Genomic DNA, 56,177 nt, shown 5'->3' with positions numbered 1-56,177 from the left:
ATCGCGCTCGGTCTCGTGGCCGCCGTCGCATCGCTCGTGCAACCGCCGCTGCTCGGGCAGATCATCAGCCGCGTCGAGACCGGGCTGCCGCTCGCCGGGCTGCTCACGATCCTCACCGTGATCGTCGTGGTCGGCGCCGTGCTGAGCGGGCTGCAGCATTACGTCCTGCAGCGCATGGGCGAGGGCGTCGTGCTCATGAGCCGGAAGCGGCTCATCGCCAAGATCCTGCACCTTCCGATCTCGCAGTTCGATCGCCGCCGCACCGGTGACCTCGTCTCCCGCGTCGGCAGCGACACGACGCTGCTGCGCGCGGTCCTCACCCAGGGTCTCGTCGAGGCCATCAGCGGCATGCTCGTCTTCGTCGGCGCGCTCATCGGCATGCTCGTCATCGATCCTGCGCTGTTCGGGATCACCTTCGGGGTCATCGCCGTCGCGCTCGTCGTGGTCGTCGTCGTTTCGGGCAAGATCCGCCCCGCGGTGGCCCGCGCGCAGGAGAAGGTCGGCGATCTCGCCGCTCAGGTCGACCGCTCCATCACCTCGATCCGCACGATTCGCGCCGCCGGGGCCGCGGACCGCGAGCAGCGCACGACGGAGGACCACGCAACCGAGGCCTACGTGCTCGGGGTGAAGGTCGCCAAGATCTCGGCGTTCATCGTGCCCGTGTCCTTCCTCGCGATGCAGCTCTCGTTCCTCGTGGTGCTCGGCCTCGGCGGCTTCCGCGTTGCGACGGGGGCGATCACGATCGCGCAGCTCGTCACCTTCATCATCTTCCTGTTCCTCATGATCATGCCGCTCGGCCAGGCCTTCGGGGCGATCACGGCGATCAACCAGGCGCTCGGAGCGCTCGGCCGGATCCAGGAGATCTCGGCGCTGCCCTCCGAGACCGACGACGACGCGGCGCTCTCGCCGCTCGGCCGCATCGTGCCCCTCGCCGAGGCCGAGCGGGAGACGGCCCCGGCCATCGGTTTCCACGACGTCCACTTCACCTACCGCTCCGCCGCGCCGGATCGGGCGGACGCCCGCGAGCTCGTGCGCCGCGGGGCGCGACGCGACGCCGAAGCGGCCCCGGCCCGGATCGTGGAGACACCCGTGCTGCACGGTGTCAGCTTTGACGTGCCCCGCGGTTCGCGGGTGGCGCTCGTCGGCCCCTCCGGCGCCGGCAAGTCGACGATCCTCGGGCTGGTCGAGCGATTCTACGATCCCGATGCCGGCGCCGTCTCACTGCGCGGTGCCGACCTGCGGACCCTGGATCGCGCCGAGCTCCGTGCGCAGATGGGGTACGTCGAACAGGACGCGCCCGTGCTGGCCGGCAGCCTGCGGGAGAATCTTCGGCTCGCAGCGCCGGACGCCACGGACGCGGCGTGCGAGCGGGTGCTGCGCGCGGTGAACCTCGGGGGTCTGCTCGACCGGACCACCGCCCGGCTCGCCGCGGAGTCGGCGGCTGCGTCGGCCGCGAGCCCGCTGTCGGACACGGCCGCGACCTCCACCCCGGCGATCGCTCCAGCAACCGCACTCGACCTGCAGGTCGGCGAGAGCGGGATCATGCTCTCGGGCGGCGAGAAGCAGCGGCTGGCCATCGCGCGTGCGCTGCTGACCGCCCCGCCGATCCTGCTGCTCGACGAGTCGACCGCGAGCCTTGATGGCGTCAACGAGCGCCTCATGCGGGAGGCCCTCGACTCGGTCGCGACCGGGCGCACTCTCATCGTGATCGCGCACCGGCTCTCCACCGTCGTCGACTCAGACAAGATCATCGTGCTCGACGAGGGTCGGGTCGTCGGCGAGGGCACGCATGAGGAACTCATCGGATCGACTCCGCTGTACCGGGAGCTCGCGAAGCACCAGCTGCTCGTCGCCGACGACGCGTAGGCGCGAGCTATCGCCCGTGGATCAGGACGCGGGTGACGGGCCCGTCTCGGGTGACGGCGCAGTCTGGGCGTCCGATGCCGTCGCGGCCGCCGAGGCCGGGCGGATGCTTTCGAGCAGTTGCGAGATGGCGGGGCGGTAGGCGTCGAGCGACGCCTCCCCCTCGACGGTTGCGCGCACGCCGACGGACCCCGCTCCCGTGTCGACCACAGCGGTGAGGATTCCGCCCTCCTCGACGTGTGTCACGGTGTACCCCGACGCGAGCGTCTCGACGCGCGCTCCCGCGGCGACGTCGCTTCCCGCGACCGAGCTCACCTCGACCTGCAGCACCCGATCCGGCGACCGCACGAGCCACCCCGGTTCCTGCCCGATCACGACCGACCAGTCCTTCAGCGGCGGCAGGGGCGGCCACACGATGAGGTCGCGCACGAGCGGCTCCGACACCCACTCGGGCGGCGGGGTGATCTGCGCGTCCGCGCCGATGGGCAGCGCGCGCTCCCCGTCGCTCGCCTCCGCGCGCAACTGGGCGATGTGCACGGGGCCGAGCGTGACCGCGTAGCCGACGACGAGGATCACGACCGCGAGGAGGGAGAACAGCACGATGCGGAACCGTCGGAAGTTGCGCGGCGCATCGGTGAGCCGCGGCGATTCGGTCATCGTTTGGTCACCTTCCCACCGGGCACGGCACCACCGAAGAGCTGGGTCACGGTCACCGGGGTGAAGCCGCGGTCTTTGAGCCCGCGCATGACCACCGCAGCGGCGTCGACCGACTCCGCATGCGTATCGTGGAATAGGATGATGTCGCCTGGGACCGCCGCTCCGACCGAGCGCTCGACGAGCGCTTCCGTCCCCGGCTTCCGCCAATCGTTCGTGTCGATCGACCACAGGATCGCGGGCATCGGCTCCGCGGCGAGCACCGCCGCGTTCAGCGCACCGTAGGGCGGTCGGTACATGGTCACCGGGATCCCGGTGAGATCGGACAGGATCTTCGCCGCCCCCTCGACCTCGCTGCGCACCTGAGCCGGCTTCAGTGTCGTCAGGTCGGGGTGGCTCATCGTGTGGCTCGCGATCTCGTGCCCCTCCGATGCCGCGCGCTGGACGAGCTCCGGGTTGCCCGCGGCGGCGGACCCCAGCATGAAGAGCGTTGTCGGCGCGCGCTCCGCCTGCATCGCGTCGAGGAGCGCCCCCGTGTACTGGGTCGGGCCGTCGTCATAGGTCACCGCGACGCAAGCCTGCTGCGCGCAGTTCACGGGCTGCCGCGCGTCCCAGGGGGCGAGCCCGACGAACGGCTGCCCGGCCTGCTGCTGCAGTGCCTGCGCCACCTCGCCCTGCCAGCCCGCGAGGGTCTCGGCCGCCACCCGCAGCACCGTCGGCTCGGGGGTCGCCTCGACGCCGAGGCCCGCGAGCTCGGGGGACGCGAGGCCCGCGGGCAGCGTCAGCACCGCGCTCCCGTCCGACTCGAACCGCGCCGACGCCAGCGCCTGCGCCGCGAGCGCGACCTGGGCCTCGGCGGGAGCCGCGAGCGGCGCCGCGCTCAGACCGCCGGCCTCGCGCCGCACCTGCTCGACGGCGGCCGTCCAGAGGGCCGGAGCCGCATCGGCGCTCCAGAGTTCGCCGCCGTCGAACACCGAGTCTGTCGCGAGATCCGCGTACAGCGTGAGCCGGGTGTCGCTCGACACCTCCGCGGCGGTGCCGAGCACCGTCCGCATCGTCACCCCGACCACACTGCCCGTGGCCGCCGTCACCTCGCAGGTCAGCGCGAGGCCGCTGCCTCCGGCAGGGCCGGTCCGCGGATCCGACAGCACCTCCGCGGCCGGCCAGGTCGTCGATCCCGCGACGCACCCGCGGTCGCTGAGGCCCGCCGCAACCGGATAGACCTCGGGCACGAAGGTGCCGCCGACCGAGGCGATGGTCGCGGTGACGACCTCCGCGACGCGGGCGTTGAAGGCGTGGATCCCCGGCAGCTCGACGCTGCGCAGGTTGAGGGCGAGCGCATCGTTTCGGATCCGGTTCTCGATGAACCCGAGCTCGTTGAGGTCGGGTGCCGGGGCCGGCGCGTCAGATCCGGCCCCACTGCCGCTCGCCGCGTCGTCACCCGCGCCGCTGCTGCCGCTCTCGCCGTTGCCGGCGCTGCCGCTCTCCGCATCGGAGGCCGCGTTCACGACGAGCTGCACCCCCGAGGTCTCGGGCCACGCCGGCGGCGTCCATCCCTCGACCGCCTCGATGCGGGCGCACCCGCCGAGCAGCAGCGCCGCGGTGAGCACCGCGGCCAGCGCGCGTGATCCTCCGCGTGCGCTCGTCGACCCCCTGCGCCGATGCATGCCCGCTCCCTTGCCAAGCCGGACACGATCCAGCTTCCTGGTCTGAAGATACCGGGGGGATCCGACATTGCGCAGCAGATTCGCGTCTGCGTCAGGTCACGATTTACCGTGAAATGCGCGCCAGTGCCCAGTCGATCGGGGGCTCGATGATCGGCTTGAACACTCGCGTCACCCACGTCATCGAGAGGAGCGCCGCGAGCAGGATCCCGATCGCGACCAGCAGGGCCAGTCCGCCCTGGCCGAGCGACGAGATGCCGCCGACGACGCCGGTCTCGCGCAGCACCCAGACGATCGGGCCGTGCAGCAGGTAGACGAAGAGGGTGCGGGATCCCCACACGGTGATGACGCTGTGGCCGCGAGGCACGACGAGAAGGATCGCGAAGGTCATCATCGCCGCGACCGCCAGCAGCCCGGCGGCGACCGCGATCCCGCCGGCCGAGATCGCGGCCCACGTGGTCGGCTCCCAGTCCCCGATCGGAGCGTGGGCGAAGAGCCAGTCGTAGCCGTCGCGCCAGGTGAGCCAGCGATCGATGCGCCACGTCTCACGCAGCTGCGGCAGCAGCACGAAGGCGGCGGCGACCGCGGCGAGGATGCCCCACCCCGCGACCCGAGCCGCCGGGGCCGGCGTCATGAACCAGGCGCCGTCGAGCCAGCCGCGATCCCGGATCAACCACCCCGCGACGAAGAACGGCAGGAAGCACAGGGTGCGGGACGCCGAGAAGTCCGTGCCGATCGCGGGGCTCAGGCCTGCGATCAGCGCGACGGCGATGGAGAACAGGAGCGGGTGCCGCAGACGCGCGATGTACGGCAGGGCGATGCGCATCGTGACCAGGGTGACGAGGAACCACAGGGTCCATGCCGGAGCGACGAGGAAACCCGGGCCCGGCCCGCGGCCCTCGACGAACAGGTGGATCAGCGCCCAGATGCCCTCCCAGATGAGCCACACGGCGAGGAGCTGCACGGTCGAGCGCACCGCCTTCGGCGACACCTCCGGCTTGGAGAACAGGCCCGAGAGCAGGATCATCGCGGGCATGTGGAAGAGGTAGATGTACGCGTAGAGGGCGAAGCCGAACTCCGAGTCCGTGCGCACCGTCGAGATGGTGTGCCCGACGACCACGAGCACGATCAGCACGAAGCGGGCGTTGTCCCACAGGGCGATGCGGGCCTTCGGCGGCGCGGGGGAACCGGTGGTCGCTTCGGCGCCGGCGGCTCCGGGGGCTCCGCCCGATCCGGTTGCCGCCGGGGCTCCGGTCGATGCGGGGGTCGGCTCTGCACTCACAAGGACTAGCCTATGCGTCCTCCGAGCGGCGCGCGCACGCTCGCGCGGACCCGGCATAGGCTGAGCGAGTGACATCTGCAACCGGCTCGGGATCCGCACCACGGCGTCGGGTGTCGCGGCGCATGCGCCTGTCGATCACGATCGGCGTCACGCTGGCGCTGATCGCGGGAGGCTACACCGCCGCCGTCGCCCTGGCTCCGCTTCCCGCGCCCGAGGTCGCGCTCGACGTTCCGGAGACCGAAGAGTTCACGGTCGGGGGCGAGGCCGTACAGGCGATCGTGGCGGCGGAACTCCAGCCGTCCGCGGTCGGCTGGCAGCACGGCGGCGACGAGGTGTGGGCGAATGACGAGGTGCCCCGTCCCATTGCAAGCATCTCGAAGCTCGCGACCGTGCTCGTCACGTTGGAGCAGCAGCCGCTCGAGCCGGGCGCCGATGGTGCGATCCACGTCTGGAGCGCCGCAGACGCAGCACTGCAAGCCGAGTTCATCGCCCGCGACGGGGTCGCGTTTCCGATCCCCATCGGTACCGAGGTGACGCAGCGGCAGATGCTCACGCTCGCGCTCCTGCCCTCGGCCAACGACTTCGCCGCGGCCTACGCGAACTCGGTCTTCGGAGACAACGCCACCTTCGTCGCCGCGGTGGACGACTGGGCGAGCCGCAACGGGCTCGAGTCCCTCAGCCTCGTCGAGCCGACCGGCATGGACGAGGGCAACGTCGCAACCGCCGCCGACGTGCTGCGCCTCGGCCGCCTGGCCCTCGCGAACCCGACGGTCGCCGAGCTCACCCGTACGCCCGTGGCTGAACTGCCGTGGGGCATCGGGACCGTCGAGAACACGAACGCGCTCCTCACCAGGCTGCCGGGGATGCTCGGACTGAAGACCGGACGCTCGAGCGTCGCGGGGTACAACCTCGTCGCGGCGCAGGAGAGCGACGTCCTCGGGCGTCCGATCGTGAAGCTCGCGGTGACGCTCGGGCGGGATTCTCCGGAGGCGCGGATCGAGTCGACCGCCGGGCTCCTCGCGGGCCTGGACGGGCTGCCGCAGGAGACGCTGCTCGTGGAGACCGACACGCAGGTCGGCACCGCGACCACCGTCGACGGGCACGAGGTGCCCCTGCGCACCACGGGTGCGGCGAGCACGGTGCTGACCCCGGGCGAGACCGCGACTCGCACGGTACAGCTGGGCGATATCGGCGTCGGCGACGCCTGGCAGGTCGCGGGTCGCGTCACCGTCGACGCCCCGACAGGCGCCGCCGAGATCCCCGTCGTGACCGCCGCCGAGATCGTCGAGCCCGACCTGTGGTGGCGGCTCACGCACCCGGCGCGGGTGTTCGGCTGGGCCTGATCCGGCACCTGCACCGCGCACCCCCGTGTGAGCGCAAGAGGTAGGAACCAGGCACCAGCACCCGCGCCGAGCCCGCACTCAGGCGACGAGCGCCCCCTCGGCGAGCCGCCGCACCACCCCCGTGAGCTGGCGCACGCCGTCCAGCAGATCCTCGTCGCGCGTGTACTCCTTGAGGTTGTGCGAGACGCCGTCGACGCTCGGCACGAAGAGCATGACCGTCGGCGCGGTGTCCTTCATATTGGTGGAGTCGTGCCCGGCCACCGTGAGCACCCGGTCGTGCGTGAGCCCGAGCTCCTCCGCGACCTCGCGCGCCAGGGCGACCCCGTCCTCGGGGTACGGATTCTGCCCCCAGCTGTACTCGGCGACGATCTCGATCTCGACGCGATCCTCGCGCCGCACGCGTTCGACGACCTGCATCAGCGCCGCGTGCGCCGCACCCAGCACCTCCGCACTCGGCGACCGCAGATCCAGCAGCAGCTGGACCTCGCTCGCCACCACGACGGGCGAGTTCGGGTACACGTTCAACTCGCCGCACGCGGTGTGCAGCGCGCCGGGCTCGAACGCGTCGACGAGCTCCCGCGCCGCCACGACGAGGCGCGCGGCTCCGAGCAGCGCGTCGCGCCGATCCGCCATCAGCGTCGACCCGCTGTGCGCCTGCTCACCGGTGATCCGGAACTCGAACTTGTGCGCCGCCCAGGTCGCGTTCACGAGGCCGATCGTCACGCCGTCCTCCTCCATGCTGCGCCCCTGCTGCACGTGGATCTCCGCGTAGGAGGCGACGTCGAGCCCGGTGAGCTCGCCCCGCTCGCCGAGCCCGTCGAGCGCCTCCCGCACCGTCACCCCGTGGGGATCGGTGGTGGCGAGCGCCGTCTCCAGGTCGAGTTTGCCGGTGAAGACCGAGCTGCCCATCATGGAGGGCTTGAAGCGGGATCCCTCCTCGTTGAACCAGTTCACCACCGCGAGGTTGCAGCGTGCCGGCGCCGGATCAGCCCGCAGCGCCTCGGCGACGCGGATGCAGGCGTGGGCTGCGGCCATGACCCCGTATGCGCCGTCGAATCGTCCGGCGGTCGGCTGCGAGTCCATGTGGGATCCCGTCACGACGTAGGGCGCCCCGGGAACCAGTTCGAGCAGGCCGAACTGGTTGCCGATCGCGTCGCGGTGCACGGTGAACCCGCGGGACTCGAGCAGTGCCGCGAACCAGCGCCGCTGCGCGCCGTCGGCCGCGGTGGCGGCCTGCCGATCGACGCCGAGGGTGCCCGGCACGGCACCGAAGCCGGAGTGGATCTCCCAATCCTCGAGGAATGCCGCGTCCTGCTGCGTCATGATTCGTCCTTTCCGCGGGTGTCGGTCACGGGGCGCCGTGACCGGTGCGCCGTGAGCGCCGGTCGTCGATCCTGCCGCACATGCTACGTCGTGGGCGCCGCGGCGGCGGGTTTCGCGGTCTTCTCCGGCGCACCGAGGTTGCTCCACGTGCGCTTGAGCAGGCGCTGGATCGAGCCGTCGAGCAGCACGGCCACGACGAGCGTGGCGCCGATGAGGATGGTCTGCAGGAACTGCGAGACGCCCATGATGACGAGGCCGTTGCGCAGCACGCCCACGAAGAGCAGACCGGCGATGACGCCGCTGATCCGACCCGCGCCGCCCTCGAGGGCGACGCCGCCGAGCAGCACGACCGTGAGCGCCTGGATCTCCATGCCGGTACCCACCGTGGGCGGCGCCGAGTGCAGCTTCGCGGAGAGGAGGACACCCGCGATCGCCGCGCAGACGCTCGTGAGGATGAAGAGCAGGAACTGGGTCCGCTGCACGTTGATGCCCATGAGGTGGGCCGCGCGGCTGTTGCCGCCGATCGCGAGCACGTTGCGGCCGATCGGGAGCCGGTTCAGGAGGTACCAGGCGCCGACGGTGAAGAGGATCAGGATGATCACCTGCAGGGAGATCGGGCCGAACGACATCGTACCGAGGGCGGTGAAGCTCTCAGGGAAGCCCGTGAGGGTCGCACCGTCCGTCAGGAACAGCGCCAGGCCGCCCCAGACGCTCAGGAATCCGAGGGTGATGACGAGCGCGTTGAGCTTGAGGTAGGCGACGAGAAGGCCGTTCAGCGCCCCCGCCACGAGCCCGACGCCGATCGCGGCCGCGAAGCCGAGCAGGGCGTTGCCGGTCGATACCATCACCGATGCCGAGACGACCGCGGAGAGGCTCGCCACCGAGCCGACCGAGAGGTCGAGCGTGCCGGCCATGACGAGGAACGCGAGCGGCAGGGCGATGAGCCCGAGCTCGGCGATCTGGAGCAGGATCGTCTGCCCGTTGTTGAAGGTGAGGAACCGCGGGTTCATCACCGCGAAGAAGGCGATGAGAACGACGAGCGCGAGGAACGTGCCGTTCTGCGCGATGAAAATCTTCAGACGATTCATGAGTGGAGGTCTCCAGCGGGGGTGAGGTCGAGCAGGGTGGCGAGGAGGTCGGCTTCGTACGCGCCGCTCCGGAAGATCTCACGGTGCTGACCGTGAGCGAGGACGTAGCTGCGATCGCACATTGACGCGATCTCATCGGTCTCGGCCGAGGCCACGAGAATGCAGACGCCGGTGTCGGCGAGGGTGCGCAGGGCCACGCGGATGTCCTGCTTGGCGCCGACGTCGACGCCCTGCGTAGGCTGCGCGAGCAGGAGCACCTTCGGGGCCACCGGGATCATCCAGCGGGCGAGCAGGTGCTTCTGACGGTTGCCGCCCGAGTAGCTCATGATCGGCGCGTCACCGTCGGGGCCGTGCACGTTCAGCGTCTCGCGGATGCTCTCGTAAGCGGTGCTGATCTTCTGCCGCGAGCGCCAGCCGCGGGCGAACCACGGGAGGAAGGTGTTGTCCTTCGCGCTGAGCCCGCCGATGAGCCCGTCGGTCTCGCGGTCGGCCGGCACGAGGTGCACCCCCTGCCGAACGGCGTGGGTGGGGCGCGCGACCCGGTACGGCCGCCCGCTCAGGCGCGCAGTGACGTCGCCCGACAGGCCGAACAGGGTGTCGAGCAGCCGGAACTGCTCGCCGGCCGCCATCCCGTACAGCCCGACGATCTCGCCGTCGCTGAACTCGAGCGTGCCTCCGGCGTGGTCGACGCTGAGGCGGGACTCGCCCACGGTGGGCGTCCAGTCGGATTCGAGCTGCACCTCGGGCGCGAGCGCGCGGGAGAGTTCGGCGGCGCTCATGCCGACGGTCGAGGCGTCCATCACGCTCCGTCCGCCGCGGAGCACGACGATGCGCTCGCACACGTCGACGATGTCGGGAAGCCGGTGCGACACGTAGACCACCGTGGTGCCCTTGGCCGCGAGATCGCGGATCAGCTGATGCAGGGCCCGCGTCTCGGCCTCGCCGAGCGCCGCGGTCGGCTCGTCGAGCAGCAGCACGCGCATGTCGCCGATGAGCAGACCGCGAGCGAGGTCCACGAGCTGCCGCTCACCGAGCGAGAGCGCGTTCACCGGGGCGTCGAGCGGCAGGTGGCCGCCGCCGACGGTGTCGAGCGCCTCGCGGCCGCGTGCGACCCGCTCGGGCCGGGACACCCCGGCTCCCCGTGCGAGAAAGAGGTTGTCGAGGATGCTCAGGTTCCCGGCGAGTGCGGGTTCCTGGTGGATCACCGTCACACCCAGCTCGGCGATGTCCTTCGGGGTCGCCCGGGGCGGGGTCGGCACGCCGTCGAGCGCCATCGTGCCCGACGTCGCGGAGACGGCCCCGGTGGCGACGTTCAAGAGCGTCGACTTGCCGGCGCCGTTGTGCCCGAGCAGCCCGACGATCTGGCCCGCCGGGATCTCGAGGTCGATGCCGTCGAGGGCGAGCGTGGAACCGAAACGGACACTGACACCGTCGAACGACAGTCGCGGCATCGCGTGGGAAGCGCCTGGGAGATCGGCGGTCACTGGATACTCCTTCCCCGGGAATCGGGCCCGCCCGAGGGGCGGGCCCGAACTCGGACTAGTTGACGTAGAACTCGTCGGCGTTTTCTGCGGTCACCCGGGTCGAGGTGATCACGTTGTCCTCGACCTCTTCCCCGGCGGCGGCGCGCAGGAGCAGATCGGCGTTGCTCTCGGCGAGCTCCTTGGCCGGGAGGATGAACCCGCCGCGCCAGATGCTGTTCGGGATCTTGATGACGTCGAGCGTCTCGTTTGTCGCGTCGGTCGCGCCGACGTAGTAGCTCTCGTCGTCCTTCGCGACGCCGCTGTCGAGCAGCGCCTGGTACGCGCCCGCGGTGTTGTCGTTGCTGGTGCCGACCCAGATCTTCGTGTCGGGCACGGCGACGAGGTGGCTCTTCGCCACGCTATTGCCCTCTTCGCGCGAGATGCCGGGGAGCTCGTAGATTTTCGCGTTCGGTGCGAGCTCGGTGATGGCCGCGGCGATGCCCTCGGTGCGGCCCTTGCCCAGGTCGGAGGTCTTGTCCGCGACGAGCGCCACGGGAACCTCGTCCTCATCAGCCAGATTCTCGGTGATCCACTCGGCAGCTACGGTGCCGACCAGGTAGCCGTCCTCGTAGCTGTCGATGATCGTGCCCGCGACGGTGCCGTCCCAGCGCGTGGCGTAGCCGAGCACGGGGATGCCCTCGGCCGTCGCCTTCGCGGTCACGGGCACCATGGCGTCGCTCTGCACGGGGAAGCCCATGATCGCCTTGACGTCGCCGCGCTGGATCCACGCCTCCCAGTCGGAGACCTGCTTCTGCACGTCCCACTGCGGGTCACTGGTGAGGAACTCGTAGCCCGCTTCCTCGATGATCGGCTCCATGAACGTGAGCTGATCGTTCCAGATGGTGATGTCCATGCCGGCGAAGCCCATTGCGATGGCGCCCTTGCCGCCGTCGGCGGACTCGGAGCCGCCGGCATCGGCCGACGCGCCGCAGCCCGAGAGCAGCAGTGCCGTTGCGGCCGTGAGTGCGAGGGCGGCCGTGCCCCGTGTGAACAACTTCTTCATTGTTTCTCCTTCAGTGGCGATGTGGTGGTGAGGTGGTGCGAGGGTTCGATGGTGATGGCTGGTGTCTGGCGGTCGGTGGCCAGTGTCAGTGGAACTCGACGATCTTGCGCTTGCCGGTGGGGTTCGTGAGCGCCTGGACCGCCTCGACGGCGCGATCCTGCGAGATGCGCTCGCCGACCATGAGGTCGAGCGGCAGCTGCCCCGCGAGGTAGAGGTTCGCAATCCGCACGAAGTCGACCTGCGGGCGCGAGGAGCCGTAGTTGCAGCCGAGCAGACGCTGCCCGAACACGATGAGGCGCCAGGGGGTGATGGTCGCTTCGGCGTCGCGCGCCGGCATGCCCACCAGCACCACGGCGCCACCGGGCTTCAGGTAGTCGGGCATCCCGCTCGTGACCCGCGGCACCCCGATCGCGTCGAAGGCGAAGTCGACGCCCGAGCCGCCCGCGGCCGCGCGCACCTGCTCGACGACGTCCGGGTCGCTGCCCAGGAAGACGTCGGTGGCCCCGAGCTCCTGCGCGATCGCGAGCCGGTCCTCGGAGAGGTCCACCGCGATGATCTTGCTGGCGCCCGCGAGCTTCAGCCCGAGGATGATCGCCTGGCCGACGCCTCCGGCGCCGACGACGACGGCGGTCTGTCCGGCGCGCACGTCGGCGGTGTTGAGCACTGCGCCGATCCCGGTGGTGATCGAGCAGCCGATGAGCGCGGCGACCGCGGGCGGCACCGCGGCGGGGATCTTCACGACCGCCGAGCGGGGCACCACCGTGACCTCGGAGAAGGTGCCGACTCCCAGGTACGGGCGCGCCTCCTCGCCGTCCGCGACGGTGATGGGCGTGCTGCCGTCGGGGAGCCCGTTGGTCACGGCGCCGCTGGCGCTGCACAGCCAGCTCTGCCCGGCGACGCACGCGTCGCACCGGCCGCACGGGGCGTACCACGAGAGCACGACCTGGTCGCCGGGGGCGAGGTCACTGCCCTCACCCACCGCCTCGACGATGCCGGCGCCCTCGTGGCCCAGCGCGACGCGGTGGTCGAAAGGCCAGTCGCCGTTGAGCACGTGCAGGTCGGAGTGGCAGACGCCGGCCGCGGTCATGCGCACGAGCACCTCGCCCGCTCGCGGCGCGCGGTACTCGACCTCGGTGATCACGGGGGTGCTGTCGCCGCCGGCGAAGAGCACGGCGTTTGCTGTGACTGACATGGGATCTCCTCGTTGAAACTTCGACTGTGGGTTCGGACGGTAGTGGGTCGGTGGGTGGCGAGTCTGCCGAGTGGCGGTCTGCCGAGTGCCGGGATCAGCGCGCGTGCGCGCTCATCACGTGTTTGATGCGGGTGTAGTCCTCGTAGCCGTAGAGCGAGAGGTCCTTGCCCAGCCCGGAAGCCTTGTAGCCGCCGTGCGGCATCTCCGCGGGAATCACCTGGTGGCAGTTGATCCACACGGTGCCGAAGTCGAGCAGCCCGGCGAGTTCGGTGGCACGACCGTGATTCGTCGTCCACAGGCTCGAGGCGAGCGCCAGGTCGACGCCGTTGGCGAGCTCGATCGCCTCCGCCTCGGTCGTGAAGCTCTGCACGGTCAGGATCGGCGCGAACAGCTCGGCCTGCACGACCTCGTCGTCCTGCCGAACGCCGGAGAGCACGGTCGGCTTCAAGAAGTAGCCCGGCTCGAGGCGGTACCCGCCGGCCTCGACCGCGACGTGATCCGGCAGCCGGCCCAGCACGGCCTGCACGCGCTCGAGCTGCGCGAGGCTGTTGAGCGGCCCGTGGAACGCGCCAGGTTGATCCGGCCCACCGGTCGTGATCGTGGCGGTGTGCGCTTTGAGACGATCGAGGAACTCGTCGAGGATGCTCTCGTGCACGATCGCGCGGGTCGCCGCGGTGCAGTCCTGCCCTGCGTTGAAGAACGCCGCCGAGGCGATCCCCGGCACCGCGAGGTCGAGGTTCGCGTCGGCGAAGACGACCGCCGGCGCCTTGCCGCCGAGCTCCAAGTGCACGCGGGTAATGTTGCGGGACGCCGCGGACATCACCTCCGAGCCCGCTCGCACGCTGCCGGTGATCGCGACCATGTCGGCCGCGCGGTGCTCCGAGAGCAGCCTGCCGGTCTCGCGCCCGCCCACCACGACGTTGAGCACGCCCGCGGGGAGGACCTCCGCGGCGAGCTGAGCGAGGAGCACCGAGCTGCCCGGGGTGGTCTCGGCCGGTTTCAGCACAATCGTGTTGCCGGCGGCGAGCGCGGGGGCGATCTTCCAGATCGCCATCATGAACGGGTAGTTCCAGGGTGTGACCTGCGCCACGACGCCAATGGGCTCGCGCCGGATCGACGAGCTGAACCCCGCGGCGAACTCGCCCTGCGCGATCCCCTGCGGCGCCCGCCCGAGCCCGGCGAAGAACCGCAGCTGGTCGATGGCGCGCAGCAGCTCCATCTCGCGGGTGGTCTCTCGCGGCTTGCCGGTCTCGGCGATCTCGACGTCCAGGATCCGATCGAGGTTCGCCTCGATCGCGTCGGCGAGCCGCAGGATCCGCGCGTGCCGCTCGGCCGGGGTCGTCCGGCGCCAGGACGTCGCGGCCGCGGTGGCGGCGGCGAAGGCCAGGTCCACCTCGGCCGGTGCCGCGCCGCGGTACTCGATGAGGTGCTGCCCGGTCGCGGGATCGACGAGGTCGTACCGGTCGCCGGATCCCGCGACGGGGAGGCCGTCGATGATGTTGGTGACCGCGCTGTGCCGCATGGCTCCCTCTCGACGCCGATGAATGGTGTGGCTCGCTCCCGGACGGGGTCGCAGGGGCGAATGCACTCAACGCTAGGTCGGCGGCACGCGGAAGGCCCGGGGCGAAGTCACTGGGAACTCGGCCACCGGCTGTGCATTTGCATATTCCGGTACTAGTCGCCCGCAGCCGGTGCCAGCGCCACCAGGATCCAGGCCGCCTCGCGGGGCACGGTGGGGTCGAACCCCGTCCGTTCCGCGAAGGCGCGCAGTCGGTTGATGACGGTGTTGCGGTGGCAGTACAGCTGCTCGGCGGTCTCCTTGATCGATCCGCTCGTCAGGTACGTCTGCACGGCCTCGACCACGCGCTCCCGCTCGTGCTCGGCGAGCCCGTCGAGCGATTCGAGCAGTGCGGTCGTCCGAGCCGGGAACACCTGCAGCAGATGCGACCGCGCCACGGTCGCCCACACCTCGTCCTCGGTCGCGAGGATCTTGGGGGTGGGGGGAGCATTCGCCGCGATCTCCAGTGCGAGCCGCCCGGCCGCGTACACCCCGGCCAGCCCGGCCACCCCGCCGACGTACCCGCCGCGCTCGTGCGCGTCGCGCCGCCACTGCTCCGGACCCTGCTGCTCGCGGAAGAGGATCATCGCGCTCGCACTCTCGAAGATCCCGACCCGCGGATCCGAGCCGTAGCGCGCGATCATGGCGGTGATCCCCTCGCCCATCACCGCGACGACCTCGTAGTCCGCGAGCGCCCGCATGCGGAGTCGGCCGGCGATGAGCTCGAGCTCGCTGGCCGAGATCGGCTTGCCGTCGAACAACCGCATGACCATCCGGTGCCGGTGCGCGGCGGCGGTGCGGTCGATGCGATCGACCTCCGCCCGGTAGGCCTCGCGCAGGGAATCCACGTACGCGTCGACCGTGTCGAGCAAGTGCATGACGTTCTGCGCCAGCACCGCGTTGCCGTCCACGCCCGCGATGCGCTGCAGGCGGAGCCACATCACCCGGAAATCGATGCGGACCGCGCGCAGGAAGGTGGAGAGGGGCACGCCCTGCTGGGCACGACGCGCGGCGAGCCGCTCCATGACTCCCGCGGCGCCCGGCGGGTCGGGCTCGTCGCGGAGTCGCCGGATGAGCAGGTCGAATGTCTGCCGGGCCGTGTCCGCGATGTCCTGATCCGGCACCTGGTCGTCGGGGTACGGTTCCTTCGCGCGGAACTCCTGCAGGAAGTCGTCGACGAGATCGGGCAGTTCGTCGCGGAGCCGCGCGAGCATCCAGTCCCACGTCAGGTCCTCCGGGCGGCCCTCCGGCAGGGCGGGAGCGAGGACGGAGTGCATACGCACAAGCCTATTCCAGCAACCGGGGACGAATGCCCACTGTGCACAGTGGCCGGAGCCGTGACGATAGGAGAACATCCCGCTTCGCTCGCACCGGTCGCGAGGGAGGAGCGAGGCCCCCGATCGCCAAGGAGTCGAGCGTGCAGCACCCACCGTCGGAGCACACCCCCCGCGAGGACACGGTCTTCCGCAACGCGGTCGTCCACACCCAGGATCCCGGGATGCCCGCTGCACGGTCGGTACGGGTGAGCGGCGGCAGGATCACCGAGGTCTCGACGGGCGAGGTTCGGACCGGGGGCGCGCGAGTGATCGACCTCGAGGGCGCCACGCTCGTCCCCGGATTCAACGACGTGCACGCCCACAGCATCTGGTTCGGCCTCAGCAAACTCGAGCTCGACCTCAGCACCGCCGCGACCCTGGCCGAGCTCTACGATGCCGTCGCCGATCGGGCCGGCCGCGCCGCGCCCGGGGAGTGGATCGTCGCGAGCGGCTTCAGCCATATCCGTCTCGGCGGGCAGTATCCGGATCGTGATGCGCTCGACCGCGCTGCCGGCGGCCGCCCCGTCTGGCTGAAGCACAACTCCGGTCACTTCGCGTTCGTCAACGGCGCCGCGCTCCAGCTGATCGAGGCGCGCGCCGACCTGTCCGCGCCCATCGAGGGCGGCGTCGTAACCGTCGACTCCGCTGGTCGACCCACGGGTCTGCTCGAGGAGAACGCGATGTCGCTCGTGCAGGACCTCGTGCTCCCCTACCCCACCGCGACGATCGCCGACGCGCTCGACCTCGCCACCCAGCACTACTTGCGCGAGGGCATCACGAGCGTCACCGACGCCGGCATCGCCGGGGGCTGGATCGGCAACTCGCCCCGGGAGTTCGCCGCGTACCAGATCGCCCGCGCCGAGGGCCGGCTGCACACCCGGATGCAGCCCATGTTCATCATCGACGCCCTGCACGCGATCCCGGGCCACGAGACCGACCACGACATCTTGACGCTCGACGGCGGAATCCACACCGGCTTCGGCGACGACTGGCTGCAGCTCGGCCCCGTCAAGATCTTCAGCGACGGCTCGCTGCTCGGCTCGACGGCCTCGCTCTCCGAGCACTACTTCGGGTGCCCCGACAATCACGGCTACCTGCAGGAGTCGCCGGAGACGCTGCGCTCCCGCGCCCTGCGCGCCTACGCCGGAGGCTGGTCGATCGCCATGCACGCGATCGGCGACCACGCCGTGGACCAGGCGATCTCGATCATCGGCGAGGCGCAGCGGCGATTCGGGCGGCGGGCGATCCCGAACCGGATCGAGCACGCCGGGATCGTGCGCGACGACCAGCTCCCGCTGCTCGCCGAGCTCGGGATCGCCGTCACCCCGCAGCCGTTCTTCCTAAGGGAGTTCGGCGACGCGATGGTCGAGAAGATCGGCGCGGAGCGGGTCGGGCAGCTCTATCGAGGTCGCTCGTTCCTCGACGCGGGAATCATGCTGCCGGGTTCGTCGGATCGCCCGGTTGCCGACGGCAATGTACTCGCCGGGATCCAGTCCTTCGTGGAGCGGCGCACCGGATCGGGCGCGATCGTGGCCGCGGACGAGCGACTCTCGGCCGCGCAGGCGCTCGCCGCCTACACGGTCGGGTCGGCCAGCGCGACGGGTCAGGCCCACAACCGCGGCACGATCCGCCCCGGCATGCTCGCGGACCTTGTGGTGCTCGGCGATGATCCGCTCACAGTGCCGAGCGCTCGCATCGCCGACATCGATCTGCTCGCGACCGTGATCGACGGGCGGATCGCCGTCGGCGCCGAGCGCCTCGGCGGCTGACGCGGGGTCGAGTGTGCAGTTGTGCACACGAATCGGCTCGTGAAGGTGCGCAACTGCACACTGATTCTCGGCCGTGGCCCCGGTTCCGCCCTCGAGAGAGCGCAATCGCACCGCGTGGGTCCCGGCACGGTGCGATTGCGTTCACTCGGCCAATTTCGAGCGAAGGTCCCCTACTCTGAGGATCATGAACTGCCCGAGTGATGGAACCACCCTGCTCATGAGCGAGCGCCAGGGGATCGAGATCGACTACTGCCCGCAGTGCCGCGGCGTCTGGCTCGACCGCGGGGAGCTCGACAAGATCTTGGAGAAAGCCCAGGCCGAAGCCGAGCAGTTCGCGGCGCAGGCCGCATCGCAGGCCCCGGTTGCTCCGCCCGCCGTGCCTGGTCCGCACCAGCCGCCCGTCGCACCGGCGCAGTACGACGCGCCCCGGTACGACGACCGGCGCGACGACCGGCGAGATGATCGCCGGGACGACCGTCGCTATGATGACCGGCGCGACGACCGGAGGTACGACGACCGCCGCTACGACGATCAGCGCTACGGCTCGAAGTCGGGCAACTACCGCAAGAAGAAGAGCCCGTTCGAGTTCCTCGGCGACATCTTCGAGGGGTAGGCGCTCGACGACCCCGTGCGCGGCACACGTCACGCACGGCGGAGATGTCAATCATGGCGGATCCATTCCGGGGATTCGCTCCGTCACCCGTGAGATCTCCGTCGGGATCGGTCGCCAGCTCGTCCCGCGTGACGCCGGGATCCCCGCGGGCAGCATCGCCCGCGCCCCCTAGCCGATGCGGTCAGCGACGATGAGCCGCAGCGCCTCGAGCGAGAGCGCCACCGATTCCACGTCGATCCGCTCGTCGTGCCCGTGCACTCCCTCGCGATACCGTTCGTACGACCAGCTCGGCCCGAGCAGTCCGAAGCCGTAGGCCGGCACGCCCAGCTCGCGGAAGAGCCGCGCATCGGAGCCGCCCGCCGCCATGATGGGCACCACCGGCGATCCCGCGACGGACTCGACCGCCCGCTCGATCGCGGCGAAGAGCGGGGTGTCGGTGCCCGACGCCGTCGCGTCCCAGCCGCGGAGGTGCTGGATCTCGACGAGCTCCGAAAGCGGGCCGAGCACCGCGCGCAAGAGGTCGTCGACGTCATCGTCGGTGGTACCTGGCAGGGTACGGATATCCAGCTCGATGGACCCCGAGCCCGGGATCACGTTGTGCGTCGATCCCGCGCGCAGCACGGTCGGGGAGATCGTGACCCGGGAGACCGCGTACGCGTACCCCGCGATGCCCCCGAGCTGCGGCAGCGCCGCGTCGAGGCGCACCGGGTCGCGCAACCGATCCGCGAGATCCTCGTCGGGGATCCGGGCCGTCACGAACGCGTCCCACAGCTCCCCGAGCTGCGCCGCGGGCACGACCGCACCGAGCTGCTGCAGCACATCGCCGATGCGGTACGCGGCACTCCGCGCGCCGTAGGGAATCGACGCGTGCCCGGGGGTGCCCTGCACGACGAGCAGCCGCCCCGCCGATCCCTTCTCGGCCGCGCCGATGGCGACGTGCTCGCCCATGCGCATGCCACCCGACTCGCTCAGCACCTCGCTCACGGCCACCGCGTCGGGGTGGGTGTTGAGGAGCCAGCGCAGCCCGTAGTCGCCGCCCGCCTCCTCGTCGGCGACGGCCAGCAGCACGAGGTCCCCACGCGGCTTCTCGGGCGCGAGCGCCACGTCGCGCAGCACCGTCGCGAAGGCGGCCGTGAGGTACAGCATGTCGACGGCGCCGCGCCCCCAGACCTCGCCGTCGCTGAGCTCACCGCCGAAGGGATTGCGGGTCCAGCCGTCGGGATCGACCGGCACGACATCGAGGTGTCCGAGGAGGCCGAGCACGGGGGCTGCGGGATCTGTGCCGCGCACGCGAGCGATCAAGGACGAGCGCCCGGGTGCCGGTTCGAGGACCTGCATCTCGACGGGGGCGTCCGCGAAGAACCGCTGCAGCACGCGGACGTTCCGGATCTCCTGCCCCGATCCGGGGTGCCCCTCGTTGACGCAGGCCTCGCGGATCATCGCGCGCAGCAGCTCGATCGTGTCGCTCGCCGCACCCACCAACGCGTCGGGGGATCCCGCGGCCGGCACTGCTCCGCTCTCACCTGACACCGGGTCCACCTCCGCTCGCGACCGGGCGTCGCCGGTCATTCGTCCCAGCCTACTCGCCCGCTGAGATCGCGCCCGCGGCAGGATCTCCCGCGGCAGGATCGCCTGCGGCCGCCCGCGCCACGGAATCGAGGATCGCGGCGATCCCGGCCCGATAGACCGTGATGCCGTTGATGGCCAGCAGCTCGTCGCGGTGCGCGCGAACGAGCGGGTAGTCGGCGAGATCCACCGCCCCGAACGTGCTGATCCACGGCGTCGAGCCGTCCCGCGCCGCGTCGCCGTTGCGCATCACCTCGTGCGCGAGCGCCGCGCCCTGGGACACCGCGAAGCCGGAGACCGCGGCGTAGGCGGTGATGAGCGGACGGCCCGTGAGCCCGCCCTCGGTGAGCAGGGCGAGAATGAGCTCGTCGGCGGAGACGTCACCCGGACCCGCCGGGTCGAGCACCGCTCCCTCGATCGCCACGGATGGGTATTCGAGGCTCAGCTCGGCCGAGCGCAGCAGATAGGCCTCGAGCCGACCCCGCCAGTCCCCCGGCGCCGCGCGCGCGTGCTCCACAGCGGTGGCGGCGAGCCGATCGAGGGCGGCGCGCGTCAGCTCGTCCTTGTTGCGGAAGTGCCGGTACATCGCCGTCGCGTCGACGCCGAGGGCCGAGCCGAGGCGCTTGAAGGTCGGGCGCAGGGCCGGTTCGCTGCGTGCGAGTTCCAGCAGGGCGTCGACGATGACGCGCTGATCCAGCCGCGTGCGGCGCGGGATCGCCGGAGACTCCGATGCCACCGACTCTGCCGCTGGTGATTCCACCGCTGCCGACCCCGCCATGCCGCCTCCGATCTCGTGGGTGCGCCCCAGTCTAACCGCGGTGGGGATCCGGGATCATTCCGACTGACAATGCACGTGTCACCGCCATTGATCTGACCCGTCCGATCTTCTAGGCTGGCGATCACGGTTCGACGACGATGAACGCCCAGGAGGCCCCGGTGAGCAGTGCCGCGCACGCAGATGTAGTGTTCGAGAACGGCTGGATCTACACGGGCACTGCGAGTGCCCCGGTGTTTGGCGGCCTCGCGATCGCCGACGGCAGGATCCTGAGCGCCGACCCCGCAGAGGTGGCGGTCCTGGCCGCGACGGCCGACCAGCGGGTCGACCTCGGCGGGCGACTGGTGATCCCGGGGTTCCAGGACGCGCACGTGCACCCCGTGATGGCGGGAGTCGAGCTGCTGAGCTGCGACCTCTCGGCGTGCAACACGGCGGAGGAGACGCTCGACGCGATCCGGAACTACGCGACCTCCCACCCCGAGCTCGAATGGATCCTCGGTGCCGGCTGGTCGATGGACGCGTTCCCCGGCGGCACCCCGACCCGCCAGGCGCTCGACGCCATCGTGCCCGACCGCCCCGTCTTTCTTGAGAACCGCGACCACCACGGCGCCTGGGCGAACTCGCGCGCGCTGGAGCTCGCCGGGCTCGAGGCCGGCACCGCCGATCCCGCAGACGGACGCATCGAGCGGGAGCCCGATGGCACCCCCTCCGGCACGCTGCACGAGGGGGCCATGTCGCTCTTCGACGGCGTGCGGCCGCGCGCGACCGGGGAGCAGGCCTACGCCGGGCTGCTCGCCGCGCAGGAGCACCTGCTGTCGCTCGGGATCACGGCGTGGCAGGATGCCGCCGTCGGCGAGTTCATGGGCAGCCCCGACACCGTGCCGACGTATCGCCGCGCGCTCGACGAGGGCGCGCTGCGGGTGCGGGTGCGCGGAGCGCAGTGGTGGAACCGCGAGGCCGGGGAGGCGCAGCTCGAGACGATTCTCGCCCGCCGAGATGAGGCGGCGGCCACCGCGGATCCGGAGCGCTTCTCGCTGAACTCGGTGAAGGTGATGGTGGACGGCGTGGCCGAGAACTTCACCGCGGCGATGCACGAGTGCTACCGGGATCACGGCGGCCACCTGACCGACAACCGCGGTATCTCGTTCTTCGATCCCGAGGAGATGGCGGAGTTTGTGACTGCGCTCGACGGCGCGGGGGTGCAGGTGCACTTCCACGCGCTCGGCGATCGCGCCGTGACCGAGGCGCTCGACGCCGTCGAGCGGGCGCTGGAGACGAACGGTGAGCGCGGCAACCGGCACCATCTCGCGCACCTGCAGGTCGTGCGGCCGGCCGATGTGCCCCGCTTCGCCGCGCTCGGGGCGACCGCGAACATCCAGGCGCTGTGGGCCTGCCACGAGGAGCAGCTCGACACCCTGACCCTGCCGTTCCTCCCGGACGACGCGGATCAGCACCACTACCCGTTCGGCGATCTTGTCGCGGACGGCGCGCATCTCGCCGCCGGCAGCGACTGGCCGGTGTCGAGCGCGGATCCCCTGCAGGCGATCCACGTCGCCGTCAACCGGGTTTCGCCGGGCAGCGGGCGCCCGCCGCTCGGGGATCCGCGGCAGCGACTCACGCTGGCCCAGGCGCTCGACGCCTACACGCAGGGGACGGCGCGCATCAACCATCTGGACGCGGTGACCGGCCGCCTGATCCCCGGGTACTTCGCCGACCTCGCGATCCTCGACCGCAACCTGTTCGAGCAGGATCCCGAGCGGCTGCACGAGGCGCGCGTCGACGAGACGTGGGTTGCGGGCGAGCGGGTGTACCAGCGCGCGTAGGGGCGTCGCCTTTTCGTGTGAGCGATTTCTGGTCTCCCAGCGGAACATCACCACGGAAGTCGCTCACACCGCGGAGGCGGCACCGCTGGAGCCACGCCCCAACGCCCCAACGCCCTAACGCCCCAACGCGCGCCTACTCCTCCTCGGCTGCGGCCGCCCGCACCGCACTGCGATCCGCAAGCAGGGTGTCGCGCACCCGGCGGCGCAGCACCTTGCCGATCAGTGACTTCGGCAGTTCCTCCCACACGAGGTAGGTGCTGGGGCGCTTGTACTCCGCGAGGTGCTCCCGCGCGGCCTCACGCGCGGCGTCCTCATCGAACGTCGCCCCCGGCTCCAAGATCACGGCGACCGTCACGACCTCCGCGCCACCCCCGCGCGGGATCCCCACGACCGCCGACTCGGCGACCCCGGGCACCCCGTTCACCACGCGCTCGACCTCACTCGGCGACACGTTGAATCCGCCGGTGATGATGAGCTCCTTCTTGCGGTCCACGACCGTGACGAAGCCGCCCTCGTCCTGCACCACCAGATCCCCGGTGCGCAGCCAGCCGCCCTCGAGCAGGGTCGCGGCGGTCTCCTCGGGGCGGTTCCAGTACCCCTGGAACACCTGCGGGCCGCTGATCAACAGCTCTCCCGCCTCTCCCTGGGCGACCTCGCGCGTGGGCTCGCTGGGATCCACCACTCGAATGTCCGTCGACGGGAACGGGATCCCGATCGCCCCGATCTTACGGGTGTCGGTGAACGGGTTCGCCAGCGCGACCGGGCTCGTCTCCGTGAGCCCGTACCCCTCGTTGAGCATGCTGCCCGCGAGATCCTCCCAGCGCTTCACCACCGCCGGCGTGAGCGTCATCGCCCCCGAGATCGCGTAGACCACCCCGCTCAGGTCGAGTTGCCCGTCGCGGGCGACCCGCGCGAGGCGATCGAACATCGGCGGCACGGCGGGCACGAAGGTCGGCGGAAAGCGCTTGGCGGCCCGCGAGACCAGCTCGGGATCGAACGTCGGGAACAGCACCGCGCGGGATCCGGTCTCGACCGAGTAGATCACCGACAGCAGCAGGCCGAACGAGTGGAACATCGGCAGCAGTCCATAGATGCTGCCCTCGCCGCGGGTGAAGTCGGGCATCCACGCCGCGCCCTGCCGGGCGTTCGCCCACAGGTTCTCGTGCGAGATCATCGCGCCTTTGGGTGTGCCGGTCGTGCCCGAGGTGTACTGCAGGCAGGCGATGTCGCTCTGGGTCGGCCGCGGGTGGGTGCTCGGGATCGGGGCCGATCGCTCGAGTCGCGTGAACGGGATCGTGCCGGTGGTGCGGGTCGTCAGCTTGTCCCGCGACTCGCGCGCCTTCTGCACCGGCAGGCGGAGCGCGATCCGGGTGCCGAGCGGCATCGCGCGAGTGATATCGACCGCAACGATCGTGCGGAGGCCGACGTCGGCGGGCAGACTCTGCAGGGTCGCCACGACCTTGTCCCAGGCGATGACCACCGTGGCACCGTGATCCCGGAACTGCACCTCGAGCTCATCGCGGGTGTACAGCGGATTGTGCTCGACCACCGTCGCGCCGAGGCGGAGCACCGCGTAGAACGCGATGACGTGCTGGGGCGCATTCGGCATGATGAGCGCGACGCGATCCCCCGCCTGCACCCCCAGCTCGCGCAGCCCGTTCGCGACCCGAGCGACCCGCTCGCCCAGGCTGCGGTAGGTCACCGTCGCCCCGAAGAAGCTCACGGCGTCGCGATCGGCCCACTGCGCGCAGCGCTCGTCGAGCAGGTCCACGAGGGATCCGGTGACCGGTTCGATGTCGACCGGGGTACCGGGTGCGTAGAAGCGGTTCCAGGCGCGAGTGGCGTTGAGCTGCATGGTTCGAGATTAGTCGCGCGGCACCGGGGGCCCCAACCACAGCAGCACGGTGAACGCGACACTGACGCCGACCACGAGCATCAGCACCGACAGGATCGGGTGCCGCAGCACCCAGGCCTGCAGTCGCTCGATGAGATTGCGCGGGGTGTCGCCGCCCCGCCCGAGGCGCCACGTCGAGCCCAGGAGCCCGCGCCGATCGACGACGAGCTCGAACGGCAGCGTAGCGAACGGGACGATCGCAGACGCGAGCCCGAGGAGCCCGGTGACCGGCCGCCAGCGCTGATTCACCCACACGAACACCGTGATCACGCAGTAGCCGAGGAAGACGAAGCCGTGCACGCCCCCTGCCGGGCCGACCATCGCGTCGGTGACCCCGGTGCCGCGCAGGATCATCGCGGTGATGAGCCCTGCCCACGTCACGATCTCGGCGAAGGCGAACGTGCGGAACAGGATGCGCGGCGTCATGGCTCCCACCATATCGAGGACAGGCTGGGAAAGTACGGGTCCCGAATTGCCGGCGCGGGGCGGCGAGGACCCTCGCCGCGCACGTCCCTCCTGAGCTCGCGGCGGGCCTGCACGCGGCTCCGCCGAGCGGTGAATCGCCGGCGCTGCGCCGCCGCCCAGATCTCCCCCTCGCGACGGAGGTCGCCTGTCCGAGCCGGAGCTAGCCTGGAGGCATGAGCGAGAACGAGCGGAAGAGTCCACTGTTGAGCGCTTCAATGACCTGGGTCATTGCGGGCATCCTGGTCGGCGGCCTCGTCGGCGGCCTGGTCGGGTCGATCGGCAACATGATCGGAGCGGGTATCGGGGTCGGGATCGCCATCGGTGCGATCGTCGGCTTCATCATGGGCATGCCTCGTGAGAGGCGCGGGAGTGGCGGTGTGGATTCCGGCACCGCGCCGGGGTCCGCGCCCCCCGCGTCCCCCACGTCCCCCGCTTCGCCCAGCGGCACCGCATCTCCGGGGTCCCCCAGCACCGAGTGAACACCCCACGCGGTGCACACAGCTCAGGCGGTGGGATTCACGTGAATCCCACCGCCTGACGTGTCACACCCGCGTGAGCGGCCGGCCTAGAAGTCCCAGTCCTCGTCTTCGGTGGCGACGGCCTTGCCGATGACGTACGAGGATCCAGAACCGCTGAAGAAGTCATGGTTCTCGTCGGCGTTCGGCGACAGCGAGGAGAGGATCGCCGGGTTGACGTCCGTCATCTCCTTCGGGAACATCGGCTCGTAGCCGAGATTCATCAGCGCCTTGTTCGCGTTGTAGTGCAGGAACTTCTTGACGTCCTCGGACAGGCCGACGCCGTCGTACAGATCCTGCGTGTACTGCACCTCGTTCTCGTACAGTTCGTACATGAGCGAGAACGTGTAGTCCTTGAGCTCCTCGCGGCGCGCCTCGGTCTCCTTCTCGAGCCCCTTCTGGAACTTGTACCCGATGTAGTAGCCGTGCACGGCCTCATCGCGGATGATGAGGCGGATCAGGTCGGCCGTGTTCGTGAGCTTGGCGTGGCTCGACCAGTACATCGGCAGGTAGAAGCCCGAGTAGAACAGGAACGACTCGAGCAGCGTCGACGCGATCTTGCGCTTCAGCGGGTCATCACCCTCGTAGTAGTCGGTGATGATCTGCGCCTTCTTTTGCAGATTCGGGTTCTCGGCCGACCACCGGAAGGCGTCGTCGATCTCCTGCGTCGAGCACAGGGTCGAGAAGATCGACGAGTAGCTCTTCGCGTGCACCGACTCCATGAACGCGATGTTCGTGTAGACCGCCTCTTCGTGCGGGGTGATCGCGTCCGGGATCAGCGACACGGCACCGACCGTGCCCTGGATCGTGTCGAGCAGCGTCAGACCGGTGAACACGCGCATGGTGAGCAGCTGCTCCTCGGGCGTGAGCGTCGCCCACGACTGCACATCGTTCGACAGCGGCACCTTTTCGGGCAGCCAGAAGTTGTTCACCAAGCGGTTCCAGACCTCGAGGTCCTTGTCGTCCTGGATCCGGTTCCAGTTGATCGCTTGAACTGCGTGTCCCAGCTTGAAGTTCATCGGTTCCTTTTTCGGTATCGGTGCTGACTCGGGCGGGGTGCTACAGCATGCAGCTGACGCACTCCGTCATGTCGGTGCCTTCGAGCGCGAGCTGACGCAGGCGGATGTAGTAGATCGTCTTGATCCCCTTGCGCCACGCGTAGATCTGCGCCCGGTTGATGTCGCGCGTGGTGGCGGTGTCCTTGAAGAACAGCGTCAGCGACAGCCCCTGGTCGACGTGCTGCGTCGCGGCCGCGTAGGTGTCGATGATCTTCTCGGGCCCGATCTCGTACGCGTCCTCGTAGTACTCGAGGTTGTCGTTCGTGAGGAACGGCGCCGGGTAGTACACGCGCCCGAGCTTGCCCTCCTTGCGGATCTCGATCTTCGAGGCGATCGGGTGGATCGACGAGGTCGAGTTGTTGATGTACGAGATGGAGCCGGTGGGCGGCACCGCCTGCAGGTTCTGGTTGTAGATCCCGTGCTCCATAACGCTGGCCTTGAGCGCGCGCCAGTCCTCCTGGGTCGGGATCTCGACGCCGGACTCGGCGAACATCTCGCGCACCCGCGCCGTCGCCGGCTCCCACACCTGATCGGTGTACTTGTCGAAGAACTCGCCCGAGGCGTACTTCGAATCCTCGAAGCCGCCGAAGGTGACCTTCCGCTCGATCGCGATGTGGTTGGAAGCCCGGATCGCGTGGAACAGCACCGTGTAGAAGTAGATGTTCGTGAAGTCGATGCCCTCTTCGCTGCCGTAGTGCACCCGCTCACGAGCGAGGTAGCCGTGCAGGTTCATCTGGCCGAGACCGATGGCGTGCGACTGGTCGTTGCCGTCCTCGATCGAGCGCACCGACGTGATGTGGCTCATGTCGCTGACCGCGCTGAGGGCGCGGATCGCGAGGTCGACGCTGCCGCCGAAGTTGCCGCCGTCCATCATCATGGCGATGTTCATCGAGCCGAGGTTGCACGAGATGTCCTTGCCGATCTCGTTGTAGCTCAGGTCCTCGTTGTAGGTGGTCGGGGTGTTGACCTGCAGGATCTCCGAGCAGAGATTCGACATGTTGATCCGGCCCTTGATCGGGTTCTCCCGGTTCACCGTGTCCTCGAACACGATGTACGGGTAGCCCGACTCGAACTGCAGCTCGGCGATCGTCTGGAAGAAGTGCCGCGCGTTGATCTTGGTCTTCTTGATGCGCGCATCGTCGACCATCTCGTGGTACTTCTCCGAGATGGAGAGATCTCCGAAGGGCACCCCGTACACGCGCTCCACGTCGTAGGGGGAGAACAGGTACATGTCCTCGCCCTTCTTCGCGAGCTCGAAGGTGATGTCCGGGATCACGACGCCGAGCGAGAGGGTCTTGATCCGGATCTTCTCGTCCGCGTTCTCACGCTTCGTGTCGAGGAACCGCATGATGTCGGGGTGGTGGGCCGAGAGGTACACCGCTCCGGCGCCCTGGCGCGCACCGAGCTGGTTCGCGTAGCTGAAGCTGTCCTCGAGCAGCTTCATCACGGGGATGATGCCGGAGGACTGGTTCTCGATCTTCTTGATCGGGGCCCCGGTCTCGCGGATGTTGGAGAGGGAGAGCGCCACGCCGCCGCCGCGCTTCGAGAGCTGGAGCGAGGAGTTGATGCCGCGCGAGATCGACTCCATGTTGTCCTCGATGCGCAGCAGGAAGCACGAGACGAGCTCGCCGCGCTGCGCCTTGCCGAGGTTGAGGAACGTCGGGGTCGCCGGCTGGAAACGGCCCGAGATGATCTCGCGGACGAGACCGCGCGCGAGCTCCTGATCGCCCTGTGCGAGGCCGAGCGCGACCATCACCACACGATCCTCGAAGCGCTCGAGGTAGCGCTTGCCGTCGAAGGTCTTCAGCGCGTAGGAGGTGAAGAACTTGAACGCGCCGAGGAACGTCGGGAAGCGGAACTTCATCGCGTACGCCTCGTCGCGGAGGTGCTCGATGAACGACATCGGGTACTGGTCGATGAGCTCGCGCTCGTAGTAGTCGTTGTCGATGAGGTAGCGCATGCGCTCCTCGAAGTTATGGAAGAACACCATGTTCTGATTCACGTGCTGCAGGAAGTACTGCCGCGCCGCCTCACGATCCTTGTCGAACTGGATCTTGCCATCGGCGTCGTACAGATTGAGCATCGCGTTCAGCGCGTGGTAATCCATGTCGCTGACCTTCGAAGAGTCGAGACCCGGCTCCATCACTGCTGCTTCCAAAACTGTTCCAATCCTTCTTGGACGGCGGTGACGTCGTCCGGGGTTCCAAAGAGTTCAAATCGGTAGAGGTGGGGCACCTGGCACTTGCGCGCAATGATGTCGCCCGCAATGCCGTAGGCGTCACCGAAATTGGTGTTGCCCGCCGCGATGACGCCCCGCAGCTGGGTTCGATTGCGCTCGTCGTTGAGGAATCGGATGACCTGCTTCGGGACCGCGCGCGTTTCCGGACCTCCGCCATAGGTGGGAACGAGGAGCACAAACGGCTCGTCCACGACCAGCGGATCGTCGCTCGCGCGGATCGGGATCCGCAGGGCAGGACGATCGAGCTTCTGCACGAAGCGATGGGTGTTCTCAGACACACTGGAGAAGTACACCAGGTCCGTCATCACGATCGCTCCTCCTTCCCCTATCAACTCGGGGTACAGAACGCCCGCATCCGTTTTCGAGGGCGAAGCGCCTCGAAATCGACTGCGGGACGTGCGTTGCTCCGGGGCGGGGCCGCGAACCGCGGCCCCGGGTGTCGCAGCACACGGCACTGCGACACGGTTCGGACTAGTCGGCCAGGCGGCTCGCGAGCTCCGAGATCTTGTCCGGGCGGAAGCCCGACCAGTGCTCGTCCTCAGTCACCACGACGGGAGCCTGGAGGTACCCGAGCCCCTTCACCGTCTGCAGCGCCGTGGCGTCCTCAGACAGGTCGAGCACGTTGTACTCGATGCCCTTGCTGTCGAGCGCCCGGTACGTCGCCGTGCACTGCACGCAAGACGGTTTGGTGTACACCGTGATGGCCATTTCACGCCCTTCTCTCAAAACTGCCGCACCTCGCCCGAGGCACTACATATAGTGAATCATACCCGGGGCGACCACAACATGCAGTAGTTACATGAATGTAGTTTTCCACTCGAATTCCACCGTCACGGCGGCCGACCTGGGGACAACTTTCGGCGGAGTTCCGCCCTCCTGAGGGGGTTATCCACAGGCTGTTGGGTGGGGAAGAATTTTCCTCCACAGCCCCTCCCCGGCGTGTCGCGTGAGGGGGTGCTCAGACGGCGATCGGCCACAGCATCTCCGTTCCGTCGGGCTGGAACCAGCGCATCATCAGCATCGTGTCAGCGGCGCGCATCGTCTGCTCCGCGTGACCACCGCGGAGCACCACCCGCACTCGCTCGCCCGGGTACACCGTGCGCGGAAGCGAGAGCCCCAGCATGCCGCTGCCCGCGAGCGCGAATCGCACGGAGTGCAGCGGCGAGGCTCCTTGGTGCTCCACCTCGATGACCCCGGAGGCCGAGCGGGTCACGATCCGCCACGGCACCGCGATAGCGACGCCGGGCTCACGCTCGTCCATGCGGCGCACCGAGCGCGCCGGTGCCTGCAGGCGGGTCGTGAGTCGAAAGGGGTTCATGTCGGAAGGGTAACGGGGACCTCGGACATTGATGGGGTGTCGACGAGGCGCACCCGCACCCCTCTACACGTGGTGGTACGGCCGGTTGCCCGCGATCTCCTGCGCCCGGTAGAGCTGCTCGGCGAGGATCAGGCGGACGAGCTGATGCGGAAACACGAGCTGCGACAAACTCCACACGAAGTCGGCGCGATCCCGCACCCGGTCATCGACCCCATACGCACCGCCGATCACGACGGTCACGGTGCGGCCGGCATCGAACGCGCCCTGCAGCCGCTGCGCGAGCGTCGGCGAATCGACGTTGCGCCCGCGCTCATCGAGCAGCACCAGGAACTGGTCGCGATCCACCCGCGAGAGAATCCGCTCCGACTCCTCGGCCCGCGCCGCCTCACCCTCCCGCGAGGAGTGCGGCAGCAACTGCCAGGACACCTCGAAGGGCTTTCGCAGGCGCTTCTCGTACCGCTGGATCCCGTCGCTGACCCACGATTCATGCTTCTTTCCGACCGCAAGCACCCGAACGCTCATGCGCGCCTCACCGCACCCGCACGGTGTCGAGGTACTCGGCGATCCGGCCGATCGCCTCGGTCAGCACCGGGACGGACGGCAGCGTCACGAACCGGAGGTGATCCGGCGTCGCGAGATTGAACCCGCGCCCGTTCGTCACCAGCACGTGCGTCGCGCGCAGCAGATCGATTACGAAGGCCTGGTCGTCGATGATCGGGAACTGTTCCGGATCGAGCCGCGGGAAGAGGTACATCGCGCCTCCCGGCAGCTCGCAGGTCACACCCGGGATCGACGTCAGCAGCGCGTGCGCCACGTCGCGCTGCTCTCGCAAGCGTCCGCCCGGCGCGCACAGTTCACCGATCCCCGAGCCGCGAGACTCCGGCGCAAGGGCCACGGGGATCGCGTGCTGGGCGGGGACGTTCGCGCACATGCGCATGTTGGCGAGCAGCGTGAGTCCCTCGAGAAAGTCCGTCGCGCGCTCACGGTTGCCCGAGATCGCCACCCATCCCGCGCGGTAGCCCGCCACCCGCTGCGCCTTCGACAGGCCGCTGAACGTGAGGCAGAGCGTGTCGGCGACGTGCCGCGCCGCGTGCTCGTGCGCCGCGCCGTCATAGAGAATCTTCTCGTAGATCTCGTCCGACATGAGCACGAGTCCGTGGCGCTCGGCGAGGGACGCGAACCCGCGCACCAGCTCCGCGGACGAGACGGCGCCCGTCGGGTTGTTGGGGTTGATGAGCACGATGCCCTTGGTGCGAGGGGTCACGAGCGCCTCGATCGCCTCGAGATCGGGCATCCACCCGTTCGACTCGTCGCACGGGTAGTGCACGGCGCGGCCGCCCGACAGGGTGACCTGCGCGGTCCACAGCGGGTAGTCGGGCGAGGGGACGAGGATCTCGTCGCCATCGTCCACGAGCGCCTGGAGCACGAGCGAGATCATCTCGCTCACCCCGTTGCCGATGATGACGTCGTCGGGGTGGATCCCGGGCACGCCCTCATCCGCGTAGAACCGGGAGACGGCCTCGCGCGCCGGGAGGATGCCGCGGGAGTCGCTGTAGCCCTGCGCCGCGGGGAGCGCGAGGCGCAGCGCCTCGACGATCTCCGGGGGTGCCTCGAAGCCGAACGGGGCGGGATTGCCGATATTGAGCTTGAGGATCGCGTGGCCCTCACGCTCGAGGCGCTCGGCCTCCTGCAGGATCGGGCCGCGGACGTCGTAGCGCACCCCGCTCAGTTTCCGGGACTGGGTGATTGAACGCACATCGCGATTATTCCACGTTCGGGGTGCCTCGATTTCCGCAGAACCTGCGCTCCGCAGCCCCTCCCCCACCCCCGTGTGAGCGATTTCTGTTGAGAATCGCGTGTTCCACAACAGAAATCGCTCACACTCCGAGGGGCAGGGGTGCGGGATCGCTCGGGCGCGGGTTCGGGATCGCGGCCGCTACGCGCCCGGCACCCCTGTGCGCAAGGAGCCCTAGTGCTGCTGGGCGTAGAGCTCCGCGTACGGGCCCTCGAGCGCGAGCAGCTCCGCGTGAGTCCCCTGCTCGAGGATGCGCCCCGCGCCCACCACGTAGATGCGGTCGGCCTCGATTACCGTCGACAGGCGGTGCGCGATCGCGATCGTCGTGCGGCCGCTCCGCGCCCCGTCGAGCGCGCGCTGCACGATGCGCTCGTTCACGGTGTCGAGCGCGCTGGTCGCCTCGTCGAGCACGAGCACCCGCGGGTTCTTGAGCAGCACCCGCGCGATCGCGATGCGCTGCTTCTCGCCGCCCGACAGGCGGTACCCGCGCTCCCCGACGACCGTGTCGTAGCCCTCTGCGAAGGAGACGATCGTGTCGTGGATGTTCGCGAGCCGCGCCGCCGCCTCGAGCTCTGCGTCGCTCGCGTCGGGCTTCGCGTAGCGCAGATTCGCGGCGATCGAGGCGTGGAAGAGGTACGGCTCCTGCGTCACGACGCCGATGCGGTCCATGAGCGCGTCCTGCCGCAGCTCCCGGACGTCGTCATCGCCGTACCGTACGCTCCCCGCGGTCGCGTCGTACAGGCGCGGGATCAGCGAGCCGATCGTCGTCTTGCCCGATCCCGAGGCGCCCACGAACGCGACGAACTCCCCCGGCTCGACGACAAACGAGACGCCGTCGATGGTCGGCCGGTCTTCGGGGCCGCTGTCAGGGTAGGCGAAACGGACGTCGCGGAACTCGACGCGCCCCTCCGCACCTGGGGCCGTCGAGGGATCGCGGGCGTCGGCGGCGTCGACGATGAGCGGCTGCAGGTCGAGGTATTCGAAGATGCGGGCGAAGAGCGCCTTCGAGGTCTGGAGATCGAGGGCGACGCGCATGAGCGCCATCAGCGGGAACAGCAGACGGGCCTGCACCGTGGTGAAGGCGACGATGGTGCCGGCCGTGATGCCGGGATCGAAGCCCTGCCCCTGACCCTGCGCGATCAGCCAGCCCGACACGAGGTAGACGATGGCCGGGATCGCCGACATGAAGATGTTGACGAGGCCGAAGAACACCTGCCCGCTCATGGTCTGCCGCACCTGCAGCTCGACCTGCGTGCGGTTCTCGCTCGCGTAGCGCGCGGTCTCGTCGTGCTGCCGGGAGAAGGTCTTCGCGAGGAGCACCCCCGAGACCGAGAGGGCCTCCTGGGTGATCGCCGTCATCTCCGAGAGCGACTCCTGGGTGCGACCGGCGATCTTGGCGCGCACCTGCCCCACCCGGCGCTGCGCGAACACGATGACCGGCATGAGCACGAGGGCGATCAGCGTGAGCTGCCAGCTGAGCAGCAGCATCGCGACGCCGGCCGCGATCACCGTGACGGTGTTGCCGATCACGTTCGATACCGTGTTCGTGAGCACATTGGCGACGCCGCCCACGTCGTTCTGCAGGCGCGACTGGATCACGCCGGTCTTGGTGCGCGTGAAGAACCCGAGCTCCATGGACTGCAGGTGCGCGAAGAGTCGCACCCGCAGGTCGCCCATCACCCGGTTGCCGACGCGCGCGGTGAAGAGCGTCTGCACGATCCCGAGCGCCGAGGAGAGGACGTACGCCCCGACCATGCCCGCGACGAGCCAGGCGAGCACCGGGAGGTTCGGCCCGCCGCTCGGCGGGAAGAGCCCGTCGTCGAAGACGCGCTCGGTGAGGAGCGGGGGCAGGATCCCGAGCGCGGCCGAGACCAGCACCAGCGAGACGATCACGACGAGCGGCTTGCGGTAGGGCCGGAAGAGCGCCGCGATCCTGCGACCGAGCCCCGGGATGTCGGGCGCCTGGGCATTGATCTCGCGCTGCAGGTCGGAGTCGCCGGCGGACACGCGGGAGCCGCGCGCCTGGGGTCCGCCGGTCATAGTCATACTCGGAGGATAGACCGGGCCGCCGACGTTGGGGCGGATCGTCCGCTGCGGGCGTAGGGGCGCGCGTCGAAACGAACGCTCCGCAAGCGGATCAGCGCAACCGCGACGGCAGCGTGAGGATCTCGGGCCCGTCGGCCGTGATCGCGACGGTGTGCTCGCTGTGTGCCGTGCGGCACCCGGTCGCACTGCGGAGTGTCCAGCCGTCGGCGTCGGTGATGAGCTCGTCCGTGTCGGCCATCACCCACGGTTCGATGGCGAGCAGCAGCCCCGGCCGCAGCTTGTAGCCGCGGCCCGGTCGTCCGGCGTTTGCCACATGCGGATCCTGGTGCATGGTGGTGCCGATCCCGTGCCCGCCGAACTGCATGTTGATGGGGTAGCCGTCACCCGACAGCACGGTGCCGATGGCGCGGGAGATGTCGCCGATCCTATGGTCGACCTGCGCCGCGGCGATGGCGGCGGCGAGCGCGCGCTCCGTGGTGTCGATCATGGCGAGATCGGCGGCGGATCCCGAACCCACGACGAAGCTGATGGCGGAGTCGGCGGCGATCCCGTCCACGATGACCGCGAGGTCGAGGGTGAGCAGGTCGCCGTCGGCGAGCCGGTAATCGTGGGGCAGACCGTGCAGCACGGCATCGTTCACGGCGGTGCAGATGTAATGGCCGAAGGGTCCGCGGCCGAAGGACGGCGCGTAGTCGACGTAGCAGGAGGTGGCGCCGGCGCCGAGGATCATCTCCTGCGCCCACCGGTCGATGTCGAGCAGGTTCGTGCCCACCTCGCACCGGTCGCGCAGCGTATCGAGGATGTCGCCGACGAGCCGCCCGGTGACGCGCGCGCGATCGACTTGGCTCGGGCTCAGAATCTCGATCATGCTGCGGTCCCCCATCGTTCGGTCGTCATGCCCCTACGACTCTAGCGAGGAGGCGGGGGGCGGCTCCGGGTCGTCGACGCGGCAATAGCGGTCGAGGTACTCCACCACCGCGTCGATGATGGCCGACGTCAGCCGCTCGCTCACCGCGCCGACGAATGTTGCGTACTGGAGGAGCGGCCCGATCAGCAGCGCGAGCACGTCGGTCACCTGCTCCGCGTCGGCGAGCCGGTACTCCGGTTCGAGCAACCGCCGCAGGCTCTCGACCCGATCGATGTTGATCACACGGAGACGCTCCTTGACCGCGGGCAAGTCGGCGACACTCTGCGCGGTGAGGTAGACGGCGCGATAGTGCGGATCGAGCAGCGCATCGAGCTGCACCCCGATGTTGCGCTGCAGCTTCTGTCGGGCGGTGCCGGAGGAGGGCAAGAAGTGGGGCATGCTGAAGCTCTCCAGCAGCACCACGACCAGGTCTTCGCGCGTCGGCCAGTGCCGATAGATGGTCGCCCTCGAGACCCCCGAGCGCCGCGCGATGTTCTGGTGGGTGAGGCCGATCAGCCCCTCGGTCGCGAGCACCTCGGCGGTCGCCTCGATCACGCTGCGACGCGAGCGAACGATGCGCGGGTCAGTCTCCAGAGTGATCTCGGCCACCCGCCCATCTTGGCACACGGCGAGGGGCGGGATCCTGCGCCGCAGGGGCTCGGATTCCGGACCGCGAAGCCGATCCGGTGGCGCACGAACCGCTGTGTTGCGCTGTGTGACTCGCGGACTACGAACTGATTTGGTGGTTATGGATCAAATAAGGTTTCATAATCTCTGAGACATTATGTTGCATAACTCGCGCCGCCGTCTCCCCGGTCGGCGGCGCACAGGAAGGATCGTCATGCGTATCGCCGTTCTCGGAGCCACCGGCGCGACCGGTCAGGAGATCGTGCGCCAGGCGCTCTTCCAGGGCCACCAGGTGACAGCGCTCGTGCGTCGCCCGGAAGCGCTGGACGTCACCCACGACGCCCTCTCCGTCGTCGTCGGCGACGCGACCGAAGAGGCCGTGATCGCCGGGCTCGTCCCCGGACATGACGCGGTCATCTGCAGCCTGGGCCGACCCGAGTCCGGGCACAGCAAGGCAGCGATCGACGATTCGCTCGACGTCGACGTCTGCTTCGTCTCCACGCAGCACCTGTACCGCCACCTGCCGAAGCACGGTATCCGTCGACTCGTCGTCATGAGCACCCACGGCTCGGGCAGCAGCAACGACGGATCACCCTACGTCGTGCAGCTGCGGGACTGGGTGGGCAAGCGCGTGAAGGACAAGGACGATATGGAGGCCTTCATCGAGGATCACCGCGCCGATCCGATCGACTTCACGGTGATCCGCAATCCCCTGATCTACCCGGGGCAGGGAGGTCGCCCGTTCGGGGTCTTCGAGCAGGTGGAGTTCGACGACACCTCGCGCATCCCCGTGTCGGATCTCGCGAGGTTCGCGATCGCGGAGGCGGTCGACGGACGGTTCGTCAACCGCTTCGTCTCGATCTCCGAACCGCTCACCGGCCCGTCCGCCGCGAAGTGGCACCTGGCGCGCTGACCCGCACCACACCACTCGGCACCCGCACCTCACGAAACGGACCACCATGAGCACCCCCTCCCCGACGACCGACGCGGATCGCACCCGCGCCCTCGTCGACCGGGCCGCGATCCACCGCAGCCTGCGCCGTTACGCGCAGGGCGTGGATCAGCGGCAGTGGGACGTCTTTCGCAGCGCCTTCGCGCCCGGTGCCACCGTGGCGGTCCCGGGCTGGATCGAGGGATCCGTGAGCGTCGACCGCTTCGTCGAGCTGCTCTCGGGGGCGTTCGACGACATCCGGCTCTCCGGCCAGCACCACCTCGCCAATACCCGCATCGTCTTCGCGGCGGCCGATCCCGCCGCGGAAGCGGCCGATCCCGCCGCGGCACCTGCCACCCTCACCCCACGGCCCCTCGCCGCGAGAGTCGTCACCGAGTTCCTCGCCGTCAACGCCGAGCGCGCGAGCGCAGACGCCGATGACCGTCGCGTGCGCACGCAGGTCTCCGGGGGCCTGCAGGTCGACGACTTCGAGCGGCACGGCGACGACTGGCTGATCCGCCACCGCGTGCTCGTGCGCAAGAACGACGACCTGACCGAGGCCGAACTGACCCCCGACCGCATCGCACTCCTCGCCGGCGCCGCGCGCAATCCGGTGAGCGCCGGCCTCTGACCCGAAAGCACCCCATGACCTTCACCCTGACCGACCTCGTCGATCGCGCCGAGATCGACGACGCCCTCCACGCCTACGCGCAAGCGCAGGACCAAAACGCGTGGCACCTCTTCGACGGGGTCTTCGCCCCCGACGCCGTGATCGAGCTGCGCGGCCTGCCGATACCGCCGCTCGGGCCCGCCGAGCTGCGCGGCTTCCTGCAGCAGTACAACCGCACCCGGGTGTCGGGCCAGCATCTCATCACGAACACGCTCATTACCGTCGACGGCGACACCGCTCGGAGTGTGTCCGAGGTGCTCCACCTCACCCTGCAGACGACGGACCAGGAGGGCACGCTGCACCGCTCGCACGGCGGTTCGCTCTACGCCGACGACTGGACTCGGGGGGCGGACGGCTGGCGGATCCGGCACCGCGTGGTCACGCAGAAGCACCTCGACGAGCGCGACATCGAAGTACCCGCGGACCTGCTCGCCACGATCTCGGCGGGATCCTGCGTCGACTGGTTCACCGCGGACCTCCACACGATCGGAGCGAGCGCATGAGCCGCGTCCTCATCATCGGCGTCACCGGTACGGTCGGATCCGCGGTCCGCGAGGTGCTCGCGGAGGCGGGCCACGAGCTCGTCACCGCCGACTACTCGACCACCCCCGGCACCGCGGATCACCGCATCGACATCACCGACCCCGCCTCGGTCGCAGCGGTGCTCGCGGCAACCGGTCCGGTCGATGCGGTCGCCGTCACCGTCGGTGACCTCGCCCTCGCGGCGCTACCGGATCTGGAACTCGCGCACGTCCACACGTCGATCGCCGGCAAGCTCACCTCCCAGATCGACATCGCACTCCAGTCGCTCGCCACGCTGCGACCGGGCGGATCGATCACCCTCGTGTCGGGCATCATGTCTCGCATCCCGTGGCGCGGCGGCATCACCGCCGCAGTGGTGAACGGCGGCCTCGACGCGTTCGTCGTCGCCCTCGCTGCGGAGCTCGACCAGGACCGCCGCATCAACTCGATCAGCCCCAGCATCTTGCTGGAATCGATCGACAAGATCGGCGGCCCGAACCCGCTCCCCGGGCACACTCCGATACCCGCGCGCCTCGTCGCCGAGACCTACCTCCGCTCCGTCGCCGGCATCGAGACCGGCAAGACCTTCACCGTCGGCTTCTAGCCGATCCCCCGCCGACCACCCACTCCCAGAGGAACCACCATGACCACCAGAACCACGATCACCGCGGCCACCGGCGCCGCTGCGCTGGCCGCCACGCTCCTGCTCAGTGCCTGCGCGCCCGGGGGATCCTCGGCCGCCGGTGCCGGCGATCCCGTCGAGGGCGGCACCCTGACCTGGGCCATTGCCGCCGAGCCGTCGTGCTTCGCCCCCGCCTTCCACCAGCTGCTCTCCGACCGCGCGGTGATCCGCAACTACGTCGACTCGCTCGTCTATCAGGAGGAGGACGGCAGCTTCACCCCGTGGCTCGCCGAGTCGTGGGAGGTCTCCGAGGACGGTACCGAGTACACCTTCACCCTCGCCTCCGACGTCACCTTCACCGACGGCGCCGCCCTCGACGCCGCGGCCGTGAAGACCAACCTCGACTTCACCCGCGACGCAGCCAACGGCTCGACCTACGCCGGCCTGCTCGGCTCCGTCGCCGACATCGCAGCCGACGGCCAGGTCCTCACCATCACCCTCTCCGCCCCCGACTCATCGCTGCTCGATTCGCTGTCGAGCGTCGCACTCGGCATCGTCTCGCCCGAGGGCGTGGCCCTCGGCGACGAGCTCTGCGCGATCGACTCCGGACTCGCCGGCACGGGCCCATTCGTGCTGGGCGACTACACCCGCGGCGACCAGCTCGCGCTGACCCGCAACGACGACTACACCTCCGCTCCGGAGTCGCTCGATCACGGCGGCCCCGCGTACCTGGAGTCCGTAACCTACAAGTTCATGCCCGAGGACTCGGTGCGGATCGGCGCGCTCGAATCGGGCCAGGTCGACGCCATCTCCGGCATCCCCGCGCTCGACGTGGCGGGCATCGAAGGGAACGCCGAGCTGCAGTACCTCAACGGACCGAGCACGTCCATGCCGTTCGGGTTCACCATCAATGCCGACGCCGCCAACGCCCCGTGGGACGATCCGGCGCTGCGCCAAGCATTCCGCGACAGCTTCGACGTCGACGCGATCGTCGAGTCCGTGTATCGGGGTGAAGTCGCGCGCGCCTACAGCTACGTCGGCAGCGACAGCCCCGAGTTCGACGAGTCGCTCGTCGACGCCTGGGGTAACAATCCCGACGGCGCGAACGCCCAGCTCGACGCCGCCGGCTGGGATGAGCGCGACGACGAGGGCTTCCGCACCAAGGACGGCGAGCGCCTCACCCTGTCCGTCACGTACGACTCGGACTCGGTGCGCGACTCGCGCGACACCGTGATCGAGGCGGTGCAGGATCAGGCCGCGAAGAACGTCGGCATCGAGGTCGACTTCACCACCCCGACCTGGGCCGAGGTCTCCGCCGACATCGCGGACGGCACCTGGTCGGTCTACCCGGGATCGTTCGGCAAGGTCGACTACGCGAACAACGTGATCGGCGTGTGGGGCGGGTTCTTCTTCGCGGCGACCGACTACCAGCCGACCGGTGCGATCGACGCCGCCACGGCAGCCGCGACCGCACTCACCCCCGAGGATCGCTCCGCCGCGCTCCGCACGGTGCAGCAGGAGCTCGTGATCGACGAGGCGATCTTCGTGCCCGTGGCCGAGTCGACCTTCCAGATCGCAGCGCGCACCTCCGTCGGCGGGCTCGGCTTCGACTACTCGAGCGCCAACCCCGACGGCAACTACGGCGTCTGGGTGGCCGCCTCCGAATGAGCGGTTCCTCGACCGGCAGCGTGCTCCTGCGCGGCGTCCTCCGACGCTGCGCAGGGGCCGTCGTCGTGCTGTGGGCGGCCATCACCGTGACGTTCGTCGGCATTCGCGCGATGCCGGGATCGGTGGAGGACGTCGTGCTCGGGATCCACGCGAACGAGCCGGGGCTGCGCGAGCAGGTCCGGGCGAGCCTCGGTCTCGACGAGCCCGTGATCCTGCAGTACTTCGCGTATCTCGGGCGCGTGATCACGGGCGACTTCGGTCGCTCGTACGTGCTGCGGGCCGATGTCTCTGACGTGGTCTTCTCCCAGCTCGGACCGACGCTGCAGCTGGCCGGAGCGGCGCTGTTGAGCGCCCTGCTCGTCGTGTGGATCGTCGCCGTGACGACCTCGGGCGGGTCGGCGCGGTCGGAGCGGGCGCTCTCGCTCGCCGAACTGCTCGCGATCTGCCTGCCGACCTTCTGGGTCGGATCGCTGCTGATCATGTGGTTCTCATTCGGGATCAAGCTCTTCCCGGCATCCGGCGCCGACGGCCTCAGCGCGCTCGTGCTGCCGACCATCACGCTGCTCCTGCCGCTCGCGGGGGTGCTCTCGCAGTTCATGCGGGAGGAGATCGGTCGGCAGCTGCGCATGCCGTACATCGTGAGTGCTCGCAGTCGGGGCATCAGCGAGTTCCGGCTGCGCAACGTCCACCTCGTGCCGCACGCCGCGGTCACGACCCTCACCGTCGCCGGCACCCTCTTCGGTTCCCTAATCGGCGGGGCCGTCATCGTCGAGACCGTGTTCGGACGGCCGGGTCTCGGCCGCGTCGCCCTGAGCGCGGTCGGTGCGCAGGACACCCCGGTGATCCTCGCGGTCGTCGTGCTCATCACCACGGCGTACGTGGTGATCTCGACCGTCGTCGATCTGATCGCCCTCGCGATCGATCCGCGGCTGCGGAAGGAGTCCGCATGACCATCCATCTCGGCGCCTCCGGAGGCGACGCGTTGTCCCCGGGGCTCCCCCAACCCTCTGGCACCCGGCGCCCCCGCCGCATGCTCGGCGCCCTGCCGGCTGCCGTGTGGGCGTCCCTCGCCGTGGTGCTCGTGCTCGTGCTCGCCATCACCCTTCCCGCGGCGCTCGGTGCCGGTGATCCGAACGCGACAGACCCGCTCCTGTCGCTCCTGCCCCCGAGTGCGGAGCACTGGTTCGGCACGGACGAGCTGGGGCGCGACCTGTACGCACGCGTCGTGCACGGCGCGCGCTACTCGGTCGTGATCGGCGTGCTCGCCGTCGTCTTCGCCGTGATCGTGGGCGGAGCGCTCGGGCTCCTCGCCGCGCTCGGCGGCACGGTCGTCGACGAGGTGCTGAGCCGGATCTTCGACCTGCTCTCGGCGTTCCCCTCGATCCTGATGGCGCTCCTCTTTGCCACCTTCTTCGGGCGGGGCACGCTGAATCTCACGCTCGCCGTCGGTATCGCGATCATCCCGGCGTTCGGCAGGATCATCCGGCGTCAGGCGCTCGCCATTCGCGGTTCCGACTTCGTCACAGCCGCGGTCACCTTCGGTGAGAGCCGGGTGCGCATCGTGCTGCGGCACGTGCTGCCGAACGTCTTCACCTCCGTGCTGCTGCTCGCCGCGATTGAGGTGGGCGTCGCGATCCTCACGGTCTCCGGCATCTCGTTCGTCGGGCTCGGCCCGGAGCGGCCGGCTCCCGAGTGGGGTTCGCTGCTCGCCGAGGGCCGCTCGGTCGCCGCCTACGGCTGGTGGCCCACGGTGTTCCCCGGGGTGTCGATCGTCGTCACGATCCTTGCCTGCACCACGCTCGGGCGCTACCTGCAGCGCCGGCTCGAACGGAGGCTGGTCGCATGACCGCTCACGCACACGCTTCGTCGGCTCCGGATCCCGCGGCGGCTTCGGATGCCTCGGCCACACCGCGCGCTGCGACGCTTCTCAGCGTTCGCGACCTCACCGTCGCCTACGCGACCGAGCAGGGCCCGGTGACCGCAGTCTCGGGGGTCTCCTTCGACGTGCGCCCGGGTGAGTGCGTCGCGCTCGTCGGCGAGTCGGGATCGGGCAAGACCACGGTCGGGCGCGCGCTGCTCGGCCTCCTACCTCGAGACACCCGGGTGGTGGCCGAGCGGCTCGAGGTCGCCGGTCGCGACGCGCGGGGGTTCCGGGATCGCGACTGGCGAGCGGTGCGCGGAGGCGAAGTGGGGCTGGTGCTCCAGGACGCGCTCGTCTCGCTCGATCCGCTCCGCACGATCGGGCAGGAGGTCTCCGAGGCCATGCGGGCCGGTACTCGGCCGCGCACGCGCGCGGCGCGGCGGGCGGAGGTGGTGCAGCGGCTCGCGCAAGCGGGGCTGCCCGACGCCGAGAGCCGGTCGCGCCAGTACGCCCACCAGCTCTCGGGCGGCCAGCGGCAGCGCGCCCTCATCGCGACCGCCGTCGCCGGCGACCCCGGGGTGCTCATCGCGGACGAGCCCACGACGGCGCTCGACGTCACCGTGCAGCGCCAGGTCATCGACCTGTTGCGCGAGAAACGGCGCGCGGGCCTCGGACTCGTGCTCATCAGCCACGATCTCGCGGTGGTCGCGGAAATCGCCGACCGCGTACTCGTGATGCGCGGTGGAGAGGTCGTGGAGCAGGGCGCCCCCGCGGAGGTCCTGTCCCACCCGAAGCACGCGTACACCCGAGCGCTGATCGCGGCCGTTCCCGGGGACGGTGCCGGGTCTCCGGCCGAGGGGCCGGTGGACGGTCAGGATCGGCCCGCTGCGAGTGCGCAAGGCTCGTCTGCCGGTGCGGCCGTGCTCGTCGCGGACGGACTGCGCGTCGAGTACCGCACTCCCGGGCACGACGCCCCGCGAATCGGCCTCGACGACGTGTCGCTCGAGGTACGGCGCGGTCGTGCGCTCGGGATTGTCGGCGAATCGGGATCCGGCAAGAGCACGCTCCTGCGGGTGCTGCTCGCACTGCAGGAGCCGAGTGCGGGCAGCGTGCAGTTGGACGGTGCGCCGTGGAGCGGGATCCCGGAGACCCAGCGACGTGAGCGCCGACCGCGGCTGCAACTTGTGGCGCAGGATCCCCTGAGCGCCTTCAACCCGCGCTTCGACGTGCGGCAGGTGATCGGCGAGGCCCTCGGGCGCTGCCCGGCTGCCGAGCGGGAGGGGCGGATCGCCGAGGTGCTCGACGCGGTGTCGCTGCCGCGCACCGTGCTCGATCGCCACCCCCTGCAGCTGTCGGGGGGACAACGCCAGCGCGTCGCCATCGCGCGTGCGCTCGCGGCGGAGCCGGAGGTGCTGTTCTGCGACGAGGCGGTCTCCGCCCTCGACGTGGTGATCCAGGCGCAGATCCTCGAGCTGCTCGGTGATCTGCAACGCTCGCGCGGGCTCAGCATCGTCTTCGTGTCGCACGATCTCGGGGTGATCGCCCAGCTCTGCGATGACGTGATCGTGCTGCAGAACGGGGCCGTGGTCGAGTCGGGACCCGTGGAGTCGGTCTACGGCGCTCCGCAGCACCCCTACACGCGCGCGCTCCTGGAGGCGCGGCCGCTCCTGGGCGCGGCGTGACCGCACCGGCGGATCTCGGGGCGGTGGCAGCCCGTCTGCTCGGCGACGGCCTGCCGCCCGACGTCGATGCGTGGTCACGGCGCGCCCTGGTCGATGCGCTGGCGGTGACCGTCGGGGGTGTCGGCACCCGGGTCGCCCGAGCCGCGATCGCCGCGGCCGACCGTCGGCCAGGGCCGGTCCCGCTCGGCATCGTGCCGGGGAGCGCGTCGGCCGAGTGGGCCGCCTTCGTGTGGGCGACCGCCGGCAATGCCCTCGACTACGACGACGGGCACGTACGCGGCGGCGGGATCCACGCCGGGACCACGGTGGCTGCGGCGCTGCTCGCGACCGCCCCGAATGACCTGCCGCTCACGCAGCTGCGCGCTGCATTCGTGATCGGGTGCGAGATCGCGGTCACGGCCGGGGCGCTCGCCTCACCCGCGCACTCCGGGCACGACTACCGCACGAGCGGATTCGCCGCGGCGATCGGCGGGGCGGCGGCGGTCAGTGCCGTGATCCCGCTGCCGGGGCGTCTCGGCGACGACGATGCAGCCGTGTTCGGGGCTGCGGATCCCGACCTCCCCGCCCCGCCGAGCGACCGCGCCAGTCTCGTCGCGGCGACGATCCGTCTCGCCGCCGCGCACGCACCGGTGTCATCGTTCATCTCCGGCGGGGCGCGCGAGTCGACCGGATGGGCCGCCGCCACCGCGGTCGGTACGTCGGAGCTCGCCGCCGCCGGGCTCGCGCCCGCGCTCGAGGAATCACGCGTCGTGACGCCCGCCGGCCCCACCCTCTTCGATGCAACACACGGTCTGTTCGCGGCCGGTCTCTTCGCGGCCGGCGCGCCGTTCGCCGTGCTCGAGACCTACCAGAAGCCCTACCCGTGCTGCCGCGCGGCCCACGCCGCGCTCGACGCGGTGCTCGCCCTCGTGGATATGGGGGAGCTCTCCGCGGAGGGCGACACCGAGATCCGCATCGGGTTACCGCTCGCAACCGTCGGGCTCGACGAACGGCGACCGGTCGACCTGGGCGAGGCGCAGTTCGCCGTGCCGTTTCTGGTCGCGTTGGCCGTGGCGCACGGGGTTCCCGGGCTCCGTGGTCTCGGCCGCACCCCGCTCCGCGAACTGGTGGAGGACGCCGTCATCCGCCGGACCGTGGGCCGCGTGTCACTGTCGCACGATCCGGAGCTGGCACGGGATCCCGGCCCCGGCTACCCCGCGACGGTCACCGTGGTGGCGGCCGACGGCACCGCGCGCACCCGCACGGTGCGCCACGCGCTCGGCTCGGCGGAGCAGCCGCTCGGCGACGCGGGTCTGCGGGAGAAGACCGACGACCTGCTCCGGCCGGCGATGGGTGCGGAGGCGTCGGACGCGCTCGTGTCGCTGTGCCTGAACCCGCCGGAGGGAGCGCGGGTGCGCGACCTGCGGGCGGCGTTCGGACGACACAAGTGGTCACTCATGGACCAGCGTGTGCCCCCACAGGTCGGCGCCCAATACCGCGTACAAGGCATGAAGGACGCCGACCATCCTGGTTAGAACGAGGTAATGACCACGCGGTTGATCTTGGGATCGCTCAGTGAGGCATACCCTTCTTGGACCTCGTCGAGCGAGATTTCCTTCGACACCAGTTCGTCGAGCTTGTAGCGACCCTGGAGGTAGAGTTCCGCGATCATCGGGATGTCACGCTTCGGGTTCGTCGAACCCATGTACACGCCCTCGATGCGCTTGCGTCCGCCGAGGAGCTCGAAGGAGGACACCTCGATGCTGTTGGCGGGATCGAGCACTCCGATGAGATAGAGACCTCCACCCTGGGCGAGCATGTCGAACCCGGAACGCGTGACACCGGGAGCTCCCACGAAATCAAAGACGAAGTCCGCGCCCAGGCCGCCGGTGGCGTCTTTGACGGCCTGCACCGCATCGACCTCGCGAGAGTTCACGGTGTCGGTCGCTCCGAAGTGGCGCGCGTTGGCGAGCTTGTCATCGGCAACATCGATCGCGATGATCTTGCTCGCGCCGGCAATGACGGCGCCGCTGATCGCATTGGTCCCGACGCCTCCGGTGCCGATGATGGCCACCGTCTGCCCGGGCTGCACGTTGGCAGTGTTCATGACGGCACCGGCTCCTGTGACCACGCCGCAGCCGAGCAGCGCGGCCTGCGGGAATGGCATCGCGTCGGGGACCTTCGCGAGCTGGTTCTCGTGGATGAGTGCGTATTCTGCGAACCCGCCCAGGCCCATGCCCTGGTTGAGTGGGCGCCCCTCACTGTCAGCGATGCGCTCATCACGGAGCGTAGCCTCGGGGTGGAGGCAGAGGTTGACATTCCCGGTCAGGCACTGGAGGCAGGCTCCGCAGTACTGCACCAGGCATCCCACGACGTGGTCGCCCACAGCGATGTCGCCGACCCCGTCGCCGATGGCCGTCACGATGCCGGAAACCTCGTGGCCGAACACGACCGGGACATCGAATCCCAGGTTCGTGGACTGAGCGAGCTCGTCGCTGTGGCACAGGCCAGACGCCTTGACCTGAACGAGGACCTCCCGGCCCACGGGCTTCGCGAGGGTCACCTCTTCCGTGTGGAACCCTCCGCCGAATGTACGGACTACTGCTGCCTTCATTGCTGCTCCTTCACACGATGGTGTTGATGAATTCATACGCGACTGCCGCAAGCCGAGGGATCGACGACCGGCAGCGTTGCGCGCACCTACGAGGCTACTCCCGTTCATAGACAGATGGCTATGAAGTCTTTCAGGGCATGATTGAGTCATGACGGATTCGAAGCAAGCAACGCGTCGACTCGAGCGAGCCGTCACGCTGGACCCCCGCGCCGCCGCCACGAGACAGAAGATCGTCGAGGCGCTCGAGGAACTGCTCGAGCAAGGCACGTTCCCCTCGGTCGCGGGACTCTGCGATCAGGCGGGCATCGGTCGAAGCACGTTCTACGTTCACTTCTCCGCTGTGGACGACGTGTTCGTCTTCGTCATGGACGGGATCATCGACGAGATCAGCAGACGAGACAGGGAACGCAGGAGAGGCTCATCCAGCCCCCGCTCCGCGCTGACCATCCAAGCGGTGACAGAACTCCTGGAGGCCTTGGAGAGCAAACGCGACTTCCTCTTGGGCCGGCCTTCGACGTCGGCCGAGGAGCGGCTGCACGAACACCTGAGCGCACAGGTGGCGAGCAACCTCGACAACGTCATCCGCGACGAACAGCCGGATCTGCCATCGAATACGCTCAGGACGATCAGCGACTTCATCGCCGGAGGCATCCTGCACGCAATGCTGGGCTGGTTGGCGCAACCAGCCGGGCGTGACAAGCGGGAATTCACTTCCGCCATCCTGCCGCTCCTCCCGACATGGCTGGCTGGGGATCTCGCTCCCGACTCGGAGATACACCCTCCAGATGGCGTTCACGCTGGCGGGCCACCGCAGGCATAGTTGCAGGACTCGGTGACTTCGCGACATGCGTGGTCATACAGCTCTCAGTCGGCGGACCATCCACGCTGTAGGAGGATTCGATACGCTTCAGGGTTCCCCTGCCGCGGCCCTACCCCTTGTCCTCGCTGAGCTCCTCGAGCGCCGCCTCCAGCCGTTCCAGCTCCGCATCGAGCTCCGCATCGAGCTCGCCCGAATCTCCAGAACACAGAACACGACGCCTGCTCCGCCGCACTGGAAAGGCCGAGGGCTATTCCTCGATCTCACCGCCGATGGCACGCAGGTGCTCGCGGAAGGTGATGCCGTCGACTTCGCGGGCGGTCAGGAAGTCGGAGAACCGGGCCTGTTCGCGAAGGCTCCGGCCCGTGCGCATGAGTGCTGCTTGGCGGCGTTCAGTATCGCGGATTGCGGCTGCGGTCGCGGCAATGTCGGCCGCGTGTTCGAGGGGCAGGAACAGGACGCCGTCGTCGTCCCCGAACACAACATCCTCTTGAGTGGCCGTGTGCTGCCCGACTCGAGCCACCGTGATCGCGTCGGCGGGTTGCGGGTCGAGCCGGCGCGGACCTGCGGGGAGCGCGCCCTGGCTGTACACGGGTAGACGTATAGCGCGCAGCTCGCGGGAATCGCGGTGCAGGCCCCAGATGATGATCCCTGCCAATCCGGCCTGGGCTGCTTCCAACGTCACGAGGTCCCCGACGCAGGCTTCGTCGTCACGGCCGCCATTGTCGACGACGAGCACGTCACCCGGCTCGGAGTGTTCGATCGCTTCGAGGAACACGTCGACGCTCCCCGTGTGCCGGGCCGGGAGTACGCGCCCGACGAGGTGCGTGTCCTCCCAGAGCGCCGTCACGGACGCGGGCGCCTGCCTCACCGGGAGGCCGAGACGCATGATCGCGTCGACGACATGCGGAGTGGTCAGGTCGAGGTACAGGCGTTGCAGTTCATGTGATTCCATCATGAGGGTGCCTCCTCCGGGGTGTCGACGCGGATGAAAGTCTGCCGTTCGGCAGCGACGAGCACGCAGCTCCGGTGACGTGGACATACTCTCTCAGTCAGCAGATCGATGTGCGCTGAATCAGGCTCCAACTGTCACGTTTGTTCTTCACTCGAGTCCGGGTCATATAGGTGCGTGGTGAGCGACAACGGTCTTCATCACCAGCGTCGAGGTCAGCCGTTGCACTCCCGGCAGCTGTGAGAGCTGCTGATCGTAGAGCTCCTGGTAGTGCTGCTTTGAGCGCGCGGCAACGTAGAGCTGGTAATCGGGCTCCCCAAAAAGCCGATGGGCCTGGACGATACTCGGGATCTGCGCGACGGCCTCTTCGAACGCTGCAACCGAGGTGCCGTCACCGGCTTGCATGTTCACGAACACGAGCGCCTCGAATGGGATCCCGAGCAGATCGAGATCGAGGTCGACGCTGAACCCGCGGATCACGCCGGCGTTCTCCAGGTCACGGAAGCGCCGGTGGCAGGCCGACAGGCTCAGCCCGACCCGCTGAGCCACCTCGGTCATCGTCGCCCGCCCGTCCCCCTGGAGCACAGAGAGAATCTCCCGGTCAATCGCATCCATAGTCGATATTCTTCACCAAAGTGACGACATATGCAACATGTATCGGAACCCTTTGCACGTGAACTCGCATAATCTTCTCCCGTCGGTGGAAATGCTGGGAGGAAATGGCTGATGGATATCGGATTGATGGTGGCGTTCTGGGGGGTGTCGATGCTGTTCGTCCTCACCCCCGGGGTGGACTGGGCGTACGCGATTGCGACGGGGCTTCGACACCGGGCGGGAGTGATGCCCGCGGTCTCTGGGATGCTTGTCGGGCACCTGGCGGCCACGATCATCGTCGCCGCGGGGGTTGCGGCGCTGCTCGCCACCTCAGAAGTCGCGATGACCATCCTGACCTCAGTCGGCGCGGCCTATCTGATGTGGCTCGGCATCTCTGCCCTGAGGAATCCCCCCGCGCCAGACGTGGACGCGCAGAGCGCTCCGTCCGGGCAAGCGCGGTTGCTCGCCAAGGGCATCGGGATCAGCCTGCTCAACCCCAAGGTCTTCCTCCTGTTCCTCGCCCTGCTCCCACAATTCACCGACGCCGATGCCTCGTGGCCGGTCGGGATGCAGATCGTCATGCTCGGCATCCTGCACGTCCTCAACTGCGCGATCGTGTACTTCGCAGTCGGCTACGGGGCCGCAGTCGTGCTGACTCGTCTCCCCCGGGCCGCCAAGATCGTCGGTGCCGCCTCCGGCATTGTCATGATTTGCCTCGGCCTCGCACTCATCATCGAAAGGATCATCGCCATGACCGCCTGACGATGTCGAGTGGGACCATGACCCTCGGTGGGGCAGAATGCTCGCCGTCGGAGCGGCAGCAGTGCATGAAGGTCCCACAGTTGGCGTCGAAGACGACGCCGCACGTATCCCACCTTGGATCTCGACGAGTATCGATCATTGAAGCGTGAGTGAGCGCGCATGTCCCTTCGAGGCGGCACGCACGCGCCCACTGACGACATCGTCACCGCACTGAGCACCGCAGCGAGGGGCGGACTCCTGCGTTGTGCATCAGTTCCCCAGGCGCCGCGATGCGAGCCAGCGCACCATCTCCGGGTCCTGATGGTCGAAGAACTGCGATTTCCCCTCGTCGAGTGTGCTGATCTGCTCCATGTCACCGGCGCTGAGTTCGAAATCGAACACGTCGAGGTTCTGCGCCATCCGCCCGGGGTTGACGGATTTCGGAATCACCACGACGTTGCGCTGGATCATCCAGCGCAGGACCACCTGGGCGACCGATTTGCGGTGCTTCTCGCCGATCCCTGCAAGCAGATCATTGGTGAAGAGTCCGTTCTTGCCCTCTGCAAACGGACCCCAGGATTCCATCTGCACACCCTCGGCGACACACACACCCTGCTCTTCGTCGCGCTGGTGGAACGGGTTGGTCTCGATCTGATTGACGGCCGGTGTGATCTCATTGTTGAGAATCAGGTCGATCAGGCGGTCGGAAGTGAAGTTCGAGACACCGATAGCGCGCGCGCCGCCCGCTCGGTTGATCTTCTCCATCGCGCGCCACTGTCCGTAATAGTCGCCGAACGGCTGGTGGATCAGGAACAGATCGACGTAATCGAGACCGAGTGCACGAAGCGAGGCATCACACGCTCTCGCCGTGTTCTCTTCGGCGGGGGCATCCTGCACCCACAGTTTTGTGGTGATGAAGAGTTCATCACGGGGAACGCCGGACTGTGCGATCGCTGCGCCAACGGCGGCTTCGTTGCCGTAGGCGGCCGCGGTGTCAATGAGGCGGTACCCGGCTGCGATTGCAGCGGTGACGGCTGCTTCGGTTTCTTCGGGTCCGACCTGGTAGACACCAAATCCGAGGATCGGCATTTCGATGCCGTTGTTGAGTGTAACGGTCTGCATGACGCGTTCCTTTCGGGGTGGGTATGGAGGATGCGATACGCGGAGGGGCTCTATCCGCGGGCCCTATGAGAGCGGGGGCACGCGCACGCGATACAGCGATCGTGGTGGTTCCCGCCACGATACGCAATGACGACGTGTCCCGCGGGGGTGACTGTTCGCCGTGCTGCGGGGGTGAGTATCGCGCCTCCGCTCCAGCAACGTCGAGTGAGACGCGGCATACGCAGGGACAATACGAATTGCAGCACCGTCACGGAGATGGACGCCGATCCGGGCTGCAGCGACGTCCGCCCGTCGACGCCCTGCCGACCGGGCGGGAAGTCGGCGAGCACCGCCCGCGAGTGCGTCTCCGGCTCAGTGATGATTGCAGTGGATCGCGTGGTGGTCACGAGAACGATGGAACCCGTATTGCGCATGGCGGAGAAGGGTGCGTTGTTCCGTGTACTGCCAGGTCCTCCCGCCGAGGCGGCACCCGGCTTACAGTGTTCCTCATGGACTGTCAGGCCGAGGTACGCGATTTTCTTCGCACGCGCCGAGATCGCATCACCCCGCAAGACGTGGGCATCATCGGCGGGGGTAACCGTCGAGTGCCGGGCCTGCGGCGTGAAGAAGTCGCATTCCTCGCCGGAGTGAGTGTCGACTACTACGCGCGACTCGAGCGCGGCAACCTTGCCGGAGTCTCCGATGAAGTGCTCGGCGCAATCGCGGTCGTGCTGCGGCTCGACGAAGCAGAAGTCGATCACCTGCACGACCTCGCCCGCGCCGCGCATCCCGTGCCGGCCCGGACCCGCAAGACGCACGCGGGGCATTCGTTGCGCCCCAGTCTGCAGCGTTTTCTCGACTCGATGACCGAGTCAGCTGCCTGGATTCGGAACGAGCGCGGCGACTTCATCGCGGGAAATGCGCTCGGCCGTGCCGTCTACGCCCCCATCATGGAAGATCCAGCGAGCCAGGGCGGGAACAACGCACTCTTCGCGTTCCTGAGCCCCGCGGCCCGGAACTACTATCGGGATTGGGAGATCGGCGCCGACGACATCGTTGCGACACTCCGCCTCGCGGCAGGACGCAATCCTCGCGACAAGGCGCTGAGTGACCTTATCGGAGAACTCGTCACCCGGAGCGACGAGTTCAACCGACGTTGGGCATCGCACAATGTACGTTTCCATCGCACGGGTGTGAAGCGAATCAACCATCCGCTCGTCGGCGATCTCGATCTCACCTACGAAGGCATGCACCTACCCGACGATCCGGGTTGGACGCTATTTGGATTCACCGCAGAAATCGGCAGTCATTCCGAGGAACGTCTCCGACTCCTCGGCAGCCTCTCCTCGACTGGCGCCATCAGCGGTGAACGCAACACGCAACTCCGGTCGTAGGAGACGAAAGCCGCAGCACGCTTTCGGAAACCGATCCTGTGGTGGGCTACCCCATGTCCTCGCTGGGATCCTCCAGCGCCGCCTCCAGCCGATCCAGCTTCGCATCGAGCTCACCCGTGAACCCCGGCCGAATGTCGGCCTTCATGACGAGCGAGACCCGCGATCCGAACGGCGCCACGGCCTCGGTCGCGCGCTTCACCACGTCGAAGACCTCGTCCCACTCCCCCTCGATCTCGGTGAACATCGACGAGGTCCGGTTGGGCAGCCCCGACTCGCGCACGACCCGGACCGCCGCGGCGACCGCGTCGTGCACCGAGCCGTCTTCTCTTCCGGTTCCAGACGGCGCGACGGAAAATGCAAGAATCATGGTGCGGCCTCGTTTCGTTCGGGATCGATGATTCGCAGATCACAGAAGGGTCACCACCAACCTATCCGTGTGCCCATCAGGTCCGCACGCATCGGGCGCGATCGCGTTCGCGGGCCACTCTTGCACGCGTCTGGGTCGAAATCGGTGCATGATTGGCCCCGGATCCGGACCCCGAGCCGCGCAGGGCACCCGCGACCCCGGCGCCCCCAGCCCCGGCGCCTCTACCCCAGCGCCTCCGGCCCGAACGCGTCCGGCAGCATCTCGGCGATGGTCCGCACCCCGGCGGGCGTGTTCAGCACCAGACCCGGCGCCGCGGCCTCGAACAGCAGCTGCCGACAGCGCCCGCACGGCGTAATGGTGCGCCCGGCACCGTCGACGCAGTCGAACGCCACGAGGCGGCCGCCGCCGCCCAGATGCAGCTGCCCGATCATCGCGCACTCGGCGCAGAGCGTCACGCCGTAACTGGCGTTCTCGACGTTGCAGCCGGTCACGATCCGGCCGTCGTCGACCAGCGCCGCGCAGCCGACGGGGTATCCGGAGTACGGGGCGTACGCAAGGGACGCGGCACCGCTCGCCGCCTCCCGCAGTGCCGCCCAATCGATCGCTGATGCCATGGGATCAGGCTAGCGCCCCACCCCCACCTGAAGCGGGGTCAGTTTGGGGGAGTGTTGAGCGTGCGACACTCCCCCAAACTGACCCCGCAACACAGATGGCGGCCGGTACTCCCCTACCCTCGGATCGCGTCCGCGAGCTTCACGCGCGTGCCCGTCCGCAGGATCGAGTTGCTGTAGATCCGCGAGCCGATCCAGAGCACGATCGCGATAGAGACGATCAGGATCCCGACCGAGATCAGCGGCTCCCACCACTCGGCGGTGCCGAGGTACATCCGCATCGGCATGCCCACGGGCGCCGAGAACGGGATGTAGCTCATGATCGCGAGCGCCTGCGGGTTGTTGTTGAAGATGATCACAGCGATGTAGGGCAGCATCACGAGCATCATGACCGGGCTGGTCACCGATCCGATGTCCTCCTGCCGCGACACCAGTGCGGCGAGCGCGGCGTACAGACCGGCGAGCAGCACGAACCCGAAGGCGAAGAGGATCGCGAACCAGATCAGCGAGGTCCCGAGCTCGCCGAGCAGCAGATCCTGCCCCGTCGCCAGCATGCCGACGGACGCGAGCGCCGCGATGGCCACCACCTGCGACAGCGCGAGGATGCTGTTGCCGAGGATCTTGCCCGCGAGCATGGTGCGGGCGGCGACCGTGGCGAGCAGGATCTCGACGATGCGGGTCTGCTTCTCCTCGACCACACTCTGGGCGATGGTCGTTCCGAAGGTGACGGCGCTCATCATGAACACGATGCCGAAGCCGATCGCGATGATGTAGGCGAGGAACGGGTTCGTCGTCGACGGCTCCAGCAGCTCGACCGTGGGCGCGGCCGAGAGCAGCTGCACGAGGTCGCTCGGCGCGCTCTCGAGTGCGAGCACCGTGAGATCCACCGGGGTGTCGCCGCCCGGCACCACCGCCGCGTCGACCTCCCCGGAGCGCACGAGCTCCTCCGCCGCCGCGCGGTCATCGACCTTCGTCACGTCGAGCCCGGCGTCCTTCAGCGCGTCACTCGAAAGGGTCTCCGCCGACGTGCCGACGGCCGCGACCTTGGTGTCGTCGCCGAAGCCGCCCGAGTTCGCCATGAACCCGCTGAACAGCACCGACGCGAGCACCAGGAACAGGATCAGCCCGGTCGAGATGAGGAACGCCTTGCTGCGCAGCCGCGTGGAGATCTCGCGCTCGGCGACGAGCCAGGCGCCCTGCGCACCGCTCACGGGCCGCGCACCGCTCCGGGCACCCCCGGCGCCGGAACCAGCCGGGGACGCGGGGGACGCAGAGGCAGGGGTGGGGGTCTGCATGGTCATCGGACTACCTCCTTGAAGATCTGAGCGAGCGACGGGGTGACCGGCGCGAAGCGACGCACCGTCGTGAGCGCGGGATCGGCGCCGACCGCGCGCACGAGCACCGCCTGGGCAGCGGCGTCGCTCTCCGCGTCGAACCGGGCGAACCCGCCGTCGAGGTGCGTGACGGTGACGCCGGGCTGATCCCGAACCCACCCCGCGTCGGCCGCGGCCCCCGCGAGCTCCAGCTCGAAGGCGCGCCCCGAATGCTCGGCGCGCAGGGACTCGCGCGAGCCCTGGGCGAGGATCCGGCCGCCCCCGATCACCACGACGTCGTCGCAGAGCCGCTCGACGATGTCGAGCTGGTGCGACGAGAAGAGCACCGGAGCGCCCTGCGCCGCGTAGTCGCGCAGCACGCCGAGCACGACCTCGACCGCCATCGGGTCGAGGCCCGAGAACGGCTCGTCGAGCACCAGCGCGGTCGGCTCGTGCACCAGTGCCGCCGCGATCTGCGCGCGCTGCTGGTTGCCGAGCGACAGGCTCTCGAGGGTGTCGTTCGCCCGCTCGCCGAGGCCGAGCCGCTCGATGAGCGCGGTGGCCGACGCCTTCGCGGATCCCGCGCTCATGCCGTGCAGGCGGCCGAGGTAGATGAGCTGCTCGAGCACCTTCATCTTGGGGTAGAGCCCCCGCTCCTCGGGCATGTACCCGAAGCGCGCGCGATCGGCGGGGGTGACCGCCGACCCGTGCAGGGTGACCTGGCCGGCGTCCGCGGAGAGCACCCCGAGGATGATACGCATCGTGGTCGTCTTGCCCGCGCCGTTGCCGCCCACGAACCCGGTCATGCGCCCGCTGTCGACGTGGAATGACACGTCGTCGAGCACCTTGCGTCCCCCGAAACTGCGGGAGACCCCTGCGATATCGATCATGGTGTTCCTTTCGTTGCTTCAACGCTATGGGGCGGGCGCACCCCGCGACCTCCCCCGTGAGGCGGAATCGGGGCACCTGGAGGATGAACCGCGTGCCCCCAGGCGCCACCGGCACACGCAGGGCCCAGCCACCCACCCGAGGACCCGCCCGCCACGCCCGCTCCCCCGCGCGACGGAGGTGCCGGAGCGCACCACCCCATACGCTTGAGCCATGACCGCGATCCCGGATGCCGAGTGGGTGCGCCCGAAGCCGAGCCCGGCCGAACTGCGCTCGGACGTGTGGCTCGCGGTCGCGCTCGCGGCCGCCGCGACCCTCACCTCGCTGCTCTACGTGCGCATGGGCTTCTACGAGAACCCGGCACCGCTCTGGCTGACCGTGCTCGGCATCGCGCTCTGCACCGTGCCCCTCGCCTTCCGCCGCCGGTACCCGCCCGCAGTCGCGATCGTCGTGGCGATCGGCTTCTTCGTCTGCGGCCAGTTCGAGGTGCCCGAGATCCTCGTCATCAACATCTGCCTGTTCATCGCGCTCTACGCGGTGGGGGCCTGGGAGCAGAACCGCCGGCTGGGGTTCTGGGTGAGGTTCGGGATCACCGCCGCGATGCTCGTCTGGGTGGTCATCGCGCTCATCATCACGTCGTCCGACCCCGACGCCTTCCCCGGCGCCCCGCGATCCGGCATCTTCTCGGCGTTCGCGACCTTCGCGGTGCTGCAGATCATCACGAACCTCATGTACTTCGTCGGCGCCTTCATCTTCGGCGAGCGCTCCTGGTGGGCGGCGCGCTCGAACGCGCGGCTCGAGGCCCAGGGCCGCGAGCTCGAGCTCGAGCGGCAGACGAGCGCCGAGCAGGCGGTGGCGCTCGACCGGATCACGATCGCCCGGGAACTGCACGACGTCGTCGCGCACCACGTCTCGGTGATGGGGATCCAGGCCGCGGCCGCGCGACGCAGCCTCGCGCGGGATCCCGAGCAGGCCTCTCGTGCTCTCGCGGTCGTGGAGGAGAGCGCGCACACCGCGGTCACCGAGCTGCGGCGCCTCGTCCACACGCTGCGCTCTCCCGAGGCGGAGCAGGGATCCTCGACCGTGGGCATCGCGCACCTCGGCACGCTCGTCGCCGAATCGCAGAGCTCCGGGCTGCCGACCACGCTCATCGTCGCGGGTGAGCCCCGGCCGCTGCCGCTGCTCGTCGACGTCGCGCTCTACCGCATCGTGCAGGAGGCGCTCACGAACGTGCGCAAGCACGCCGGGCGCGGGGCCACCGCCGAAGTGCGGCTCCGGTTCGGCGACGACGCCGTGGAGGTCGAGATCACCGACGACGGGGTGCGGCAGACGCTGGGCGGGCGAGCGGGCTCCGGTGCAGGGGCGAACCCGAACGGCTCGGGTCTCGGCCTCCGCGGCATGCGCGAGCGGATCGGCGCCGTCGGCGGCGAGGTCAGCACGGGCCGACGCGAGCGCGGCGGATTCATGGTGCGCGCCCGCGTACCGCTCGGCGAGGCGCAGGAGGCCACCGCATGATCAGAGTGATGCTCGTCGACGACCAGGAGCTCGTGCGCTCCGGGTTCCGGATCATCCTCGAGTCCGAGCCGGACATCGAGGTGGTCGCCGAGGCCCCCGACGGTGAGGCCGCGGTC

52 protein-coding genes (2 of these 52 cut by a window edge) are annotated in these 56,177 nt (G+C 69.2%); 20 read left to right on the top strand and 32 right to left on the bottom strand.

Going from position 1 to position 56,177, the window contains the following annotated elements; translation table 11 throughout:
- A protein-coding gene (locus tag MUN76_RS11920; protein WP_244688772.1) for an ABC transporter ATP-binding protein crosses the window boundary here: on the top strand, nt 1-1,866 show its 3' portion. The gene continues 141 nt to the left of window position 1, outside the view; only the last 1,866 of its 2,007 coding nucleotides appear in the window; its start codon lies off the left edge, out of view; the stop codon is at nt 1,864-1,866.
- Nucleotides 1,867-1,887: 21 nt separating this feature from the next.
- Here MUN76_RS11920 and MUN76_RS11915 read toward each other — a convergent pair whose 3' ends face one another.
- The 3 genes from MUN76_RS11915 to MUN76_RS11905 all read right to left on the bottom strand — a co-directional run bounded on the left by MUN76_RS11915 (nt 1,888) and on the right by MUN76_RS11905 (nt 5,463).
- Entirely contained in the window at nt 1,888-2,520 is a 633-nt protein-coding gene (locus MUN76_RS11915) for a hypothetical protein (RefSeq protein ID WP_244684934.1), read from the bottom strand.
- Complete coding sequence (locus tag MUN76_RS11910) at nt 2,517-4,184, bottom strand: polysaccharide deacetylase family protein (protein WP_244684933.1); 1,668 nt, start codon at nt 4,182-4,184, stop codon at nt 2,517-2,519. Before MUN76_RS11910 ends, MUN76_RS11915 begins: the two co-directional genes overlap by 4 nt.
- Nucleotides 4,185-4,287: 103 nt before the next feature.
- Nucleotides 4,288-5,463, bottom strand: coding sequence for an acyltransferase family protein (locus MUN76_RS11905; protein ID WP_244684932.1), 1,176 nt, complete (start codon nt 5,461-5,463; stop codon nt 4,288-4,290).
- Between the two features lie 68 nt (nt 5,464-5,531).
- Between MUN76_RS11905 and MUN76_RS11900 the strand changes: the two genes are divergently transcribed.
- Complete coding sequence (locus MUN76_RS11900; protein ID WP_244684930.1) at nt 5,532-6,806, top strand: D-alanyl-D-alanine carboxypeptidase family protein; 1,275 nt, start codon at nt 5,532-5,534, stop codon at nt 6,804-6,806.
- 78 nt (nt 6,807-6,884) lie between these two features.
- Here MUN76_RS11900 and MUN76_RS11895 read toward each other — a convergent pair whose 3' ends face one another.
- The 7 genes from MUN76_RS11895 to MUN76_RS11865 all read right to left on the bottom strand — a co-directional run bounded on the left by MUN76_RS11895 (nt 6,885) and on the right by MUN76_RS11865 (nt 15,770).
- On the bottom strand, nt 6,885-8,129 hold the full coding sequence (locus MUN76_RS11895) for a M20 family metallo-hydrolase (RefSeq protein ID WP_244684929.1): 1,245 nt from the start codon (nt 8,127-8,129) through the stop codon (nt 6,885-6,887).
- An 83-nt stretch (nt 8,130-8,212) separates the two neighbouring features.
- Nucleotides 8,213-9,217, bottom strand: coding sequence for an ABC transporter permease (locus tag MUN76_RS11890; RefSeq protein WP_244684927.1), 1,005 nt, complete (start codon nt 9,215-9,217; stop codon nt 8,213-8,215).
- Nucleotides 9,214-10,701, bottom strand: coding sequence for a sugar ABC transporter ATP-binding protein (locus MUN76_RS11885; RefSeq protein ID WP_244684925.1), 1,488 nt, complete (start codon nt 10,699-10,701; stop codon nt 9,214-9,216). The genes MUN76_RS11890 and MUN76_RS11885 overlap by 4 nt, the downstream gene beginning before the upstream one ends.
- Nucleotides 10,702-10,756: 55 nt before the next feature.
- Entirely contained in the window at nt 10,757-11,743 is a 987-nt protein-coding gene (locus MUN76_RS11880) for a sugar ABC transporter substrate-binding protein (RefSeq protein WP_244684923.1), read from the bottom strand.
- An 85-nt stretch (nt 11,744-11,828) separates the two neighbouring features.
- On the bottom strand, nt 11,829-12,935 hold the full coding sequence (locus MUN76_RS11875) for a zinc-binding dehydrogenase (protein WP_244684921.1): 1,107 nt from the start codon (nt 12,933-12,935) through the stop codon (nt 11,829-11,831).
- Between the two features lie 94 nt (nt 12,936-13,029).
- Nucleotides 13,030-14,457: an aldehyde dehydrogenase family protein gene (locus MUN76_RS11870; RefSeq protein WP_244684919.1), complete on the bottom strand. Its 1,428-nt coding sequence runs from the start codon at nt 14,455-14,457 to the stop codon at nt 13,030-13,032.
- Between the two features lie 152 nt (nt 14,458-14,609).
- Complete coding sequence (locus tag MUN76_RS11865; protein WP_244684918.1) at nt 14,610-15,770, bottom strand: RsbRD N-terminal domain-containing protein; 1,161 nt, start codon at nt 15,768-15,770, stop codon at nt 14,610-14,612.
- A gap of 140 nt (nt 15,771-15,910) precedes the next feature.
- Here MUN76_RS11865 and MUN76_RS11860 point away from each other — a divergent pair, with 140 nt between their 5' ends.
- Together MUN76_RS11860 and MUN76_RS11855 are read left to right on the top strand one after the other, a co-directional pair.
- A complete protein-coding gene (locus MUN76_RS11860) occupies nt 15,911-17,578 on the top strand; it encodes an amidohydrolase (protein WP_244684917.1) in 1,668 nt (555 codons plus the stop codon).
- A gap of 184 nt (nt 17,579-17,762) precedes the next feature.
- Nucleotides 17,763-18,191, top strand: coding sequence for a TFIIB-type zinc ribbon-containing protein (locus MUN76_RS11855; RefSeq protein ID WP_244684916.1), 429 nt, complete (start codon nt 17,763-17,765; stop codon nt 18,189-18,191).
- Between the two features lie 168 nt (nt 18,192-18,359).
- Here the strand turns inward: MUN76_RS11855 and MUN76_RS11850 are convergent, their stop codons facing one another.
- Complete coding sequence (locus tag MUN76_RS11850; protein WP_244684915.1) at nt 18,360-19,760, bottom strand: M20/M25/M40 family metallo-hydrolase; 1,401 nt, start codon at nt 19,758-19,760, stop codon at nt 18,360-18,362.
- Between the two features lie 10 nt (nt 19,761-19,770).
- Nucleotides 19,771-20,493, bottom strand: coding sequence for a TetR/AcrR family transcriptional regulator (locus tag MUN76_RS11845; RefSeq protein ID WP_244684914.1), 723 nt, complete (start codon nt 20,491-20,493; stop codon nt 19,771-19,773).
- Between the two features lie 179 nt (nt 20,494-20,672).
- Between MUN76_RS11845 and MUN76_RS11840 the strand changes: the two genes are divergently transcribed.
- Nucleotides 20,673-22,355 (top strand): amidohydrolase, encoded by a 1,683-nt coding sequence (locus MUN76_RS11840; protein ID WP_429952700.1) that lies wholly within the window; start codon nt 20,673-20,675, stop codon nt 22,353-22,355.
- A 133-nt stretch (nt 22,356-22,488) separates the two neighbouring features.
- Here MUN76_RS11840 and MUN76_RS11835 read toward each other — a convergent pair whose 3' ends face one another.
- Together MUN76_RS11835 and MUN76_RS11830 are read right to left on the bottom strand one after the other, a co-directional pair.
- The gene (locus tag MUN76_RS11835; RefSeq protein WP_244684912.1) at nt 22,489-24,210 is read right to left on the bottom strand and encodes a long-chain-fatty-acid--CoA ligase; all 1,722 of its coding nucleotides are present in this window, start codon (nt 24,208-24,210) and stop codon (nt 22,489-22,491) included.
- Between the two features lie 9 nt (nt 24,211-24,219).
- A complete protein-coding gene (locus MUN76_RS11830) occupies nt 24,220-24,675 on the bottom strand; it encodes a DUF3817 domain-containing protein (RefSeq protein ID WP_244684910.1) in 456 nt (151 codons plus the stop codon).
- A gap of 212 nt (nt 24,676-24,887) precedes the next feature.
- On the opposite strand from MUN76_RS11830, the gene MUN76_RS11825 reads away from it, so the two are divergent.
- A complete protein-coding gene (locus tag MUN76_RS11825) occupies nt 24,888-25,193 on the top strand; it encodes a hypothetical protein (RefSeq protein ID WP_244684909.1) in 306 nt (101 codons plus the stop codon).
- A gap of 86 nt (nt 25,194-25,279) precedes the next feature.
- On the opposite strand, the gene nrdF is transcribed toward MUN76_RS11825, so the two are convergent.
- The 10 genes from nrdF to MUN76_RS11775 form a co-directional block, all read right to left on the bottom strand.
- Nucleotides 25,280-26,248: a class 1b ribonucleoside-diphosphate reductase subunit beta gene (gene nrdF / locus MUN76_RS11820; protein WP_244684907.1), complete on the bottom strand. Its 969-nt coding sequence runs from the start codon at nt 26,246-26,248 to the stop codon at nt 25,280-25,282.
- Nucleotides 26,249-26,288: 40 nt separating this feature from the next.
- On the bottom strand, nt 26,289-28,430 hold the full coding sequence (gene nrdE / locus MUN76_RS11815; RefSeq protein ID WP_244688771.1) for a class 1b ribonucleoside-diphosphate reductase subunit alpha: 2,142 nt from the start codon (nt 28,428-28,430) through the stop codon (nt 26,289-26,291).
- On the bottom strand, nt 28,430-28,831 hold the full coding sequence (gene nrdI, locus MUN76_RS11810; RefSeq protein WP_244688769.1) for a class Ib ribonucleoside-diphosphate reductase assembly flavoprotein NrdI: 402 nt from the start codon (nt 28,829-28,831) through the stop codon (nt 28,430-28,432). The genes nrdE and nrdI overlap by 1 nt, the downstream gene beginning before the upstream one ends.
- A gap of 166 nt (nt 28,832-28,997) precedes the next feature.
- Nucleotides 28,998-29,234, bottom strand: coding sequence for a glutaredoxin-like protein NrdH (gene nrdH, locus MUN76_RS11805; RefSeq protein WP_244684905.1), 237 nt, complete (start codon nt 29,232-29,234; stop codon nt 28,998-29,000).
- 250 nt (nt 29,235-29,484) lie between these two features.
- On the bottom strand, nt 29,485-29,844 hold the full coding sequence (locus tag MUN76_RS11800) for a hypothetical protein (protein ID WP_244684903.1): 360 nt from the start codon (nt 29,842-29,844) through the stop codon (nt 29,485-29,487).
- Between the two features lie 63 nt (nt 29,845-29,907).
- Nucleotides 29,908-30,366, bottom strand: a complete 459-nt coding sequence (gene rlmH / locus MUN76_RS11795; RefSeq protein ID WP_244684901.1) for a 23S rRNA (pseudouridine(1915)-N(3))-methyltransferase RlmH — start codon at nt 30,364-30,366, stop codon at nt 29,908-29,910.
- Nucleotides 30,367-30,373: 7 nt separating this feature from the next.
- A complete protein-coding gene (locus MUN76_RS11790) occupies nt 30,374-31,600 on the bottom strand; it encodes a pyridoxal phosphate-dependent aminotransferase (protein ID WP_244684899.1) in 1,227 nt (408 codons plus the stop codon).
- Between the two features lie 213 nt (nt 31,601-31,813).
- Nucleotides 31,814-33,679 carry an ABC transporter ATP-binding protein gene (locus MUN76_RS11785; protein WP_244688767.1) on the bottom strand — a complete coding sequence of 622 codons (1,866 nt, stop codon included), beginning with the start codon at nt 33,677-33,679 and terminating at the stop codon, nt 31,814-31,816.
- 97 nt (nt 33,680-33,776) lie between these two features.
- The gene (gene map / locus MUN76_RS11780) at nt 33,777-34,553 is read right to left on the bottom strand and encodes a type I methionyl aminopeptidase (RefSeq protein WP_244684897.1); all 777 of its coding nucleotides are present in this window, start codon (nt 34,551-34,553) and stop codon (nt 33,777-33,779) included.
- Nucleotides 34,554-34,586: 33 nt separating this feature from the next.
- Nucleotides 34,587-35,201 carry a TetR/AcrR family transcriptional regulator gene (locus tag MUN76_RS11775; protein WP_244684895.1) on the bottom strand — a complete coding sequence of 205 codons (615 nt, stop codon included), beginning with the start codon at nt 35,199-35,201 and terminating at the stop codon, nt 34,587-34,589.
- 232 nt (nt 35,202-35,433) lie between these two features.
- Between MUN76_RS11775 and MUN76_RS11770 the strand changes: the two genes are divergently transcribed.
- The 9 genes from MUN76_RS11770 to MUN76_RS11730 are packed head-to-tail and all read left to right on the top strand — an operon-like array spanning nt 35,434 to nt 44,689.
- Complete coding sequence (locus tag MUN76_RS11770; protein ID WP_244684893.1) at nt 35,434-36,132, top strand: NAD(P)-dependent oxidoreductase; 699 nt, start codon at nt 35,434-35,436, stop codon at nt 36,130-36,132.
- Between the two features lie 46 nt (nt 36,133-36,178).
- Nucleotides 36,179-36,781: a nuclear transport factor 2 family protein gene (locus tag MUN76_RS11765; RefSeq protein ID WP_244684891.1), complete on the top strand. Its 603-nt coding sequence runs from the start codon at nt 36,179-36,181 to the stop codon at nt 36,779-36,781.
- Between the two features lie 14 nt (nt 36,782-36,795).
- Nucleotides 36,796-37,323, top strand: a complete 528-nt coding sequence (locus tag MUN76_RS11760; RefSeq protein WP_244684890.1) for a nuclear transport factor 2 family protein — start codon at nt 36,796-36,798, stop codon at nt 37,321-37,323.
- Nucleotides 37,320-37,946, top strand: a complete 627-nt coding sequence (locus tag MUN76_RS11755) for a short chain dehydrogenase (RefSeq protein WP_244684889.1) — start codon at nt 37,320-37,322, stop codon at nt 37,944-37,946. The genes MUN76_RS11760 and MUN76_RS11755 overlap by 4 nt, the downstream gene beginning before the upstream one ends.
- A 39-nt stretch (nt 37,947-37,985) precedes the next feature.
- Nucleotides 37,986-39,632, top strand: coding sequence for an ABC transporter substrate-binding protein (locus tag MUN76_RS11750; protein WP_244684888.1), 1,647 nt, complete (start codon nt 37,986-37,988; stop codon nt 39,630-39,632).
- Complete coding sequence (locus MUN76_RS11745) at nt 39,629-40,582, top strand: ABC transporter permease (RefSeq protein WP_244684887.1); 954 nt, start codon at nt 39,629-39,631, stop codon at nt 40,580-40,582. The genes MUN76_RS11750 and MUN76_RS11745 overlap by 4 nt, the downstream gene beginning before the upstream one ends.
- The gene (locus MUN76_RS11740; protein ID WP_244684886.1) at nt 40,579-41,478 is read left to right on the top strand and encodes an ABC transporter permease; all 900 of its coding nucleotides are present in this window, start codon (nt 40,579-40,581) and stop codon (nt 41,476-41,478) included. The genes MUN76_RS11745 and MUN76_RS11740 overlap by 4 nt, the downstream gene beginning before the upstream one ends.
- Complete coding sequence (locus tag MUN76_RS11735; protein ID WP_244684885.1) at nt 41,475-43,175, top strand: dipeptide ABC transporter ATP-binding protein; 1,701 nt, start codon at nt 41,475-41,477, stop codon at nt 43,173-43,175. The genes MUN76_RS11740 and MUN76_RS11735 overlap by 4 nt, the downstream gene beginning before the upstream one ends.
- Entirely contained in the window at nt 43,172-44,689 is a 1,518-nt protein-coding gene (locus MUN76_RS11730; protein WP_244684884.1) for an MmgE/PrpD family protein, read from the top strand. Before MUN76_RS11735 ends, MUN76_RS11730 begins: the two co-directional genes overlap by 4 nt.
- On the opposite strand, the gene MUN76_RS11725 is transcribed toward MUN76_RS11730, so the two are convergent.
- The gene (locus tag MUN76_RS11725; RefSeq protein ID WP_244684882.1) at nt 44,686-45,768 is read right to left on the bottom strand and encodes a zinc-binding dehydrogenase; all 1,083 of its coding nucleotides are present in this window, start codon (nt 45,766-45,768) and stop codon (nt 44,686-44,688) included. The two genes, MUN76_RS11730 and MUN76_RS11725, sit on opposite strands and share 4 nt — an antisense overlap.
- 148 nt (nt 45,769-45,916) lie before the next feature.
- Between MUN76_RS11725 and MUN76_RS11720 the strand changes: the two genes are divergently transcribed.
- Nucleotides 45,917-46,588, top strand: coding sequence for a TetR/AcrR family transcriptional regulator (locus MUN76_RS11720; protein ID WP_244684880.1), 672 nt, complete (start codon nt 45,917-45,919; stop codon nt 46,586-46,588).
- A 247-nt stretch (nt 46,589-46,835) separates the two neighbouring features.
- On the opposite strand, the gene MUN76_RS11715 is transcribed toward MUN76_RS11720, so the two are convergent.
- Nucleotides 46,836-47,543, bottom strand: a complete 708-nt coding sequence (locus tag MUN76_RS11715) for an RraA family protein (protein WP_244684878.1) — start codon at nt 47,541-47,543, stop codon at nt 46,836-46,838.
- Nucleotides 47,544-47,702: 159 nt separating this feature from the next.
- Nucleotides 47,703-48,152 carry an Lrp/AsnC family transcriptional regulator gene (locus MUN76_RS11710; protein WP_244684876.1) on the bottom strand — a complete coding sequence of 150 codons (450 nt, stop codon included), beginning with the start codon at nt 48,150-48,152 and terminating at the stop codon, nt 47,703-47,705.
- A gap of 111 nt (nt 48,153-48,263) precedes the next feature.
- On the opposite strand from MUN76_RS11710, the gene MUN76_RS11705 reads away from it, so the two are divergent.
- A complete protein-coding gene (locus MUN76_RS11705; RefSeq protein WP_244684874.1) occupies nt 48,264-48,893 on the top strand; it encodes a LysE family translocator in 630 nt (209 codons plus the stop codon).
- A gap of 249 nt (nt 48,894-49,142) precedes the next feature.
- Here MUN76_RS11705 and MUN76_RS11700 read toward each other — a convergent pair whose 3' ends face one another.
- Nucleotides 49,143-49,994 carry an aldo/keto reductase gene (locus MUN76_RS11700; protein WP_244684872.1) on the bottom strand — a complete coding sequence of 284 codons (852 nt, stop codon included), beginning with the start codon at nt 49,992-49,994 and terminating at the stop codon, nt 49,143-49,145.
- Nucleotides 49,995-50,482: 488 nt separating this feature from the next.
- Here MUN76_RS11700 and MUN76_RS11695 point away from each other — a divergent pair, with 488 nt between their 5' ends.
- Complete coding sequence (locus MUN76_RS11695; protein WP_244684870.1) at nt 50,483-51,367, top strand: helix-turn-helix transcriptional regulator; 885 nt, start codon at nt 50,483-50,485, stop codon at nt 51,365-51,367.
- Between the two features lie 46 nt (nt 51,368-51,413).
- Here MUN76_RS11695 and MUN76_RS11690 read toward each other — a convergent pair whose 3' ends face one another.
- The 4 genes from MUN76_RS11690 to MUN76_RS11675 form a co-directional block, all read right to left on the bottom strand.
- Nucleotides 51,414-51,734 carry a thiamine-binding protein gene (locus tag MUN76_RS11690; RefSeq protein ID WP_244684868.1) on the bottom strand — a complete coding sequence of 107 codons (321 nt, stop codon included), beginning with the start codon at nt 51,732-51,734 and terminating at the stop codon, nt 51,414-51,416.
- 221 nt (nt 51,735-51,955) lie between these two features.
- Complete coding sequence (locus tag MUN76_RS11685) at nt 51,956-52,348, bottom strand: cytidine deaminase (protein WP_244684866.1); 393 nt, start codon at nt 52,346-52,348, stop codon at nt 51,956-51,958.
- 113 nt (nt 52,349-52,461) lie between these two features.
- Nucleotides 52,462-53,646, bottom strand: a complete 1,185-nt coding sequence (locus tag MUN76_RS11680) for an ABC transporter permease (protein ID WP_244684864.1) — start codon at nt 53,644-53,646, stop codon at nt 52,462-52,464.
- Entirely contained in the window at nt 53,643-54,548 is a 906-nt protein-coding gene (locus MUN76_RS11675; protein ID WP_244684862.1) for an ABC transporter ATP-binding protein, read from the bottom strand. Before MUN76_RS11675 ends, MUN76_RS11680 begins: the two co-directional genes overlap by 4 nt.
- Nucleotides 54,549-54,759: 211 nt before the next feature.
- Here MUN76_RS11675 and MUN76_RS11670 point away from each other — a divergent pair, with 211 nt between their 5' ends.
- Together MUN76_RS11670 and MUN76_RS11665 are read left to right on the top strand one after the other, a co-directional pair.
- Nucleotides 54,760-56,061 carry a sensor histidine kinase gene (locus MUN76_RS11670; RefSeq protein ID WP_244684860.1) on the top strand — a complete coding sequence of 434 codons (1,302 nt, stop codon included), beginning with the start codon at nt 54,760-54,762 and terminating at the stop codon, nt 56,059-56,061.
- Nucleotides 56,058-56,177: the 5' portion of a response regulator transcription factor gene (locus MUN76_RS11665; RefSeq protein WP_244684859.1), read on the top strand. Its footprint extends 651 nt past the window's final position; only the first 120 of its 771 coding nucleotides appear in the window; its start codon is at nt 56,058-56,060; the stop codon falls past the right edge of the window. Before MUN76_RS11670 ends, MUN76_RS11665 begins: the two co-directional genes overlap by 4 nt.

It is taken from the genome of Leucobacter rhizosphaerae, assembly GCF_022919175.1.
GTDB classification, from domain to species: domain Bacteria; phylum Actinomycetota; class Actinomycetes; order Actinomycetales; family Microbacteriaceae; genus Leucobacter; species Leucobacter rhizosphaerae.
This window is presented reverse-complemented; position numbering and strand designations above follow the sequence as displayed.

Coding starts and splice junctions, on each gene's coding strand:
- MUN76_RS11915 (WP_244684934.1), bottom strand. CDS start 2,520: ATGACCGAATCGCCGCGGCTCACCGATGCGCCGCGCAACTTCCGACGG.
- MUN76_RS11910 (WP_244684933.1), bottom strand. CDS start 4,184: ATGCATCGGCGCAGGGGGTCGACGAGCGCACGCGGAGGATCACGCGCG.
- MUN76_RS11895 (WP_244684929.1), bottom strand. CDS start 8,129: ATGACGCAGCAGGACGCGGCATTCCTCGAGGATTGGGAGATCCACTCC.
- MUN76_RS11890 (WP_244684927.1), bottom strand. CDS start 9,217: ATGAATCGTCTGAAGATTTTCATCGCGCAGAACGGCACGTTCCTCGCG.
- MUN76_RS11880 (WP_244684923.1), bottom strand. CDS start 11,743: ATGAAGAAGTTGTTCACACGGGGCACGGCCGCCCTCGCACTCACGGCC.
- MUN76_RS11875 (WP_244684921.1), bottom strand. CDS start 12,935: ATGTCAGTCACAGCAAACGCCGTGCTCTTCGCCGGCGGCGACAGCACC.
- MUN76_RS11870 (WP_244684919.1), bottom strand. CDS start 14,457: ATGCGGCACAGCGCGGTCACCAACATCATCGACGGCCTCCCCGTCGCG.
- MUN76_RS11865 (WP_244684918.1), bottom strand. CDS start 15,770: ATGCACTCCGTCCTCGCTCCCGCCCTGCCGGAGGGCCGCCCGGAGGAC.
- MUN76_RS11855 (WP_244684916.1), top strand. CDS start 17,763: ATGAACTGCCCGAGTGATGGAACCACCCTGCTCATGAGCGAGCGCCAG.
- MUN76_RS11850 (WP_244684915.1), bottom strand. CDS start 19,760: ATGACCGGCGACGCCCGGTCGCGAGCGGAGGTGGACCCGGTGTCAGGT.
- MUN76_RS11840 (WP_429952700.1), top strand. CDS start 20,673: ATGAACGCCCAGGAGGCCCCGGTGAGCAGTGCCGCGCACGCAGATGTA.
- MUN76_RS11835 (WP_244684912.1), bottom strand. CDS start 24,210: ATGCAGCTCAACGCCACTCGCGCCTGGAACCGCTTCTACGCACCCGGT.
- MUN76_RS11830 (WP_244684910.1), bottom strand. CDS start 24,675: ATGACGCCGCGCATCCTGTTCCGCACGTTCGCCTTCGCCGAGATCGTG.
- MUN76_RS11825 (WP_244684909.1), top strand. CDS start 24,888: ATGAGCGAGAACGAGCGGAAGAGTCCACTGTTGAGCGCTTCAATGACC.
- nrdF (WP_244684907.1), bottom strand. CDS start 26,248: ATGAACTTCAAGCTGGGACACGCAGTTCAAGCGATCAACTGGAACCGG.
- nrdE (WP_244688771.1), bottom strand. CDS start 28,430: ATGGAGCCGGGTCTCGACTCTTCGAAGGTCAGCGACATGGATTACCAC.
- nrdI (WP_244688769.1), bottom strand. CDS start 28,831: ATGACGGACCTGGTGTACTTCTCCAGTGTGTCTGAGAACACCCATCGC.
- nrdH (WP_244684905.1), bottom strand. CDS start 29,234: ATGGCCATCACGGTGTACACCAAACCGTCTTGCGTGCAGTGCACGGCG.
- MUN76_RS11800 (WP_244684903.1), bottom strand. CDS start 29,844: ATGAACCCCTTTCGACTCACGACCCGCCTGCAGGCACCGGCGCGCTCG.
- rlmH (WP_244684901.1), bottom strand. CDS start 30,366: ATGAGCGTTCGGGTGCTTGCGGTCGGAAAGAAGCATGAATCGTGGGTC.
- MUN76_RS11785 (WP_244688767.1), bottom strand. CDS start 33,679: ATGACCGGCGGACCCCAGGCGCGCGGCTCCCGCGTGTCCGCCGGCGAC.
- map (WP_244684897.1), bottom strand. CDS start 34,553: ATGATCGAGATTCTGAGCCCGAGCCAAGTCGATCGCGCGCGCGTCACC.
- MUN76_RS11770 (WP_244684893.1), top strand. CDS start 35,434: ATGCGTATCGCCGTTCTCGGAGCCACCGGCGCGACCGGTCAGGAGATC.
- MUN76_RS11765 (WP_244684891.1), top strand. CDS start 36,179: ATGAGCACCCCCTCCCCGACGACCGACGCGGATCGCACCCGCGCCCTC.
- MUN76_RS11760 (WP_244684890.1), top strand. CDS start 36,796: ATGACCTTCACCCTGACCGACCTCGTCGATCGCGCCGAGATCGACGAC.
- MUN76_RS11755 (WP_244684889.1), top strand. CDS start 37,320: ATGAGCCGCGTCCTCATCATCGGCGTCACCGGTACGGTCGGATCCGCG.
- MUN76_RS11750 (WP_244684888.1), top strand. CDS start 37,986: ATGACCACCAGAACCACGATCACCGCGGCCACCGGCGCCGCTGCGCTG.
- MUN76_RS11745 (WP_244684887.1), top strand. CDS start 39,629: ATGAGCGGTTCCTCGACCGGCAGCGTGCTCCTGCGCGGCGTCCTCCGA.
- MUN76_RS11740 (WP_244684886.1), top strand. CDS start 40,579: ATGACCATCCATCTCGGCGCCTCCGGAGGCGACGCGTTGTCCCCGGGG.
- MUN76_RS11735 (WP_244684885.1), top strand. CDS start 41,475: ATGACCGCTCACGCACACGCTTCGTCGGCTCCGGATCCCGCGGCGGCT.
- MUN76_RS11725 (WP_244684882.1), bottom strand. CDS start 45,768: ATGAAGGCAGCAGTAGTCCGTACATTCGGCGGAGGGTTCCACACGGAA.
- MUN76_RS11720 (WP_244684880.1), top strand. CDS start 45,917: ATGACGGATTCGAAGCAAGCAACGCGTCGACTCGAGCGAGCCGTCACG.
- MUN76_RS11715 (WP_244684878.1), bottom strand. CDS start 47,543: ATGATGGAATCACATGAACTGCAACGCCTGTACCTCGACCTGACCACT.
- MUN76_RS11710 (WP_244684876.1), bottom strand. CDS start 48,152: ATGGATGCGATTGACCGGGAGATTCTCTCTGTGCTCCAGGGGGACGGG.
- MUN76_RS11705 (WP_244684874.1), top strand. CDS start 48,264: ATGGATATCGGATTGATGGTGGCGTTCTGGGGGGTGTCGATGCTGTTC.
- MUN76_RS11700 (WP_244684872.1), bottom strand. CDS start 49,994: ATGCAGACCGTTACACTCAACAACGGCATCGAAATGCCGATCCTCGGA.
- MUN76_RS11695 (WP_244684870.1), top strand. CDS start 50,483: ATGGACTGTCAGGCCGAGGTACGCGATTTTCTTCGCACGCGCCGAGAT.
- MUN76_RS11690 (WP_244684868.1), bottom strand. CDS start 51,734: ATGATTCTTGCATTTTCCGTCGCGCCGTCTGGAACCGGAAGAGAAGAC.
- MUN76_RS11685 (WP_244684866.1), bottom strand. CDS start 52,348: ATGGCATCAGCGATCGATTGGGCGGCACTGCGGGAGGCGGCGAGCGGT.
- MUN76_RS11680 (WP_244684864.1), bottom strand. CDS start 53,646: ATGACCATGCAGACCCCCACCCCTGCCTCTGCGTCCCCCGCGTCCCCG.
- MUN76_RS11675 (WP_244684862.1), bottom strand. CDS start 54,548: ATGATCGATATCGCAGGGGTCTCCCGCAGTTTCGGGGGACGCAAGGTG.
- MUN76_RS11670 (WP_244684860.1), top strand. CDS start 54,760: ATGACCGCGATCCCGGATGCCGAGTGGGTGCGCCCGAAGCCGAGCCCG.